The organism is Leuconostoc fallax (assembly GCF_004354645.1).
GTDB classification, from domain to species: domain Bacteria; phylum Bacillota; class Bacilli; order Lactobacillales; family Lactobacillaceae; genus Leuconostoc_B; species Leuconostoc_B fallax.
In genome coordinates this window covers 1-57,671 of the sequence record NZ_PUFI01000013.1, presented here as the reverse complement: position 1 = coordinate 57,671, position 57,671 = coordinate 1, and the positions used below count along the sequence as shown (strand labels likewise).

General features: G+C 38.1%; 62 protein-coding genes (1 of these 62 running past the window's edge). 19 read left to right on the top strand and 43 right to left on the bottom strand.

All coding sequences use genetic code 11. The annotated features are described in order from the left end of the window. Positions 1-187, bottom strand: partial view of a tryptophan synthase subunit beta gene (gene trpB, locus C5L23_RS04115; protein WP_133264332.1) — the start only. 1,001 nt of this gene lie to the left of the window's left edge; only the first 187 of its 1,188 coding nucleotides appear in the window; it begins with the start codon at positions 185-187; its stop codon lies beyond the left edge, outside the window. Positions 188-594: 407 nt separating this feature from the next. Beyond that, entirely contained in the window at positions 595-3,390 is a 2,796-nt protein-coding gene (locus C5L23_RS04110) for a YhgE/Pip domain-containing protein (RefSeq protein WP_010006687.1), read from the bottom strand. Between the two features lie 160 nt (positions 3,391-3,550). On the opposite strand from C5L23_RS04110, the gene C5L23_RS04105 reads away from it, so the two are divergent. Together C5L23_RS04105 and C5L23_RS04100 are read left to right on the top strand one after the other, a co-directional pair. Next, positions 3,551-4,171 carry a TetR/AcrR family transcriptional regulator gene (locus C5L23_RS04105; protein WP_010006688.1) on the top strand — a complete coding sequence of 207 codons (621 nt, stop codon included), beginning with the start codon at positions 3,551-3,553 and terminating at the stop codon, positions 4,169-4,171. Positions 4,172-4,244: 73 nt separating this feature from the next. Next, on the top strand, positions 4,245-4,745 hold the full coding sequence (locus C5L23_RS04100) for a phosphatidylglycerophosphatase A family protein (RefSeq protein ID WP_010006689.1): 501 nt from the start codon (positions 4,245-4,247) through the stop codon (positions 4,743-4,745). A gap of 39 nt (positions 4,746-4,784) precedes the next feature. Here the strand turns inward: C5L23_RS04100 and C5L23_RS04095 are convergent, their stop codons facing one another. The 6 genes from C5L23_RS04095 to C5L23_RS04070 all read right to left on the bottom strand — a co-directional run bounded on the left by C5L23_RS04095 (position 4,785) and on the right by C5L23_RS04070 (position 10,303). Beyond that, positions 4,785-5,942 carry a baeRF6 domain-containing protein gene (locus tag C5L23_RS04095; RefSeq protein WP_133264322.1) on the bottom strand — a complete coding sequence of 386 codons (1,158 nt, stop codon included), beginning with the start codon at positions 5,940-5,942 and terminating at the stop codon, positions 4,785-4,787. 122 nt (positions 5,943-6,064) lie between these two features. After that, positions 6,065-7,435 (bottom strand): branched-chain amino acid transport system II carrier protein, encoded by a 1,371-nt coding sequence (gene brnQ / locus C5L23_RS04090; RefSeq protein ID WP_133264321.1) that lies wholly within the window; start codon positions 7,433-7,435, stop codon positions 6,065-6,067. Between the two features lie 300 nt (positions 7,436-7,735). Then, on the bottom strand, positions 7,736-8,719 hold the full coding sequence (locus tag C5L23_RS04085; RefSeq protein ID WP_010006695.1) for a DUF4097 family beta strand repeat-containing protein: 984 nt from the start codon (positions 8,717-8,719) through the stop codon (positions 7,736-7,738). A gap of 12 nt (positions 8,720-8,731) precedes the next feature. Further along, on the bottom strand, positions 8,732-9,325 hold the full coding sequence (locus C5L23_RS04080; protein WP_010006696.1) for a DUF1700 domain-containing protein: 594 nt from the start codon (positions 9,323-9,325) through the stop codon (positions 8,732-8,734). A gap of 4 nt (positions 9,326-9,329) precedes the next feature. Continuing rightward, positions 9,330-9,638 (bottom strand): PadR family transcriptional regulator, encoded by a 309-nt coding sequence (locus C5L23_RS04075; protein ID WP_010006698.1) that lies wholly within the window; start codon positions 9,636-9,638, stop codon positions 9,330-9,332. A gap of 116 nt (positions 9,639-9,754) precedes the next feature. Further along, on the bottom strand, positions 9,755-10,303 hold the full coding sequence (locus C5L23_RS04070) for a GNAT family N-acetyltransferase (RefSeq protein WP_010006700.1): 549 nt from the start codon (positions 10,301-10,303) through the stop codon (positions 9,755-9,757). Positions 10,304-10,584: 281 nt separating this feature from the next. On the opposite strand from C5L23_RS04070, the gene C5L23_RS04065 reads away from it, so the two are divergent. Continuing rightward, on the top strand, positions 10,585-11,037 hold the full coding sequence (locus C5L23_RS04065) for a DUF3290 family protein (protein WP_010006701.1): 453 nt from the start codon (positions 10,585-10,587) through the stop codon (positions 11,035-11,037). A 2-nt stretch (positions 11,038-11,039) separates the two neighbouring features. After that, positions 11,040-11,672 carry a DUF421 domain-containing protein gene (locus C5L23_RS04060; RefSeq protein WP_133264320.1) on the top strand — a complete coding sequence of 211 codons (633 nt, stop codon included), beginning with the start codon at positions 11,040-11,042 and terminating at the stop codon, positions 11,670-11,672. Positions 11,673-11,712: 40 nt separating this feature from the next. Here C5L23_RS04060 and C5L23_RS04055 read toward each other — a convergent pair whose 3' ends face one another. Together C5L23_RS04055 and C5L23_RS04050 are read right to left on the bottom strand one after the other, a co-directional pair. Then, complete coding sequence (locus C5L23_RS04055) at positions 11,713-12,627, bottom strand: aldo/keto reductase (RefSeq protein ID WP_010006703.1); 915 nt, start codon at positions 12,625-12,627, stop codon at positions 11,713-11,715. A gap of 116 nt (positions 12,628-12,743) precedes the next feature. Continuing rightward, positions 12,744-13,196: a cupin domain-containing protein gene (locus C5L23_RS04050; RefSeq protein WP_010006705.1), complete on the bottom strand. Its 453-nt coding sequence runs from the start codon at positions 13,194-13,196 to the stop codon at positions 12,744-12,746. A 145-nt stretch (positions 13,197-13,341) separates the two neighbouring features. Here C5L23_RS04050 and C5L23_RS04045 point away from each other — a divergent pair, with 145 nt between their 5' ends. Continuing rightward, positions 13,342-13,905: a YiiX/YebB-like N1pC/P60 family cysteine hydrolase gene (locus C5L23_RS04045; RefSeq protein WP_133264319.1), complete on the top strand. Its 564-nt coding sequence runs from the start codon at positions 13,342-13,344 to the stop codon at positions 13,903-13,905. 46 nt (positions 13,906-13,951) lie between these two features. Here the strand turns inward: C5L23_RS04045 and C5L23_RS04040 are convergent, their stop codons facing one another. The 10 genes from C5L23_RS04040 to C5L23_RS03995 all read right to left on the bottom strand — a co-directional run bounded on the left by C5L23_RS04040 (position 13,952) and on the right by C5L23_RS03995 (position 22,803). Continuing rightward, positions 13,952-14,512: an ECF transporter S component gene (locus tag C5L23_RS04040; RefSeq protein WP_133264318.1), complete on the bottom strand. Its 561-nt coding sequence runs from the start codon at positions 14,510-14,512 to the stop codon at positions 13,952-13,954. Positions 14,513-14,630: 118 nt separating this feature from the next. Beyond that, positions 14,631-14,942, bottom strand: coding sequence for a metal-sulfur cluster assembly factor (locus tag C5L23_RS04035; protein ID WP_010006710.1), 312 nt, complete (start codon positions 14,940-14,942; stop codon positions 14,631-14,633). 13 nt (positions 14,943-14,955) lie between these two features. After that, a complete protein-coding gene (gene sufB / locus C5L23_RS04030; RefSeq protein ID WP_133264317.1) occupies positions 14,956-16,386 on the bottom strand; it encodes a Fe-S cluster assembly protein SufB in 1,431 nt (476 codons plus the stop codon). Beyond that, positions 16,386-16,826, bottom strand: coding sequence for a Fe-S cluster assembly sulfur transfer protein SufU (gene sufU, locus C5L23_RS04025; RefSeq protein WP_010006714.1), 441 nt, complete (start codon positions 16,824-16,826; stop codon positions 16,386-16,388). Before sufU ends, sufB begins: the two co-directional genes overlap by 1 nt. Continuing rightward, positions 16,804-18,036, bottom strand: coding sequence for a cysteine desulfurase (locus tag C5L23_RS04020; protein ID WP_010006716.1), 1,233 nt, complete (start codon positions 18,034-18,036; stop codon positions 16,804-16,806). The genes sufU and C5L23_RS04020 overlap by 23 nt, the downstream gene beginning before the upstream one ends. Further along, complete coding sequence (gene sufD / locus C5L23_RS04015; protein ID WP_010006719.1) at positions 18,023-19,228, bottom strand: Fe-S cluster assembly protein SufD; 1,206 nt, start codon at positions 19,226-19,228, stop codon at positions 18,023-18,025. The genes C5L23_RS04020 and sufD overlap by 14 nt, the downstream gene beginning before the upstream one ends. An 11-nt stretch (positions 19,229-19,239) precedes the next feature. Next, entirely contained in the window at positions 19,240-20,031 is a 792-nt protein-coding gene (gene sufC / locus C5L23_RS04010) for a Fe-S cluster assembly ATPase SufC (protein WP_010006720.1), read from the bottom strand. A gap of 37 nt (positions 20,032-20,068) precedes the next feature. Beyond that, positions 20,069-20,908, bottom strand: coding sequence for a helix-turn-helix domain-containing protein (locus C5L23_RS04005; RefSeq protein WP_010006722.1), 840 nt, complete (start codon positions 20,906-20,908; stop codon positions 20,069-20,071). Positions 20,909-21,173: 265 nt separating this feature from the next. Then, positions 21,174-22,115 (bottom strand): AEC family transporter, encoded by a 942-nt coding sequence (locus C5L23_RS04000; RefSeq protein ID WP_133264316.1) that lies wholly within the window; start codon positions 22,113-22,115, stop codon positions 21,174-21,176. A gap of 64 nt (positions 22,116-22,179) precedes the next feature. Beyond that, positions 22,180-22,803, bottom strand: coding sequence for a carbonic anhydrase family protein (locus C5L23_RS03995; RefSeq protein ID WP_133264315.1), 624 nt, complete (start codon positions 22,801-22,803; stop codon positions 22,180-22,182). A 486-nt stretch (positions 22,804-23,289) separates the two neighbouring features. Here C5L23_RS03995 and C5L23_RS03990 point away from each other — a divergent pair, with 486 nt between their 5' ends. The 3 genes from C5L23_RS03990 to C5L23_RS03980 all read left to right on the top strand — a co-directional run bounded on the left by C5L23_RS03990 (position 23,290) and on the right by C5L23_RS03980 (position 25,563). Continuing rightward, complete coding sequence (locus C5L23_RS03990) at positions 23,290-24,306, top strand: zinc-dependent alcohol dehydrogenase family protein (RefSeq protein ID WP_010006726.1); 1,017 nt, start codon at positions 23,290-23,292, stop codon at positions 24,304-24,306. A gap of 2 nt (positions 24,307-24,308) precedes the next feature. Then, positions 24,309-25,082, top strand: coding sequence for a DUF6198 family protein (locus C5L23_RS03985; RefSeq protein ID WP_010006728.1), 774 nt, complete (start codon positions 24,309-24,311; stop codon positions 25,080-25,082). A 97-nt stretch (positions 25,083-25,179) separates the two neighbouring features. Continuing rightward, positions 25,180-25,563 (top strand): VOC family protein, encoded by a 384-nt coding sequence (locus C5L23_RS03980; protein ID WP_010006730.1) that lies wholly within the window; start codon positions 25,180-25,182, stop codon positions 25,561-25,563. Between the two features lie 58 nt (positions 25,564-25,621). On the opposite strand, the gene coaBC is transcribed toward C5L23_RS03980, so the two are convergent. Next, positions 25,622-26,821 carry a bifunctional phosphopantothenoylcysteine decarboxylase/phosphopantothenate--cysteine ligase CoaBC gene (coaBC, locus tag C5L23_RS03975; RefSeq protein ID WP_010006731.1) on the bottom strand — a complete coding sequence of 400 codons (1,200 nt, stop codon included), beginning with the start codon at positions 26,819-26,821 and terminating at the stop codon, positions 25,622-25,624. A gap of 90 nt (positions 26,822-26,911) precedes the next feature. Here coaBC and C5L23_RS03970 point away from each other — a divergent pair, with 90 nt between their 5' ends. Beyond that, positions 26,912-27,496: an ECF transporter S component gene (locus tag C5L23_RS03970; protein ID WP_010006732.1), complete on the top strand. Its 585-nt coding sequence runs from the start codon at positions 26,912-26,914 to the stop codon at positions 27,494-27,496. Between the two features lie 89 nt (positions 27,497-27,585). On the opposite strand, the gene C5L23_RS03965 is transcribed toward C5L23_RS03970, so the two are convergent. From C5L23_RS03965 to C5L23_RS03950, 4 genes are read right to left on the bottom strand one after another with little or no spacing between them, the layout of a single operon-like run. Beyond that, complete coding sequence (locus tag C5L23_RS03965) at positions 27,586-28,356, bottom strand: DNA/RNA non-specific endonuclease (RefSeq protein ID WP_133264314.1); 771 nt, start codon at positions 28,354-28,356, stop codon at positions 27,586-27,588. A 12-nt stretch (positions 28,357-28,368) separates the two neighbouring features. After that, positions 28,369-29,199 (bottom strand): energy-coupling factor transporter transmembrane component T family protein, encoded by an 831-nt coding sequence (locus C5L23_RS03960; RefSeq protein WP_010006735.1) that lies wholly within the window; start codon positions 29,197-29,199, stop codon positions 28,369-28,371. A gap of 5 nt (positions 29,200-29,204) precedes the next feature. Further along, positions 29,205-30,881, bottom strand: coding sequence for an ABC transporter ATP-binding protein (locus C5L23_RS03955; RefSeq protein ID WP_133264313.1), 1,677 nt, complete (start codon positions 30,879-30,881; stop codon positions 29,205-29,207). Between the two features lie 47 nt (positions 30,882-30,928). Next, on the bottom strand, positions 30,929-31,486 hold the full coding sequence (locus C5L23_RS03950; protein ID WP_010006736.1) for an ECF-type riboflavin transporter substrate-binding protein: 558 nt from the start codon (positions 31,484-31,486) through the stop codon (positions 30,929-30,931). Positions 31,487-31,758: 272 nt separating this feature from the next. Here C5L23_RS03950 and C5L23_RS03945 point away from each other — a divergent pair, with 272 nt between their 5' ends. Further along, positions 31,759-32,673 (top strand): lactate/malate family dehydrogenase, encoded by a 915-nt coding sequence (locus C5L23_RS03945; protein ID WP_010006737.1) that lies wholly within the window; start codon positions 31,759-31,761, stop codon positions 32,671-32,673. 27 nt (positions 32,674-32,700) lie between these two features. Here C5L23_RS03945 and C5L23_RS03940 read toward each other — a convergent pair whose 3' ends face one another. The 7 genes from C5L23_RS03940 to C5L23_RS03910 form a co-directional block, all read right to left on the bottom strand. Then, positions 32,701-33,657 (bottom strand): ABC transporter permease, encoded by a 957-nt coding sequence (locus tag C5L23_RS03940; protein ID WP_010006738.1) that lies wholly within the window; start codon positions 33,655-33,657, stop codon positions 32,701-32,703. Position 33,658: 1 nt separating this feature from the next. Then, positions 33,659-34,774 carry an ABC transporter permease gene (locus tag C5L23_RS03935; protein WP_010006739.1) on the bottom strand — a complete coding sequence of 372 codons (1,116 nt, stop codon included), beginning with the start codon at positions 34,772-34,774 and terminating at the stop codon, positions 33,659-33,661. After that, positions 34,771-36,336, bottom strand: a complete 1,566-nt coding sequence (locus C5L23_RS03930; protein ID WP_010006740.1) for an ABC transporter ATP-binding protein — start codon at positions 36,334-36,336, stop codon at positions 34,771-34,773. The genes C5L23_RS03935 and C5L23_RS03930 overlap by 4 nt, the downstream gene beginning before the upstream one ends. A 181-nt stretch (positions 36,337-36,517) precedes the next feature. Then, positions 36,518-37,183: a CPBP family intramembrane glutamic endopeptidase gene (locus C5L23_RS08610; protein WP_240034421.1), complete on the bottom strand. Its 666-nt coding sequence runs from the start codon at positions 37,181-37,183 to the stop codon at positions 36,518-36,520. A 280-nt stretch (positions 37,184-37,463) separates the two neighbouring features. Continuing rightward, entirely contained in the window at positions 37,464-37,661 is a 198-nt protein-coding gene (locus C5L23_RS03915; protein WP_010006744.1) for a hypothetical protein, read from the bottom strand. 172 nt (positions 37,662-37,833) lie between these two features. After that, complete coding sequence (locus tag C5L23_RS08505) at positions 37,834-38,004, bottom strand: hypothetical protein (protein WP_010006746.1); 171 nt, start codon at positions 38,002-38,004, stop codon at positions 37,834-37,836. A gap of 104 nt (positions 38,005-38,108) precedes the next feature. Beyond that, the gene (locus C5L23_RS03910; RefSeq protein WP_029508570.1) at positions 38,109-38,372 is read right to left on the bottom strand and encodes a helix-turn-helix domain-containing protein; all 264 of its coding nucleotides are present in this window, start codon (positions 38,370-38,372) and stop codon (positions 38,109-38,111) included. A gap of 403 nt (positions 38,373-38,775) precedes the next feature. Here C5L23_RS03910 and C5L23_RS03905 point away from each other — a divergent pair, with 403 nt between their 5' ends. After that, positions 38,776-40,176, top strand: coding sequence for a TrkH family potassium uptake protein (locus C5L23_RS03905; RefSeq protein WP_133264311.1), 1,401 nt, complete (start codon positions 38,776-38,778; stop codon positions 40,174-40,176). A gap of 23 nt (positions 40,177-40,199) precedes the next feature. Further along, positions 40,200-40,862, top strand: coding sequence for a potassium channel family protein (locus C5L23_RS03900; RefSeq protein ID WP_010006748.1), 663 nt, complete (start codon positions 40,200-40,202; stop codon positions 40,860-40,862). Between the two features lie 36 nt (positions 40,863-40,898). Here C5L23_RS03900 and C5L23_RS03895 read toward each other — a convergent pair whose 3' ends face one another. Next, positions 40,899-41,192, bottom strand: coding sequence for a hypothetical protein (locus C5L23_RS03895; RefSeq protein WP_010006749.1), 294 nt, complete (start codon positions 41,190-41,192; stop codon positions 40,899-40,901). Between the two features lie 81 nt (positions 41,193-41,273). Here C5L23_RS03895 and C5L23_RS03890 point away from each other — a divergent pair, with 81 nt between their 5' ends. The 6 genes from C5L23_RS03890 to C5L23_RS03865 all read left to right on the top strand — a co-directional run bounded on the left by C5L23_RS03890 (position 41,274) and on the right by C5L23_RS03865 (position 46,511). Continuing rightward, positions 41,274-41,618, top strand: coding sequence for a hypothetical protein (locus C5L23_RS03890; RefSeq protein ID WP_133264310.1), 345 nt, complete (start codon positions 41,274-41,276; stop codon positions 41,616-41,618). Beyond that, positions 41,615-42,133, top strand: a complete 519-nt coding sequence (locus C5L23_RS03885; protein WP_010006753.1) for a YbhB/YbcL family Raf kinase inhibitor-like protein — start codon at positions 41,615-41,617, stop codon at positions 42,131-42,133. The genes C5L23_RS03890 and C5L23_RS03885 overlap by 4 nt, the downstream gene beginning before the upstream one ends. 179 nt (positions 42,134-42,312) lie before the next feature. Next, positions 42,313-43,359 (top strand): N-acetyl-gamma-glutamyl-phosphate reductase, encoded by a 1,047-nt coding sequence (gene argC / locus C5L23_RS03880; protein WP_010006755.1) that lies wholly within the window; start codon positions 42,313-42,315, stop codon positions 43,357-43,359. Between the two features lie 19 nt (positions 43,360-43,378). Continuing rightward, on the top strand, positions 43,379-44,587 hold the full coding sequence (gene argJ / locus C5L23_RS03875) for a bifunctional glutamate N-acetyltransferase/amino-acid acetyltransferase ArgJ (RefSeq protein WP_010006756.1): 1,209 nt from the start codon (positions 43,379-43,381) through the stop codon (positions 44,585-44,587). Between the two features lie 37 nt (positions 44,588-44,624). Next, positions 44,625-45,359 (top strand): acetylglutamate kinase, encoded by a 735-nt coding sequence (gene argB / locus C5L23_RS03870; RefSeq protein ID WP_010006758.1) that lies wholly within the window; start codon positions 44,625-44,627, stop codon positions 45,357-45,359. Between the two features lie 12 nt (positions 45,360-45,371). Further along, positions 45,372-46,511, top strand: a complete 1,140-nt coding sequence (locus C5L23_RS03865; protein ID WP_010006759.1) for an aminotransferase class III-fold pyridoxal phosphate-dependent enzyme — start codon at positions 45,372-45,374, stop codon at positions 46,509-46,511. Between the two features lie 20 nt (positions 46,512-46,531). Here the strand turns inward: C5L23_RS03865 and ubiE are convergent, their stop codons facing one another. The 9 genes from ubiE to C5L23_RS03820 all read right to left on the bottom strand — a co-directional run bounded on the left by ubiE (position 46,532) and on the right by C5L23_RS03820 (position 55,753). After that, positions 46,532-47,251, bottom strand: a complete 720-nt coding sequence (ubiE, locus tag C5L23_RS03860) for a bifunctional demethylmenaquinone methyltransferase/2-methoxy-6-polyprenyl-1,4-benzoquinol methylase UbiE (RefSeq protein WP_010006760.1) — start codon at positions 47,249-47,251, stop codon at positions 46,532-46,534. Continuing rightward, positions 47,251-48,699 carry an o-succinylbenzoate--CoA ligase gene (locus C5L23_RS03855; RefSeq protein WP_010006764.1) on the bottom strand — a complete coding sequence of 483 codons (1,449 nt, stop codon included), beginning with the start codon at positions 48,697-48,699 and terminating at the stop codon, positions 47,251-47,253. Before C5L23_RS03855 ends, ubiE begins: the two co-directional genes overlap by 1 nt. Before the next feature lie 64 nt (positions 48,700-48,763). Further along, positions 48,764-49,531, bottom strand: a complete 768-nt coding sequence (locus C5L23_RS03850; RefSeq protein WP_010006766.1) for an ABC transporter permease — start codon at positions 49,529-49,531, stop codon at positions 48,764-48,766. After that, positions 49,531-50,439 carry an ABC transporter ATP-binding protein gene (locus C5L23_RS03845; RefSeq protein WP_010006767.1) on the bottom strand — a complete coding sequence of 303 codons (909 nt, stop codon included), beginning with the start codon at positions 50,437-50,439 and terminating at the stop codon, positions 49,531-49,533. The genes C5L23_RS03850 and C5L23_RS03845 overlap by 1 nt, the downstream gene beginning before the upstream one ends. A gap of 28 nt (positions 50,440-50,467) precedes the next feature. Beyond that, entirely contained in the window at positions 50,468-51,328 is an 861-nt protein-coding gene (locus tag C5L23_RS03840; protein WP_010006768.1) for a hypothetical protein, read from the bottom strand. Then, positions 51,325-52,230, bottom strand: coding sequence for an ABC transporter ATP-binding protein (locus C5L23_RS03835; protein WP_010006769.1), 906 nt, complete (start codon positions 52,228-52,230; stop codon positions 51,325-51,327). Before C5L23_RS03835 ends, C5L23_RS03840 begins: the two co-directional genes overlap by 4 nt. Continuing rightward, complete coding sequence (locus C5L23_RS03830; RefSeq protein WP_029508571.1) at positions 52,227-52,595, bottom strand: GntR family transcriptional regulator; 369 nt, start codon at positions 52,593-52,595, stop codon at positions 52,227-52,229. The genes C5L23_RS03835 and C5L23_RS03830 overlap by 4 nt, the downstream gene beginning before the upstream one ends. A 301-nt stretch (positions 52,596-52,896) precedes the next feature. Beyond that, positions 52,897-53,358, bottom strand: a complete 462-nt coding sequence (locus tag C5L23_RS03825) for an RrF2 family transcriptional regulator (RefSeq protein ID WP_010006771.1) — start codon at positions 53,356-53,358, stop codon at positions 52,897-52,899. Positions 53,359-53,398: 40 nt separating this feature from the next. Next, entirely contained in the window at positions 53,399-55,753 is a 2,355-nt protein-coding gene (locus C5L23_RS03820; protein WP_010006772.1) for a YhgE/Pip family protein, read from the bottom strand. 204 nt (positions 55,754-55,957) lie between these two features. Here C5L23_RS03820 and C5L23_RS03815 point away from each other — a divergent pair, with 204 nt between their 5' ends. Further along, complete coding sequence (locus tag C5L23_RS03815) at positions 55,958-57,154, top strand: CPBP family intramembrane glutamic endopeptidase (protein WP_010006774.1); 1,197 nt, start codon at positions 55,958-55,960, stop codon at positions 57,152-57,154. Positions 57,155-57,232: 78 nt separating this feature from the next. Here the strand turns inward: C5L23_RS03815 and C5L23_RS03810 are convergent. Continuing rightward, on the bottom strand, positions 57,233-57,671 hold a 439-nt coding region (locus C5L23_RS03810), incomplete at its 5' end, for an SH3-like domain-containing protein (RefSeq protein WP_193617327.1).

The window sequence follows — 57,671 nt, the reverse complement described above, 5'->3', positions numbered from 1 at the left end:
AGTTTTGTGCATCATATAACATTGAGGGGCGACCCGCATAGTCGCGCAATAATGTTTCAAATTCTGCATTAAAATCTGGATCGTCGCGATACTTTTCATAAGCAGCACCTACTTCTTGAACAGCTGGAACTAATAATTCTGGAATATAACTGCCACCGTATTCGCCGTAATAACCTTTGGGTATCATCATTTATTTCTCCTAAGTATTTTTGTCCACAATAAAAACCGCCCAAAACTACCTCATGGATAGTTAAGGACGGTTTCCCGCGGTGCCACCTTAGTTTGAAAACAGCGTTCACAAAAGAACACAGTTTTCACTCCTCCACACACTTCTAACAAAGTGTTGACAACTGACGTATGTCGCACGTTCAGAAGTACTTGATTAGATACTAATCTTTCATCTGACCCTCAATGGTCCATTTGCCAATTTGCATTTCGGTTCAGCTCTCAGCCCCCTGAACTCTCTTTGCGCGCATCATTGGTTTGATCTCCATATCAACGGTTTGTTTCGGACGATTTACTTGTTGACATAACAATACAGTGAAATGATAAAAATGTCAAACTTTTAATGCAAATTAATATTAATTTTTTGTTTTATGAGGCTGATTCAAAAGAAACAGGCCGCAATTTTTTGTATTGTAATCTAAAGAATAACCACAGCAATAAGCTAAAGACAATAAATATGAGTAACAATATTTCAATATTAGGTGACATACCATTACCAATCATTAAGGTTTGCCGCAACCCATTAACAGCGTATGTTAATGGCAGATAAGGACTGATAGTTGTAAAAAATGAATTAGTCAGTTCTAGTGGATAGGTTCCACCTGAACCACCCAACTGTAGCACCATTAAAATCATCGCAAAGAAGGAGCCAATCTTACCAAATAAAACATTTAAACTTGTAACCAATGTCGTTAGAGCAAAGGAAATAGCAACTAACATCCAGTACGTATTGGTGTAACTCACAGCTTCCAAACCAACACATTTAACCATTAATATATACTCCAATGTTGCTTGTGCCCAGGCAAATGGATATAAAATCATCATTTTACTCAAAAACCATTGTCGCGCATTCTTTGGATACTGTTTTGGTGTATACATATCAAACATTAAGTTCAATGAAACGGCACCAACAAATAATGAAACAGACATCATATAAGGTGCCATTGCAGTCCCGTTATTCTTGACTGTATCGGTTTCAACATGTTTTGTTTTAGCAGGTTGCGCAATCTGTTGATCATTTTGATTACCATGATTGAGTTGTTGAACGGCATGACCTGCTCGACTTAATTTATCATGTAGCGTTTGATTGCCGTCATGTACCTTACCAACTGCTGTTGTTACTTTTTGAGCACCAGAAGCTAATTGCCCGGATCCTTGACTCAATTTATCAGCGCCAGTGGCTAATTTTGTAGCACCGGACGTCAGTTTTGGTCCATTATCAACCAATTGTCCTAATCCATTAGTCAATTGTTGGCTACCCGTTGTGAGCTGATGGACACCCGTAGACAGTGCAGGCAACTGATGATTGACTTGATTTAGACCAGTATTGACCTTAGCAGAGCCACTTTGAAGCTTAGCGCCCTTACTGTTCAACTGTTGTGTCCCTTGTGCCAAGGATTGACTACCATTAGACAAGGTACGAGCACCCTGTACTAACTCTGGCATCTTACCATCAAGGACAGCTAGACTACCAGCAATTCGTGTCGCCCCATTGTTTAAAGTTTCTGAGCGCTGGCTAAGTTGTGCTAAGCCCTGAGATAAATGATTCGCACCCACTGATAGTTGCGATACTTTGTCACTTAAACTACCTTGATTTTCTAAGGCCTGATAAATTCCGCCATATAATGTATTCGCATCATTAGCACTACCAAATTTAGCATTTAAATCTTTTATCGTCACTTTAACGGCGGTTGATGGTGTCGTATTTTCAGACTTATTCAGTTCGCTTGTGAGCACTGAAATTTGCTGCTTAGCATCCGCAATCGCAGCCTCTGTGCTCGTGCTTTGTTGTGTTGGCGCATTTTCATTGCTGCTTAAAGTAGATTTCAAAGCCGTAACTTGTTCTGCTGTTAGATGCTGTGTTTTAGCAACTTGGTCTATTTTTGATGCAATAGCCGCACTATCAGATTGCTTAGCTGGTTGTTGTGCTTGATTGCTCAAGGTTGTTAAATCATGGCTAATCGCTGTTAACGTTGTCGTTATGTTTGATGACGACTTTTGGCTTTGACTCGATTCATCTAATTGCTTTTCCAATTGTGAAAGGCCGTTTTGAAAATCTGATAGGTTTCGTGACAATGCGGCGCTTTGAGTTGAGGGTGTTTGATGATTAAGTGTTTGGTTGAGTTGTTCTAAAGCATCCGATAATTGCTTACTACTCTCGAAGGCCTTATTTGTACCACCTGTATAGCCTTGAACACCACTAACCAATTGACTTGCACCCGCATTCAATTGGTATACAGCCTGACCTAATTGACTGGTATTTTGAGAAAGTTGACCCATACCTTGATTTAATTTTTGTGCGCCTGAGTCGACACTAGATACACCATTAGTATAAGCAGCGATTCCGGTTGTTAATATATTAGATCCCTGACTAAGTTGTTGCATGCCTTGTGATAATTTGGGTACTTGCGTGTCCATCTTGCCAAGACCAGCTGATAAACGTTGACTCCCTTGTGATAATTTTTGCGTACCTACTGTATATTGACTCAATCCTTTTTCCAAAGTATTCGCACCATCTTTAAATACTAAGCTGCTACGTGATAGTTTATCAAGATTATGCGCAATTTGATCAGTCCCTGACTGAATACTTTTTGTCCCATTAGACAACTTACCGTTAGCTGTTGCTGCAGTACTCATACCCATTCCCATTTGTTGCATTTGATTCAATAATGTTTTGGCATATAATTTTGAGACATTGTCAGATATTTTTTGTGTTATTTTCTCGGCAGCGCTACCCGTCATTTTACTAGCAATAAAGCTATGTCCGGAACTTGTTTTGTAGGTTATCGTCATCTTCTGCGGGTGCTTATCCATCACGGTTGTAGCACTCTTTGACATATTATTTGGCATTTCTAATACCATATAATATTTACCGTTTTTCAAACCATCATCTGCTGCTTTTTGACTTGGAAATCTAAAATCCAAAGCACTAGAATCCTTCAAATTCTTTTCCAAATCATCGCCAATATTGATTGTTTTCCCATGATACTTGACAGCTTGATCATGATTAACCACAGCAACTGGCAAATTATCCACTTTCCCATATGTATCCCAAACAGAAACTAGAAATGTGACAGCATATATTGACGGAATAGCCAATATTGCAACTAAGACAATAATTAAAAATTTATTTTTCAAAAGATTTTTCCACTCAGAAAATAACATCTTATCTCCTTTTTATTCAACACGGTGTTCATTAAATATCTTTGACTATATTAATTAAAAAGTATAAGAATTACAATAAACAATTTTCGCGTTTATGTTGAATTAATCAACAACTTGTTGAATAATGTATTATGAAATCAAAAATTGAGGGGTTTTAAATTTGGAACACGCGAAGCAAGTTGAACAAACTAAAATTAAAATAAAAAAGGCCTTCATACAATTAATCCATGAAAAAGGGATGACTGCTCTAACTGTATCGGATATTACAAGGATCGCTGAAATTAACCGTGGTACTTTCTACACACACTATGTAGACAAATATGATTTATTATCGAGTATTGAAAATCATTTGTATCACAATATTCAGCAAGCCATGCATGAAGAGCTGACGGCCTATTCATCGTGGTCACATGATGAAATTCAAAATATTCTATCTTCACCATACAATGTTTTTATCCAAGCTTTAGGCTATATCGATAGTGAGCGTGAAACATTTCAAGCCATTTTATCTGATAATGGTGATCAAAATTTTATTAATCAAATTAAAACACTCATTGATCTTGAAATGACAGAAGGTCTGCATAAGCGGCATGGTGATTATTCTGATATTATGCCCCTCGATTACACAAAAGAAATTATTTTAAGCAGTCTCATCAATACCGTTACACATTGGTTGCGCAAACCCAATCCCGAAAGCCCTCAAATTGTTGCTGATATTCTACTCAAAAGCCGTTTCTTGTCACCACAACAGCTTTTAGTTTTTCCGGAAAGTAATCGATGAAACAACCGCGATTGATCGCCGGATATGTTAAGCTAAGATAAATTATTTATAATTAAGGGAGATTTTTAACAATATGTACAATTCAAATTTTCGCTATCCCGATAAAGCTGCCTATGAATACGTCACAGCCGCATTGGCTACCAAAGGTGTTACTTATCATGAGATTGCTAAAATTACTTATGACCTACAAAAACAATACTTACCAGACATTCCACTATCAGAATTTGAACAAGAAACCCAAAATGTTATGAAAAAACGCGAAGTACTTAGCAACGCTATGGTTGCCTTGGAACTCGATCGTTTGGCAACAGAAGGTTTGCTGAAACAGCCATTGCAAGATATCATTACAAATGATTCCTCGGTATTTGGCGTCGATGAAGGTTTAGCACTCAGTATTGCTAATATTTACGGTACGATTGGCGTAACCAACTATGGTTACACAGATAAAGTCAAGCATGGCATTATTAAGCAACTTGATGAAGATAAATCCGGTCATGTTAACACTTTCATTGATGACATCGTTGGTGCCCTCGCAACGGCCGTAGCTGCTAAAATTGCACATAAGTATGCATAAAAAAAGAACCCTCTCGGGTTCTTTTTTATTAATTTTTTATTAATAGCGTAATATCGCAACAGCCGGAGATTGGCTCTGAATGGCCTGTAAAGCAACCACTTCAATGTCACCACCCTGCTGCCAAACAATATCACTAATTTTTTCTATAATGTCATCTTGTAATTGATCAACAATGGTAAATTGACCTTCTTGGTCAGCGGTGAAATACCCCTCAAAACGGCTATCAGGCGAAACATATAAAGTTCTAATTTGACCGTTTGTGGCTGGTTCAATCATTGTATCAATCCGATCTAATACTAATTGTTGTCCCACTGCCTTATCATATTGTGCTGTCAATGATTGCGTGCGAAGTGCTTGCCACTGTGTTTGAATAACAGATACTGCATCACGAACTTCGGCTAATGTTAGCTTTGCTGGTGACTTATCAATGCTTAGCGCCTCACTAATGCGTTGTGACTTACTAACTTCACGATAAACCGCTTGTTGGCGTGGCTCAGCGAACAAAACGACTGGTATATTTTGATCGATATCTTCATGTTGTTGTAAATATTTTGAAACAGCTCTAAAGAAGTTGGTTTGATCCACTTCACGCTCATCATCTGCACTACTGTGGCCATGGAATGTTGCACCATGATTACGACTACCGCCTGAAGGACTTGCATTAAAGTTAACCATTCTATCAGTCTTTTCACTTCCCAATGCCTTTGTAAGGGTTGTGGGTGCGTTATCTGGGAAGGCCATTTCTGTTATGATACCATCGCGCACTTTATAATAAGCGAATGTTTTATTCTGTAAAGCTAATATATCAACTGTTGGATACACTTGTTCATCCGCAACTAACGGTAAAATAGCCGGTAAATCAGAAACGTGAACTTGTTCAATTTCAATATGCTTTAAATCCACAACAACCAGTTTTTGACTATTAGTAAAGATACCAACAGACTGACCTAAGTGCTGATCCCAAAAAGTACTATCCGATAGCACCTCTTGAAATTCATCGTTAAATAACTGCCACTCTTTATCCGTAAACTGTTGCTTAAATTTTTTTTCTGCTTGTTCAACCAACTGCTTAAAATGAAGTTTCTGCCACTCTAACCCTTTGGTTGCTTTACGAATTCGTAAATAAATCGAAATAAAAACCTCAGATTCATTGGTATTAAAAGCCTCAGACAATTGTTGCGTCAACGTGTTTTGCATAACAATACCCTCCTTGTCAGTTTCAACATCATATTATTCGATATATGCTTGCATCATGTGGATGCTTACCCTTAGTGTAACGTATGTCATACGTTTTACGCAAACGCTTACAATTACAATGACTACTCCGACAAAGTAGTATCACGTATGTCTATTTTTTTAGCATTAAGCGTCTGAACACGATACACCGCATATCCTAACATGAGACCTACCATTCCGGGAACAACCCAGCCCATCCCCTGCGCCGCTAACGGCACAACCTGATGATAAGTTGTCACAATTTGAGATACCCACCCTACTACTGATACTGGTGAATTAGATAAAGCATCTAAACATGCAGGACCTATCACAAAAACCATCACCATTTGATAAACAATCGCTGATCGATTGAAAAATTTTGCTAGTAATGATAAAGCAATCAAAGAAAGTGCAAATGGATACATCAACATCAAGACCGGCACTGCCCAAGCAACAATGTTGGTTAATCCAGCATTTGCCGTGATAAACGATCCAGCAGCGATAACCCGCAACCAGTTCAAATAACTCACTTTCGGAAATGCTTTGTGCATATCTTGTGCAAATGATGCAAATAATCCCATAGCTGTTGTAAAAACAGCTAAAGTTACCACAACACCTGTGAATAAAGTACCAAAATTACCAGCGTAATGCCCAACAATCTGTGCAAAAGTATCGCCACCATTAGCCGAAACCTTAAAAGCACCTAAACTTGATGTCCCCAGCAATACGAGCGCTGTATAAAATGCAGCTTCAACGACAATGCTCAGCATACCAGCTTTAGCTACCATTTTAGGTACCTCATCATCATGATAACCTAGACCTTTAACAGCGTAAACGACGGTCACCGCTAATGCCAATAAAGCGATACCATCCATTGTATTATAGCCATCTAAAAATCCTTGAAATACCGCATTTTGTTGATAAGCTGTATTGACCGTTTGTTGCAAGTTACCCATCGGTACAAGTAATGCAATACACAAAATGCCAACTAATAAAATTAAGAATAGCGGATTAAGATATTTACCAATCCATGATACAAGATTAGATTGTTTCACACTCAGCACATATGCTAAGCCAAAAAACAGAGCAGAAAAAATAAACATGCCACCGGTCTGAAGTGAACCCGGTAAAAACGGTGCCACACCCATTGAGAATGCTGTAGCAGCTGTCCGTGGTGTCCCAAAAAATGGACCAATCGTTAAATGTAGCATGACTAAAAATAATGTACCAAACCACGGTGCTACTGGTTTGGCAATATCATACACACCACGACTCCTTGTCACGCTGACTGCCAACATTGCCAAAAATGGCACCAATGTTCCAGTAACTAAAAATCCTAGGGTAGCTGGTAACCAATTCGCGCCGGCCAATTGACCGAGCTGTACTGGAAAAATTAAGTTTCCCGCACCAAAAAACATACCAAATATTAAAGAAGCGACTAAAATCGTCTTTCGCCAATGATGTTGTTGTGTCATATTCTCTCTTCTCCTTCAAATAACAAAAAACTCGATTAACTGTATGACTACAGCTAATCGAGTTACAAGTATCACTTATAAATTAATCAGTCAGCTGCGCATTATTGATGTGAATCATAATGCGCAACACTAAATATCAGCCCATTATGATTAGATAATAATAATGGCGCTGATAATCACTAATTCAGTTACGACGTTACTTGTGTACATTTGTTACCTTTTTCTTATTAAATAATAATTCAATTAAAACATTATCATAATATTTTGTCAATATATCTTAACATCTAACAAATAATATATTTATCGCTTAATTGCCACATCACCACTATCCGTGGTAATGACATATGATCCAGCCTTTCCTTTATGTGTGTAACTTGTTTGATCATCACCATGCTGATTAAACGCTGATAAGTCACCATCTAATGTTTTAGCAGTAACACTACTTGTACCAATAGAAGCCGAAATATCACCATCTTGTGTTGTGACGGCCAATCGATCAGTCAAGCGATTACCCAGTAAACTAATATCACCATCTGCTGTGTGTACTTCACCAGAATGAAGATCATTTTGATGCATACTCAAGTCGCCATCGCCAAGCTGAATTGTCAAACGATTATTAATTTGTGAATTTTGCATGGCTAAATCACCATCATCACTTTGAATCGTCGCCGTTGATGCGGTTACATCACTTAAATGGCCATCTACAATATCATTAAGCGTTAGATCATGCGTCACTTTTATATTTTTGAGATTGATATCAGCCACATGTTGAATGGCTATTTTATCCGATTGGATATCAGTTAGAAGAACATCACCGTTATTTTGCCCTGTGATTTGAATATCAGATAAATGCTGTGATTGTGGCAGAGTAATGGTGACTCCCCCTAGGCTATCCCAATTATTATAATGCCAAGAGAAACCACTGATATGGAATTCACCCTTGCTTTGATTTGCACCACTTGTCTGTTTATCAATAACTTTTAAATCATTTTTTGTGTGGTTAACCTCTGGTAATTCATGATAAGCCGTTGCTTTAACCGTAACCTTATCAACATCACCCTTAATAATTCGTACAGGTAGAGCCGTTGATACCTCAATATTTTTGACAGTGTCATAAGTATATGATTGTTGTAACATTTTTTCTTTTCGTGTTTTGCGATCAATCACTTTAAGGCCGTCATGCCAAGTAATCGTACTAGAAGCACCACCAAAAAGGAATCCAAACAAGGATAGCACAGCACCAATAATCATTAAACTCAATCCAATTTTAATACTTCGTTTCATGTTATTTCCTTCCTAATGCATATGCTTGCTATCGGTAAAACGACGATAAAGTGCTTTACTAAGTTGCGCTATTTTAGCGATTAGCCACTTCAGTAAACTCATCGTAACTGGTATGACGACTAACATAATACCTAAAATCAATAATCCACCGCCAATATAATATAATCCCGTCCAAATTGACTGTAACAAGATGCCAATACCGGCAATCACTAATACAAGACTTGTTATACCAAAAGTCGCAATAACCACAAACAAAGTGACGACTAATGCAAAGGCAACAGCAGCGCCTGTTACCAGAGCAATAAATACAGGTAAAGCTAATGGTGAAGCTAATAGTGCCAAGGCAATCCACCAAATTAACCTGATATTTGAGCGTGAATTTTTATTATCCGAATAATTAGTTGATGTCTCATCTGCCTTAATCGAATAGTCGGCTAAAATTTTCCGTGATAATTGTTTTGGTGTGCCTAATTCATCAATGCATTGTTGATATGTTGTCAAATCAGCATCCATCAAATATTCACGATAAAAATCCATCGCTTCATCTTTATCTGACGGCCGCAACTGATGCAATAGTTGCTCTAATTCAGCTAAATAATTCTCCATCTGCTTATCTCTCTTTCAATAGTGCGTCAATATTTGCTTGGAATATTACCCAATCCTGACGTATGCGTGTCAATTCATCACGACCCTGTGCGGTAATTTGATAGTAACGCCGATTTCGACCTTGATAAGGTTGGTCATAAGTTGTGACGAATTGATTATTTTTTAATCGCCTTAATACAGGATATAACGTGGACTCCGAAACAGAGATTGTTGCCTGTATTCTTTGTGTAAGCGCGTAACCATAATAGTCTTCTTGGTCTAATACGGCTAGAACACAGCCATCCAATAATTCTGAACTCATTTGAATTGCCATACTTATTTTCTCCAATACTATACGACATATAATATATGTTCAAAAATAGTATATTAATCTTTCATTATTTTGTCAATAAAAAATGGCAAGTCAACGACTTACCATTTTTAACGATATTAATTTGTGCTGGCAACTTTGATTTTAGCGCCGATAAGTTTTTCATACACATAGCTCACATCATTTGGATGGTAAAAGCCATGCATCTTACCAACTTCTTCAAACCCAACTTTTTTAATAAGATATTGCATTTTGTCATTGTCTTGATGCGTATCAATACGAATACTAGTTATTTCTGGATGGTGCTGCTCAATATAATTGAATAACGCTTCAAACAAACGCGAAGCATATCCCTTGCCCTTATGATGAGAATAAATTGCAACACGATGAATGCTCATGTATTGTGCTGTCGTGTCTGACCATTCACCGGTCATCGCATCATAAGCTTCATCAGGCGCTTTTATAATCGCTGCTGTTCCGACTGTTTCATGATCTTCACTATCAAAAATAAAGGCTTGTCCCTTAGCAATATCTTGATCAATAACTGACATCTTAGGATATTCAGTTTGCCATTGATCAATGCCTGCATCAGACAATTGCTGTTTACCGTCTAAGATAATATTAAAAATTAGTTGACGTTCTTTTTCTGTTGCTTGATGTAAATGCATAGTAACTGCCCCTTTATTTATAAGATTCGGGTCGTGCATCATAATCACAAATGCACCTTTACTATGCTAATATATTGCCTGTATTATATCAACCAGCCTTCAACACTGAAAATAGCTTGTATGAGAATGACGGTTAATGGCCTTTATATTTTTCTAATTTTCCAATTATTTTGTTTTCTAAAATCACACTAATATACATAAAATCTGAATGTTCGTAATCCTATCAAATTCGCTATAATAAATGCAATATGTTATTTTTTTAAAACTGGAGAACATTCACAATGACATTCTATTCATATCATTATTTAATTAAGCAATCGACACAGTATACATTGATTCAGATGTCATTTTTAATTTTAATTATTGTGAGCGTAGGCATTAGTGCTTTGCTATGGTACCGACACCGCTCAGACCTAAAATATCGTGATTTATTTATTATCGGTATTCTCGCATTCATTTTACTCGTGGGTATGCAGATCAGCGAATGGCAAACGATGAAATCAACCTCATCCCAACAGAGTCAGACCACACAAATTTTAAAACGTGTAGCACATGATCAACATCAACCATTATCACGAGTCTGGACTAATACTCGTACTGCTACAAATGGGATGTTAGTCAAAATCGATACTAAATTTTATCAGGTTAATCTTTCAGATGATGGTCAATCCATTACACTGACACCAGCCATTACCATTAATCAAAAAATAGAATATATCAATGAGGTGAAATAATAATGGGATCATATTGGGAAGTCACAATTAAACTTGCTTTAGGTTTATTAACCATTATTATCCAAATTAACCTTTCTGGGAAAAGTAATTTAGCCCCAGTTAGTGCGTTAGATCAAGTACAAAATTATGTACTTGGTGCCATTGTGGGTGGGATGATTTATAGTTCAGCAATTACTATTTTGCAATATTTCTTAGTCTTATTAATTTGGACACTCTTAGTGCTTATTTTGCGTTTTACCACCAATCATAATCGTTACATTAAAAAATTTATAGATGGGCAACCACAAATCATTATCACAAACGGCCAACTAGATGTTGATTCAGCCCTAAAACACGGTTTAAGCGCCAATGATTTGAGTTTGAAATTAAGAAGTAGCGGTGTTGCGAGTTTAACGGATGTCAGTTTAGCCGTATTAGAACAAAACGGGCAACTTACTGTAATGACGACGGATGATGAAGCGATTCGTTATCCAATAATCACCGATGGACAACTCAATCCTGCTGTACTCACCGCCACTGGCCATGATGAAGCTTGGCTTACCGACTATCTGAAACAACACGATTATACGATTACAGATATTTATTTGGCAACGTACGCTAATCACGAGCTTTATTTTTTCCCTTATTCAAAATAAAAACTGGTAAACAGATTTGTTTATCAGTTTTTTATTTCTATTAGAATCCTTGGAATAATCGATCAATGTCATCATATTCATCAGATGTTAATGTCAATAGTGCTGCTTTAGCGTTGTCTTGTACTTGCTGCGCATCTCTTGCCCCTGGAATAACAACACCAATATCTGGATTAGTCATATACCAAGCCAAAACAACTTGTGCAATAGTTGCCGCATGTTGATTAGCTATTGTTTTAAGATCTTCTAACGCTGACATGATGTGCTGATATTTTGCCACTGGATATTGCTTAAACTTTGGCTGATCTTCCTGTCGGTATCTGCCCGTTAATAGGCCTTGGGCTAGCGGAAAATAAGGCACAAATGTAATATGATGCGCTTTCAAATATGGCCATAAGGATTGCTCAGCATCACGATGTACCAAGCTATAATGGTCTTCAACAATATCGATATCATGATTGACATTAGCTTCTTTAATTTGATCTAATGTAAAGTTAGAAAGCCCAATGGCTCTGATTTTACCTTGTGCTTTAAGTTCAGACAGAGCCGCAACAGCTTTATCTTTTGGTGTATTATCATCTGGAAAATGAATATAAAAAATATCAATATAATCTGTTTTTAAACGTTCCAATGCCTGGTCAACAGCGCGTCTTAGAAATTCTGGGTCATTATTAAATGTTAAATCATGATCAGGATCTTGCGCTGCCTTTGTAGCTAAAATAATATCAGAACGATTATACTGTCGTAAAACATCTCCAATAATCGTTTCAGATTGTCCTAGCCCATACATGTATGCCGTATCTAGCATTTGGATGCCTGAGTCCAGGGCAGTTGTAATCACGTCCGCACCTGCTCGATCATTTAAACCTGAGAAAAGATTATGTCCACCCACTTTATTAGTGCCTAACCCTAGTTTACCGGTTTTAATATCACTGTTACCAATTACTATTTTTTGCATACATGATACTCCTTTCATTGATTGCATTGGTTGCTTATAGTCCATTTTAAAATAAACAAATAAAAACACACCAAATACTGCTCAGCATTGGCATGTTTTTCATCGAAAATACAATCTCAATTTTGCGTTCCTTCTAATGGGCCTTCCTTATCGATTGCATCTGCTTTAGTTGTTTCGTTCGTTCCTTTGGCATGCTTAACAGGTGAATAAACTGAAAAGACCTTCATGGTTTCATCACCAGCATTAATTACATTGTGCCACGTATCGTCAGGAATAATCACAACATCACCGGCGTGTACTTCTTTATCCACCGTTAATTTGTTCTTATCTTTACCCATTTTCACACGACCAACACCTGAAACCATGTAAATAATCTGATCATTATCATGATGCTTTTCCATACCAATATCACCGCCACCAGCTGGTATCGCCATCAATGTAATCTGAACATGTTCCCCAGTCCATAATGTTGTCCGATAATTATCATTGGCTAATGCTGCATCATGCAAATTCTCTGCAAATGGTAAAGGACCATAATCCTTTAATTCCAATTCATCATTATGTGTCATTAGTAATCCTCCTTTCCCTTAGAATAACACCAAATCACTACGATGTACAAAAATCTCATGAGCAATTGACACAGTTTTAGCATCTTGCATGCATGAATCATATTCGATATGCTAATGAATAACAAAATCAAAAAAGAGGGTCCCTATGTCGATATCAAGCTATCACAATGGTGATTTATTATTTGTCCAAGCTTCCCAACAACCACTGTCACAAATGATTGCCCAAAGCACACAAAATCAGACCACAGTAAACGTGAACTATACACATGTTGCGATATTGGAAAAATCTCACGACAATTTTTTTGTGATGCATGCGACCCATAATAAAGGTTGTATACGACAAAAATTAACTGATTTTTTGCATGACCAAGATACTAATGTCGATGTTTATCGTCTCTGTCAGAAAAAGTTAAATTATGACACGATTATAAACCGAGCAAAAGCATTATTAGGCTCACCTTACAATACTAGTTTTGATCCCGATGAACCAGGTTACTATTGCTCGAGTTTTATTTATGAAATTTTTAAACCTGAACATTTTTTTAATCTTATTCCCATGCAGTTTGGACCAAGAAATACAGTGTTACCTGATTGGAAGCGATACTATGCGCTGTTACATTTACCAATTCCCAATGGTAAATTAGGCAACAATCCGAATTCACTACTTCAGGATCAACGCTTCCAATTAATTTCACAAATACGCATATAAAAAGCGCTCGCATCAAAGATGCGGCGCTTTTTATATGGATAAATAATCAATAACCTTTATTTAAAATCATCTTATTCAAAATCTTTTCAAGGGGCCAATAAAGTATACCTGCCAAAACAATCGTTGTGACACAATTAATGACCGTTGGAAAAACAGATGCTAAAGACAACGAAACAGCGGTAGGTGCATTGGTACCAATAATGAGTGCTTTCACAAAATTATGTAACAAGGTCATTATCAATTTAGCAATACTTGCTATCAATAAAATCATCATGAGCCGAGTAAATGTCTTATGTGTTGAAAAATCAACTAAACGCCAAGTACCAATGGCTGCAGCACCCACAATAAATATTTCTATGAAATAATATGGCGCTTCAACCGCATAGCCACTCAAAATATCAAAAATAGCAAACCCTATTCCCGCAGCTAAGGCACCGTGACGATATCCCATGAGTAAAACTGAAAGGATGGCAACAGTATTCCCTACATGCACAAATGGGCTCCCAATAGCTGCCGGCATAGGCACTCTAATACTTGTTCCCAATGCAGTCATAGCTGCAAAAAAAGCAACTAAAACTACCGTCATAATGTATGTCTTCTTCTCCATAGTCGACTCCCAAATCTTAAGTGTCCGTGCCCAACGTTAGCTTGGCACGCGTTACTTAAAATTATAATACGATGAGTATTATATTGCTAATTTTTATTTTTTTATAATGTCTATTAAATTAGTAAAGTCCAAGTGAAATCCGTGCATAGCGGCTCATTTTATCAATATTCCAGGCCGGTTCCCAAACCAGGTTAATATTGACAGCTTTAATTTCTGGTAAAGCCATTAATGCCTGGCGAATCATATCTTCTAAAACTTCCACTAATGGACAGCCCATTGTTGTAAGTGTCATCTCAACATTTGCTGTTCCAGTATCTTCAATGAAATCAACATGGTAAATCAAGCCAAGATTAACAATATCAATTCTCAATTCTGGATCAATGACTGTCTGTAATGCTTCTAAAATATCAGTTTCTATCGTCTCTGACATGCTCTCTCCCTATTTATCCTACTGAACCCACCATCTCAAATTTCATAAGCCGATTTAATTCAACCGCATACTCCATTGGTAATTCTTTAGTGAACGGCTCAACAAACCCCATAATAATCATTTCGGTTGCTTTTTTAGCGGAAATACCACGTGTCATCAGATAATATAATTGTTCTTCTGATACGCGTGATACTTTAGCTTCATGCTCTAAAGCCACATCCCCATTTAAAATTTCATTATATGGAATGGTATCTGCTGATGATTCATCATCAACAATAATCGTATCGCACTCCACATGTGCAAAAGCACCACTCGCTTCACGGCCAAATTTAACCGTACCACGATAATCTGTTGCGCCTCCATCGTGTGCAATTGACTTTGAAATAATTGACGACGACGTATTTTTAGCATTATGAATCATTTTGGCACCTGAATCCAAATGCACACCCTGACCCGCCACAGCAATAGATAACATTGTGCCGCGTGCCCCTTCGCCATTCAAATATACAGCAGGATATTTCATTGTCGTTTTAGAACCAAAATTACCGTCTACCCATTCCATAGTGGCATTGTCTAATGCATACGCACGCTTCGTTTCCAAAGAGTAAACATTATTTGACCAATTTTGAATTGTTGTATAACGGCAATAACCATCTCTTTTAACAATAACCTCAACGACTGCTGCGTGTAATGCGTCACCAGAGTATGTTGGTGCTGAACACCCTTCAACATAATCCACATGTGCCCCTTCATCAACAATAATTAACGTCCGTTCAAATTGCCCTTCATTTTCCGTATTAATACGAAAATATGACTGAATTGGTGTTGTGACATGAACGCCTTTTGGTACATAAATAAACGTACCACCAGACCATGCTGCTGCGTTCAAAGCTGCCAATTTATTATCTGTTGGTTTCACTATTTTGCCAAAATATTCCCGCAATAAATCGGGATATTTTTGTACGGCAGTATCCGTGTCAGTGAAAATAATGCCTGTTTTTTCAAATTCTGCTTTCATCCGATGATAAACCACTTCGGATTCATATTGTGCAGATGACCCAGCTAACCATTTACGCTCTGATTCTGGGACACCTAAACGTTCAAACGTTTCTTTTAATTCTATTGGCACATCATCCCAATCGCGATATTGCTGATCTGTCGGTTTATTGTAGTAATAAATTTCATCAAAATCAATCGCACTCAAATCTGGCCCCCACGTTTGCATGGGCATCTGCTGATAAGCCGCAAAAGCGCGCAGACGATAATCCAACATCCATTCAGGCTCATTTTTTTTGGCTGAAATTTGACGGATAATCTTTTCATTTAATCCTTTTCCTGTTGAAAAAACCGGCTTATGATGATCTTGAAAATCTGCATTACTCTGTGTTTTCTGTTGAATTGCTTGCTTTGTTTTTTCAATAGCATTCTGACGATCAATTTCCATTAACTTCCCCCTTGTTCTGCTAACGCATCTTCTAAGGCCTGCCAAGGTAACTTGGCACATTTAATTCTTGCCGGGAATTGCTGGACTCCAGCTAATAATTGCGCATCTTTCAAGTCACCTACTTCTGATTTTTCCCCCATCAACATCTTAGAAAAAGATTGTATCAGTTGCCTTGCTTTGACAATTGGCTGGTTCATCACCAAATCTGTCATCATCGAAGCTGATGCTTTAGAAATGGCACATCCTTCACCCTTAAATGCAATGGCTTTAATTTTATGGTCTGTGGATAGAACTAATGATAAGTAAATAACATCCCCACAAGAAGGATTATAGCGTGTCATCCTGACACTTGGATCTTCACATTCACCATAATGATGGGGATGTGCAGCATGTGTCATAATAACTTGACGATACAAATCATCCAAATGATCTAATCCCATGATTAAAATACTCCTTCGTAGCCATAATACTGTCAACTAACTTATCCGCATCAGCCATCGTATTATATATGTAAAAACTAGCACGCGCTGTAGCAGAAGCGTTCAAATAATGCATTAAAGGTTGGGCACAGTGGTGTCCTGCTCGAATCGCCACCCCCTGTTGGTCCAATGCAGTGGCCAAATCATGCGGATGCAACTGATCAACGTTAAAAGCAATTACACCAGAATGGTTAGCAGCTTGTGGCCCGTAAACGCGCACGCCATCAATTTCTGATAATTTGGGTAAAATATAATTCACCAAATCTTTCTCATGTTGTTGCACATTATCCATCCCAATCTGGTTAAGATAATCAATTGCTACACCTAAGCCAATCGCACCCGCAACATTCGGTGTACCAGCTTCGAATTTCCACGGTAATGGTTGAAACGTTGCATCCAGCAAGCCAACACGTTCAATCATCTCTCCACCAAATTGTGCTGGTGGCATGGCCTCTAGTAGCTGTCGTTTGCCATACAATACACCAATCCCCATCGGTCCCAGCATTTTATGGCCTGAAAAAGCAAAGAAGTCAGCCTGAATCTGCTGAACATCAACGGGCATATGTGGTGTTGATTGCGCACCATCAACAACAATAACCGCACCCTGTTGATGTGCTAAGTCTGCTAGCTTTTTTATCGGGTTAACAACACCCAAAACATTGGAAGCATGCGCTACGGCTACGATTTTAGTACGAGATGTGATTTGTTTTTGTGCATCTGCCATATTCAAAGTACCATCTTCATTCAGCGCAATATATTTTAACTTGGCATTTACTTTTTTGGCGAGCTGTTGCCACGGCACAATATTGGCATGATGTTCCATATATGACAACACAATTTCATCACCATCATGAACATTTGCTATCCCATAAGTACACGCTATCCAATTGAGAGATTCAGTTGTGCCACGAGTAAATAACACTTCTTCACGTTGCTGTGCGTGAAGAAATGCTGTCACTTTATCGCGCGCTTGTTCATAAGCCTCAGTAGCATGCTGTGATAGTTCATAAATACCACGATGAACGTTAGCGTTACTCAATTGGTAATATTTGGTAATGGCATCAATGACGACTTGTGGTTTTTGTGAAGTCGCAGCATTATCAAGATAAACCATATCGTGTTGATGCATTTGTTGCTGAAGGATTGGAAAATCATTTTTATTGATGTGCATCTTTTAACTGCCTTTCAATATCTTCAATAATCGATTCTCGAACGACCTGATGTGGTATTTGGGCTAAGATGGGCCCCATAAAGCCACGAATCACCAAGCGTCGTGCAACCTTTTCACATAAGCCACGACTCATTAGATAATAAAGTTGTGCTGCATTCATACGACCAACAGAAGCAGCATGCCCTGCAGTAACATCGCTTTCATCAATCAAAAGCAACGGATTAGCATCCCCCCGTGCCTTTTTAGACAACATCAAAATACGCGATTCTTGCTGTGCATCAGCACCTTTTGCACCTTTAATAATATTCCCAACACCATTAAACACGAGAGCAGCATGATCTAAAATGACACCGCGCTGTAAAATGTGGCCGATAGTATGCCGGCCACGATTACTAACACGAGTATTGATCCCTTGGACTTGTTTTTGGGATACCATAGCCATGACGTTAGCATGCGTTTGCGCGCCTTGTCCACTCAACATCGTGTCTAAATGCATGACCATATTGCCACGATTGAATTCAGCTTGTGCCCAATTTAATTGCGCATTATCAGCTAATAAGGCACTGCGATTTAGATAACCACTTGTGTTTGCTGATAGGGCATCAATCGCACTGTATTGAACATTTGCGCCAGCATCCAAAAAGACTTCAATCACCGTGGAGCTTTTAATAGTTGCTTCTCCCATGGTACGTAGCTGTTGCAAGATTGTACATTGTGCATTTTTACCGACATAAATGAGTATGCGTTGCACCGCGTCGCCAGTTGTTGTCGCATTTTGTACCAAAACAAGCTGCAACAACGATTGAATCACCACATTGTCGGGAATGTAAACAAAAATACCAGCATTATACTGCAATAAATTTTGAGCGCTAAGACGATCTTGATCTGCTGGAATCACGGATGATAGGTAGCGTTGTACCAATTGTGGATAATCCTTTTTCGCTGCTTGTATGGACATGACTAAAACACCAGCATTGATTAATTCTTGCGGTAAATACTGATGACCGGCTTGTGTCCCCAATATTTCAATTCCTACATCTTCTGCTGTCAAGAAGTGTGCGTTTGATATCGCTTTTTGAACAGGCATAAGCTGATCTAAGTGCCAACTCGCGTATTTTACTTTTGGAAAATTGGGCAATGGTAATTGTTGTGCAGCCGTAAGAGAGATGTCTTGCTTTTGATATTTAGTCATGTGTGTTTACCTCATAACCCTGCATCAACATTTTCATCCGTTAGTACAATATCTAAACCAAGTTCATCACGTAAACCAGCATACCCTTCAGCTTCTAACTTTTTAGCCAACTGAGGACCACCCGTTTTCACGATGCGACCATCCATCATGACATGCACAAAATCTGGCACAATATAATCTAATAAACGTTGATAATGTGTAATCATCAAAACACCAAAATCGGGTGATTTCATTTCATTCACACCTCGAGCCACAACTTTTAAAGCATCAATATCAAGACCCGAATCAATTTCATCTAAAATCGCAATTTTGGGTTCAATCATCAATAATTGCAAAATTTCATTACGCTTTTTTTCACCACCAGAAAACCCTTCATTCAAATAGCGAGCAGACATTTCCTCTGGCATCGATAATATGGCACTCTTTTCGTCTAACTTCTTAATAAAATCCATGACACTAATCGGATCATCCTCAGGACGGCGCGCATTGATTGCAGCCCGCATAAACTCAATATTCGTAACACCCTGTATTTCAGCTGGATATTGCATGGCTAAGAAAAGGCCTGCTCTTGCTCGTGCATCAACAGCCATATCTGCTAAATTTTGCCCATCAAAATATATTTCTCCAGACGTAATGCGATAAGCTGGATGCCCCATAATAACCTGGGACAATGTTGATTTCCCCGTGCCATTTGGCCCCATGATGGCATGTACTTCACCTGTTTTCATAACCAAATTAACACCTTTAAGTATCTCTTGATTATCAATTGCAACATGTAAATCTTTCACTTCTAATGTTGTCATTATTCCCCCATTTATATCAGCATAACTAGCCTTCAGATTAAAACAATGTGCCAATTTGCTGTAGTATTAATTCATTTTGATGTAATTTTGCCAAAGTACGCGCATTCTTTAACATTTCATTATGCACAAAACGTTGACCTTGCAACTGTTTGTCAGCCTGTACCATTAACAAGAAAAAGTTCTCTAAAAAATAACTGTGATCTGTATCGCTCAATAAATTAATCCCATATGAAGCTAGAAACACAGTATTTTTATAACGGCCACAAGCTAATTCAAATCGAGCACTCAGATACAATGTCACAATGTTAGCTACACTCGCATTTTCTTGCACTGAGCGTGCCGAGAAATTCTGTTGCTGCCATATTTTTGCAAATAAACTTTGTGCACGGTCACTATGCCCTACCATGTAACATTGATAAGCTTCACCCGCCATAAGGAGTAATTGTTGGTCATCGACTAATTCGTTTGTGTTAATACGATCCCGCCACCTTTTGGCTGAAACAACATCGTTATCAAAGAACAAAGCCGCTAAGTAATGTGACAAATGATAGACTGCTCGTTTTTCTTCCCGCAATGACTTGAGTTCAATCTTTTTAAAAATCATCCGATACTTTGTAACATTTTGATGGATTTGTGCTTGAATAGCCTGATTTAAATAAACTTCATCATTTGTCAGTGCTTGCTTAGTATGCATTGGAAAAATGTCATTCAATGTTAACCCCAGTTTCTCACACAGCGATACCAAAATATCAATCGATGGAATCTGTAAACCATTTTCTAATTTAGATAGTGTGGCTTGTGTACAAATACCATCTGAAAGCGCAATTTGTGACAATTTAAGTTGCTTTCTTCTAGCAACGATGCGTTCTACTTTCATTTTTGCCCTCAATTTTCCTGCTGTTATTTCATCAACCTGGTTAATTTAGTTAAAATACTACCACAATTCCAATTTTTTATAATTAAAATATATAACGCTAAATTTATTTTTGAGAAAACACTTGCTAAAATTTTTATCGCTTAATTACCACAAAATCATAGTATAAAAAAGACACACTATTAGAAAATAGCGTGTCTTTTTTTAATATATTAAAAATTTTGATATGTGTTGTATTTAAATCAGATGTTGCGTGATGGTCATGATATTATTTCTGTAATAGTGTCATTAATATTGGTACGGCAATTAAGCTTAAAATAGTTGACTCAGTAACCATAATAGCAGCATAATCAGCATCTGCACCATACAGTTTAGCAACAACCGGCGCATTGGTCATAACTGGCATCGCTGATTGTAAAATAAATACTTGCTTCATTAACTGTGGTACATCAGCTCGCCAAAGTAATAATGACATCAGAATTGGCGCTAAGATAAATCGGCCGGCTAGCACACCTAAACTATATCGTGATAATTTGATGTTACGTAATCCAGCTTTTTCAATTGCAATACCAATAAAAATCATTGATAGTGGAATCGTCAAAGCGCCCATATAGTGCAAATCGCTAGCAATGAAGGTTGGTATTTTAACATCTAATAATACGAGGACCACACCAATCATAAAACCAAATAGAGGTGGTGAAAAAACCTTTTTTAAAGTTGTGAAGATATCAAATTTCCAGGTACCTTCACCATCTCTTTGAATGAGGTAGGTTCCCAATGTCCAAAAGAATGTCGTGTTGGCCATATAATAAACCAAAACATATGGTAAACTGCTAGGACCAAATAAAGCCATATTAATGGGTAAGCCCACAAAAACAGTATTTGAATTAAAAAACATTGATTGAAATAAGCCACGACGATTTTTACGGACATGCAATAGTCGGGCAATCGCCACTGATAATCCAAATAAAATCATCATCGATATCACAGGATATTTCAAATTAGGTAATAATTGCGCTAATTGTTGTTTCGTAAAATCCTTTGTAATGGTATCAATCATATACATTGGTAAAGCAATTTGCGTCACGATACGCGCAATAATTTGACTACTACTAGGTGAAAACCAACGACTACGCGCCAATATATACCCAATAACAATCATAACTAAAATGACTAAAACGCCTTGAAGACTATCAAAAAATACAACCATCCAACTATTTCCAATTCTAATTTTTTGCAAACAGTTTTCATTATATCATGTTTATACCGGTTAATTATTGATAGTACAGTACTGTTCGACCGTTTAACGGCTGTATATGTCGATGATTATATGGATAATTATCATGGATGGCTTGCCAATCAGCTTGCGTCACTTGAATAGCATTAGCCAAGACAAGCCACGTAATATCCTTCCCCAACGGTGGCGTTGTTAAAGAGCCTGTGTATTGATAATAAGACAAAGGTTGAGGTAGCCACTGTTGTAAATGAGCTGTCTGGATACCCTGATTAAAGATTGTGGTGATGCCTTCTATTTTAGAGGCATCATCGATTGTCCCTAAGACGGCAAGTACTAGTGTTGCACCCTGTTCGTTATGAAAGACAAAATGAATTTCTAAGTCAGCTTGTTTGCCATCAATGAAATGCTCACTGCCATCATGAAAATGCAGGCGTTCCATACGATACACTTGCTCACCCAATGTTAACTGACCCGAAGCTAAAAATTGCTCGCCAATCTCTCGATCATCTCCAATCGTTAAATCATGACTCGTAAAGTCAACAATCAACGGTTGCTTTTGCCAATCGATTTTTTTGGCGTCATTAGCTACAATGTCAATCGGTGATTGCCAATTCGTTTCACCAATCCAGCAATCCTGCTCACTATAATCTAAATGTTGCATATTATCCTCCACAACTGTCTCGCTAATAATAAGTAATATTTTACCTCACACATCACTTTCAGTCTGGTTTCATGCTCACAGCATTGTTTCAGAAAATTATATGTTACTGACTTAAATAATTAATGACCTCTTTTTGAGTTTTATTGTCATATTTTCATGACCCGCACTAATTGCTATACTCACGTTGAAGCGGCTGAACCTATATTTTTTCTACTTACTTTTAAAAAGTTTATTTTTTCACAATTATCCTGATATTTTCATAATATTGTGAAAATTATTAATGATTTTAATGTAAATTTACTGGAAAGATATTTTTACTTACTTTATGTACTGAAAACTTCATAATCTCTATTCTGACAACGTTTATCCCCCTAATATTTCAAATAAAATTCATGAAAACACGCAAAATTTGTTTGACACAAGGCCACAATTGTGCAACAATATGCGTGTAAGTTACTTGAATCACAAATATGAGGAGAATTCATAATGGAAGCATTAGTTTTAACTGACACTAAGAAATTAGAAGTCAAAGACATTCAAAAGCCAGAAGTAAAGCCTAACGAAGTGTTAATTCACACTGCCTTTGCGGGTATCTGTGGTACTGACCACGCATTGTACGCAGGTTTGCCTGGTTCAGCTGATGCTGTGCCACCAATTGTTCTTGGTCACGAAAACTCAGGTGTTGTTACAGAAGTTGGATCTGACGTAACAAACGTTAAAGTTGGTGACCGTGTTACAGTTGATCCTAACATCTACTGTGGCCAGTGCAAGTTCTGCCGTACAGCACGTCCAGAATTGTGCGAAAACTTGTCAGCCGTTGGTGTAACACGTGATGGTGGTTTCGAAGAATACTTCACAGCACCTTCATCAGTTGTTTACAATGTTCCTGATAACGTTTCATTGAAGGCTGCCGCTGTTACAGAACCAATTTCATGTGCTGTTCACGGTGTTCAATTGTTGAAGTTAACACCTTACCAAAAGGCTTTGGTTATTGGTGATGGCTTCATGGGTGAATTGTTCGTACAACTTCTTCAAGCTTATGGTGTTCACCAAGTTGACCTAGCTGGTATTGTTGATGAAAAGCTTGCTATGAACAAAGAAAAGTTCGGCGCAGTTAACACATACAACACAATGAAGGGTGACAAGATCCCTGCTGACGAATATGATGTTGTGATTGAAGCTGTTGGTTTGCCACAAACACAAGAATCAGCTATCGAATCATCAGCACGTGGTGGTCAAGTTTTGATGTTTGGTGTCGGTGGTCCTGATGCTCACTTTGAAATGAACACATATGAAGTCTTCCAAAAGCAACTAACAGTTCAAGGATCATTCATTAACCCTAACGCATTCGAAGATTCATTAGCATTGCTTTCATCAGGTAAGTTGGATGTATTGCCATTGATGTCACATGAATTGGACTACAAGACTGTTGATGATTTCGTTAATGGTAAGTTGGGTGTCGTATCTAAGGCTGTTGTCAAAGTCGGTGGTGAAGAGGCATAAATATGGCGCAGAAAACGGCGCAAAAGCCAAACAACAAATCAAAGTTATCTAAGAAAGCTGCTAATCGATCCATTTCGATGAGTGCGTCGCTGGCTTACTTCGCATTTTCACTTGTGTTAAATGCGCTTGGTAATGTGCTAACGATTGTGACATCTGCTCACATTTTGCCCGCTTTCTTAGGATCAGCTTACTGGACAGCTGCACAAACTAACTTAGGTTATGCTATATTAGGCCGAGGTAGTAGTACTGCGTTGTTCTGGGCATTCTTAGTTTTGGGAATGTTAATTTCATTCTTAAACGCCATTTTAATGGGAAAGTTAGATTGGGGTCGTGTATTAGGCAATTTTGCCTTCATGCTACCATTCTCTCTCTTCATTCAATGGTTCGCTAATATATTCAATAATATGTTAGGTGGCTATCATGCTACCTCACTACCAATGATTATATTGTTCGTTATTATTAACTTCGTCGGTGTTGCCTTTATCGCTACTGCCATTTCTATTTATCAGCGTGTTAACCTTGTGTTGCACCCAGCTGATGATTTGATGCAAATCTTGCGTTTCAAATACTTTAATGGTAAAGCCGCAATAGCTATGTGGGTATCATATATTCCACCTACGCTTATGGGTATCATCGCAGTTATTATGACACACAACTTAGAAAACTTTGGTTTAGGAACCTTGTTTGCTTTCTTGTTCCAAGGAAATATTACCGGTTTTGCAGACCGTCTAATTTTCCCTAATTTGAAGCATCAAGCCGTTGATGTCGGTAAATAAATGAGATGAGTTGTGAATGTTACCTTTAACGTTTCACAACTCATTTTTTCATAAATTATTCTAAAATTAATGCATTGTACCTGAGGAGGTAAGAATCATGGCATTTACAGATTATTTTGACGATGTACAACACATTGGTATTCCAACTTCAGACTTAAAAGTAGCTGAAGAATTCTGGACAAGTCTTGGTTTCACAAAAACTGGTGACTTCCCAGTTGGAAATGTTATTTTCATGAAGCGCAACCACTTGGTAATTGAAACATGGCAACAAGACGAAGTTGCTGGTAAGCCTGGTGCAATTAACCACATTTCAATGAATACTTCTAGTGCTGATGAAGCATTTAAGGCTGCTAAGGCCGAAGGCTTCAAGCTTATTGACAGTGAAGTTCAATCATTACCATTCTGGGATAAGGGTATTCGTTTCTTCAATATTGAAGGACCTGATGCAGTTATCGTTGAATTCTGTGAAATCGTAAAGTAATTCCGTGTTCTATAAATTAAAAAGCCTAATGTTGAGAATTTTCCCAATATTAGGCTTTTTAATTATATTCTTTTGCAATCAATTGAATGATTGCTCTAGCTGTATCCAATTTACTTTGAACGGGTAGATATTGTGGTTCATGACTTGCAGTTAACACGACAACTTGATTATCATCACTGGAAAAACCGATATCTGAACGACTCACATCATTCGCAACTAACATGTCAGCACCCTTAGTTTTTAATTTAGCGTCAGCATATGCTAGCAGATCTTGTGTTTCAGCAGCAAAACCAACCACATACTGTTGGCGTTTGTGACGTCCAACTTCAGCTAAAATATCTGGATTTTTAACAAGATTAATCGTCATGTTATTGTCATCTGTTTTCTTAATTTTCTGATCTGCTTTTTGTGCCGGTCGATAATCAGCCACGGCTGCAGCCGATATAAAAATATCACTATCGGGGACATGCGACATGACTTGGTCATACATCTCTTGCGTACTTTCAACCATTATTGTCTTTACGCTGTAAGCAACATTACGATTAATTGTGGTAATGAGCTGAACGCTAGCACCTGCTTCAGCAGCGGCCTGTGCTAATGCATAACCCATTTTACCTGATGAGCGATTAGTTAAAAACCGTACGGGATCTAATGCTTCTCGTGTCCCACCAGCTGTAATTAATACCCGTTGATTTTTTAATGCGCCATTTTGAGCAAGCAAGCGTATTTCAGTCTGTGCGAGAATATCAACTGGTTCTGGTAAGCGCCCCTTGCCCTCATACCCTTCGGCAAGAAATCCCGTCGTTGGCATAATAACCAATATATTATCATGATGAAGTTGTTGAATATTACGCTGAGTAGCTGGGTTTTCCCACATCTGATCATTCATAGCAGGTGCTACCACCTTTTGTGCTTGGCTAGCCAGTATAATGGTCAATGCTGCATCATCAGCAATTCCCTGAGCCATTTTAGCAATCAAATTAGCCGTTGCTGGTACGACAAAAATCAAGTCCGCCCATTGTGCCCATTCAATATGTTGTACACTACCCGTCTTAATCGGATGAAACATATCTGTCATAACCGATTGTTGCGTTAGAACTTCAAAAGTAAATGGTGTGATAAACTGTTGTGCTGATGATGTCATTACCACTCGAACTACTGCACCTTGCTTAACCAGTTCACGCACAAAATAGGCTGCTTTATATGCCGCAATACCGCCAGTTACTATGACTATAATCTGTTTATTTTCGTAAATCATCACGTCACCTTTTTCATATTATATGACTATTTTACAAAAGTATTCATGCATATGATATGATTTAAATAATTTAAAATTAGAGGAAAAAAGATGTCATCTAAAACAAAATTAATTGCCCTATCCAGTATATTTATTGCAATTGTTTTGCTACAAAACATGATACCTATTTTAGGTGGTCTCAACATTGGTGTACTACGCATCACCTTAATCCACGTTACCGTTGCAATCAGTGCTATTGTCTTGGGACCTAAGATTGGTACAATGATTGGGCTGACATGGGGATTAACGTCGTTCATTACCGCTTTAACAGCACCTAGTAGTCCTGTTGCAGCTTTAATATTCACGAATCCAGTGATTGCACTTGTCCCACGTCTACTCGTGGGACTCATTGCTGGCTTAGTGTTTAACAAGCTTGCACAACGACTATCACCAGTAGTGAGTGCAGGTATTACCGGATTTCTAACTGCACTACTGAACACAATTATGGTATTGGGATTAGCTTATGTTTTCTATGCTAACGGTATGTCAGCGATTTATAAGGTATCCGTTGATCAACTTCTTCCTATTTTGCTAGGTATTGTGGCATCTAATGGCGTACCAGAAGCAATTGCTGCAACCATATTAGTGCCACTCATTGCCTTGCCGCTCCGACGTTTGGTCCAGCAACATCAATAATCACACCTTAATTTACAATAAAAAGCCACACAACCTCATACGACGTTGTGTGGCTTTTTCATCATAGGTATTCCCCACTGACCTGTTTATCAATTAATGGTGACATAACCTGTCTGGTAGTTAATACTTGTTCCTGGTTCGACATTAAAAATATAAATATTAAAGCTCACCGCATTATCTTCAACACTCGCTGCTTGCATATGAACACCACGTGCAACGAGTTCGTTACTTCTAAATATTGGTGTTACCTGATACCTCACATGATGCGATGTTTCTCTAATATAACGTAAGACACGACTTTCATAATAAGCCATTCCTGGGTCGTTTAATTGACGGGTACCAGTCATTAAATTTTTGGGATTATCTTGCTCTCCGGCCAATGAAAAGGCAATCAAGTGAGAACGATTATAAACATTTTGGTTATTCAAACGGACACTAGACCAGCCTGTAGGGCGTGTATACAAGCGCTCACGAGGTTCTTTTGGTAGTAAACTCACACCGAGCATCGCATTGGCTTGACCAACACGACCTAAAGCGTCTAAATTCGTATATGTTGCCCACTCACTGTGTGACGTTGATAAATCTGACTTAGAAAAATCAGGCTTGCTACCATTAACCTGAATAATTGCCGTGCCAGCATAATCCATTTGTGCCAATTTATTATCAGCAACACTACCAACATTTTTAGGTACTAATTTCTGTTTGGATTGATTTTGTGTAATCGCGCGATTTGTACTATAAGTTGACTGATAAGTCTGAAAACCGCCACCAATTAAAATGGCTAAGCCAATAACTAGGCTAAGCCATTTCGGTAATTGTACTTTTTTACTTTTTTTTCGTGAATATCTTCTTTTTGCCATAGCTATATTCTATCATCTAAACGGATTATATAAACGACCATTATTTAAAAATAGTAGTCCAAAACCCATTAAGACAACAATGATGGCACCAACTAATACCATAATATCTCTGAAAGCCATCTTTTGACTTTGATACCATGATCGCTGACCATAACGGCCAAATCGCCGTAGTTCCATTGCTTGGCTAATGGTATCAATGCGATTTAAACTAGAAAATACTAAAGGAAGAATAATCTGCGTCCCGCCTTTAGCACGTTGCCAAAGTGTTGCTTTTTTAGAAATTTCGTATCCTCGTGCTTGCTGAGCAAAACTAATCGTCTGATAATCACTTTGAACATCAGGAATGTAGCGTAGTGTGATGGCAAAAGCATACGCAATTTTGTAAGGAATCCCAATTTTATTGAGTCCTGCTGCAAATTCACTGGGATTAGTGGTGAACAGTAGAACAATCGATAGTGGCAAGGAAAATAAATATTTCAAAAATAAATTAAATTCATAAAAGACCTGTTCTTGTGTGATTGTAAAATAACCACTACCAAATAAAACATGCCGAGTACCATATAATGCCACACCATATTGTGGTGCCAAAACAGTAATCATCACTAAATTTAAAATAGCAAAAACAATGGCTAATTTTAGTAACAAAGCATATTCATGATACTTAATATGGGCTGTTTGGATAAGAAAAAAGGATAGTAGCACTAAAAACAGCAAAAAACGTGTATCATATGAAATCATCCCCATCGTGGTTAGTGCTAAAAACCCCACTAATTTAACCGTTCCAGTTATCTGATTCAACCATGTATCGCGTGCTTTATATCCAAATAATGAGTTGACTGCCATAAGTTTTATTGCCCCAATATTGTGTTCAAATTTTCTGGATGCGCAATGCCCAAGCGCTTCGCTAATTCATAAATACTCGTTGTTTTCAAATTGGCTTGTTGAACAAGTGTTTCATTAGCTAATAATGCAGCTGGTGAAGTGTCTGCTAAGAGCTTCCCATCAACAATAACCAACGTTCGTTGTACAAAATGAGCTAACAGATGCATATCATGCGTAATAATCACAATTGTTGTTTCATGCGATTGATTAATCTTCTGTAAAAAGCTAATAATACGATTTGTATGCACCGCATCTTGCCCTGCAGTTGGCTCATCTAATATCAAAATTTCCGGCTTCAGAACCAACACAGCTGCAATCGTTAGTCGTTTCTTTTGACCAAAACTCAATGCAGAAATGGGCCAATTGCGCATCGAATACAAATCAACCATTTTCAATATATCCGTTACCCGTTGTTGAATGTCTACTTCATCCACATGGCGTAACTTTAAACCACTGGCTACTTCTTCGAAAACACTAGCTTTTGTAATCATATGGTTTGGATTTTGCAAAACATATCCAATATGTTCGGCACGTTCCTTGATTGAATCATGTAATAATGAATGTTGATTCAAAATGACATCGCCACTTGTCGGTGTCAAGAATCCTGTTAATAAGTGTGATAGCGTCGTTTTACCTGAACCATTTTTACCGACAATACCTAAAATTTCACCACGCCATATGTTAGCACTGAAGTCATTGAAAATTAATTCTTGGTCATATCCAAACGATAAATTTTTTATGGCCAACTGTCGTTCTTTTACCGCATGATTAGGACGAATCGGCTTTGCCAGCGCTTCAATATCCGCCTTATACTGATCAACAGCTATTTTGTTCACATCCTCGATATGGTTTAATTGCATAACCGGTGCTGGTGTATGTCGCATTAACTGTAAATATAACGGTTCATCCAAACCACATTCTGATAAAATATTGGCTTTCAAAATATTTTCAGGTGTATCATCTGCTACAATTCGACCTTGTTTCATCAAAACGATACGATCAATTCCAGAACGCAACACCTCTTCAATACGGTGCTCAATAATGATAACTGTCATGTTATTTTCAGCGTGTATTTGGCTGACCATTGCCATCGTTGCTTCACCAGCTGCCGGATCTAAACTGGCTAACGGTTCATCTAATAATAGTAAACGACTATTATCAACCAATACCCCTGCCAAAGCTGTCCGTTGTTTTTGACCACCTGACAATGCCTGCGGGCTAAGATGCAATCGTTGTGTTAAATTGACCTTCTGCGCCCAGTGTTTCACCTTTTTTTTGATTGTCATCACTTCTTGACGATCATTCTCCATAGCAAAAGCAATATCTTCAGCCACTGTCAAGCCAACAAACTGTGCATCAGTATCTTGTAATACCGTTCCGGTTTGTAATGATAAATCAAAAATCGATTGCGTTAATATATTTTGCCCGTTAACTGTTAATTGTCCAGTGATATCTCCTGGATAAGCCTGTGGAATAATACCATTAAATAGACGCAATAACGTTGTTTTCCCTGATCCAGAAGCACCAGCGATAAGAATTTTTTCGCCCGGATAAATTTTCAAGTTGATATCATGTAATGTGGGTTTAGCTTGCGCCATATATTTAAATGTAACATGCTGACAATCAATAACTGGTTCTACCATTATTCAACCTCTATGTACGAGCAATCATTATGATGCTCTTTATTACCTTATTCTGAACGCAATGAACTCTTACGTGGTCGTGATTTTACATAAGCTACCAAAAATAGTGAGCCGATAATAGCGACAGATAATGAGTTAGCAACTGTTGTCACAATTCCTTGCAAAAAGACTTTAGCAGCCGGCTCTTTATAAAGTAAAATATCACCGATTGGCGCTACAACTAACCAAGCAATCGCATTAGCAATAATCTGCCAAATATTGAATTGAATCAGTTTTTTAGCACCTAATTGACCATATTCTAATGCTAAAAACCTTCTACTTAAACCAATCAATAGACCAAAAACAGCATCCGCAAACACCCATGACCACCAAGGTGAACCATAAGTAACGGCGTCATTTAGCGCATGACCAATAAAGCCAATCAAAAAACCAACAACCGGGCCAAATAAACCAGCCATTAAAGCAAGCAAACCTTCCGCTACATTAATATTTGTATTCGAAATACCGGTTGGAATCGCTAAATATTTCATTAGCACAAAGAATAAAGCTGCGCCAATACCCGTTGCGACAACTGATCTAACGGACAACCCTTTTTTCTTTCGCATGAGTATGCCTTCTTTCATATAAGTATATAATGTTGAATGATGAAAACTTCACACGGCTTATCATACCGCAGAAATCATATTTTTTGCGTAAAAAACCAAATATTTTATTAAAATACCATATTAATATCACAATTATTTGGCTGTCATCACCATACTGACGTAATAAAATTCTAGTAATTTAGACCCAAGATGTCAAATGTGCCTATTCTAATAGTAATTTAATGTTATTATTATAATATAAAGATAAAGAAGATTAAATGAGGTCATAAGTTATGAGAAAAGTTGGTATCGTTGGTATTGGCCACGTCGGTGTGACTGTTGCCCATATTATTGTGTCACAAGGATTAGCAGATGAATTGGTCTTAATTGACCATAATACTGCTAAATTAGCCAGTGAGGAGTTAGATTTACGCGATAGTGCAAGTCTACTAGATAAGCATATATTCATTCATGCGGGTAACTATAATGATCTAGCAGATGCAGAAGTCGTGATTAGCGCTTTGGGTCATATCGATCTCATCACCGAAGGTGGTGATCGTTTTGAAGAGCTCAGAGCTAATGCCCCTGAAGCACGACAAGTTGGCGCTGATCTTCAACATGTTGGTTTTCATGGTGTACTCTTAGTTATCTCAAACCCTGTTGATGTGATTACCGGTATCTATCAAAAAGCCACAGGATTACCACATAATCAAGTCATCGGTACTGGTACCTATCTCGATACGGCTAGATTAAAGCGCAGTTTAGCTGATATTCTACATCTAGATCCACGTAGTATTAATGGATACGTGTTAGGCGAACATGGCGATTCTCAGTTTGCTGCTTGGTCAACCGTCAATGTTCTCGGTGAAAACATTGACACACTCGCTCAGCATTACGATCTCAATCTCACGCAAATTGAACAAGCAGCTCGTATTGGCGGTTTCACTGTTTTTTCTGGGAAAGGCTACACAAACTTTGCAATTGCTCACGCTGCTGTTTCTCTCCTAGAACTCATTCTATCAGATGCCCATCGAGAGAGTATTGTTTCTCATTTTAATATAGAATTAGGTAGCTACATTTCGTCTCCAGCCGTTATTGGTCGCGAAGGCATTGTCGCTGAATTTAACCTGCCATTACACGATGATGAGAAAGAAAAACTTTTAGCTAGTGCCAAAGCGATTCAACAAAAAACACAACATCTCATATAAAAAAAGTAGCCCAGCTGGGCTACTTTTTTATGTTGCTTTAATATAATTCACGCCGTCTGCTTTCGGTGCACGTGTCTTACCAAAGAAGAAGACCAGTACCACAATTGTTAAGACGTAAGGTGCAATTTGCAAGTAAATTGAGGGAATATTTTGAATCACTGGTAATTGAGCACCAACCACAGCCAGTGACTGTGACAAGCCAAAGAAAAGCGATGCCGCCATAGCGCCCAAAGGATTCCAACGGCCAAAGATCATGGCTGCCATAGCAACGAATCCTTGCCCAACAATTGTCCCAGCACTGTAATTCAATGAAATAGATTGTGCCACAACAGCACCACCAATACCGCCTAGAATACCGGACAACATAACGCCTGCATAACGCAAACGTGCAACATTTAAGCCCAATGTGTCTGCTGCTTGTGGATTTTCACCCACCGAACGCAAACGCAAACCAAACTTTGTTTTAAAAATAAGATACCATGATAAGACTGCAATAATAATCGCTAACCAAGCAGGCCCTGATGTTTTGGCAAAAAACAAATCACCAATAACCGGAATATCTTTTAATAATGGCAAACTAGTATAACCAAAATCACGCGAAATGGGTTCAGTCTGACCTTTGCCATAAATCACTTTGATCAGGAAAACACCTAATGCTGGTGCCATCAGATTAATCACCGTACCAGAAATAATATGATCGGCTCGTAGTGTGACTGTTGCCACTGCATGCAAAAGTGAGAATAACAAACCGATAATCGCACCAGCTAGCAAGCCTAGCCAAGGTGTCAAGGCGCCAAACTGATCTGCAAAAGTTAGATTAAAGACAACTGCAGCAAAAGCACCAATACCCATGATACCCTCTAACCCAACGTTAACAACACCACCACGTTCAGAAAAGGTACCACCAATAGAGGTAAAAATAAGTGGTGCGGAGTAAACCAAAGTACTTGAAATAACTAATGTTAAAATACTCATCAATGACATCTTATTGTCCCCCGCTCTTTTGCTGCTTTTTATGCTCAGCCGTCACTTCAGCCTTGGCATCCATTTCATGAATCCGCTTTTGAATGATTCGTATCAAATAATTAGCACCAACGAAGAAAATAATCGAAGCAATTACAATATCCACTAATTCAAAAGGAACACCTGTACTCATTGGCATACCCAATCCACCGATTTTGAGTACTGAGAACAAAATCGCGGCTGCTAAAACACCCAGATACGAACCATTTCCCAACAACGCCACGGCCATACCATCAAAACCAATTGAGGGCGAACTGTTTTGTGTAAAGAAATATTGATAGTTACCTAATCCTTCAATCGTACCAGCCAAACCAGCTAAACCACCTGATATTGCCATAGCAACAACAGCTGTACGCTTAGATGGCATACCAGCATATCTTGCTGAATCGGGATTCAAGCCTACCGCCCTGATTTCAAATCCTAATGTTGTCTTTTTCATAACGAACCATATGACAACAATCATAACCAGCGCTAAGACAATACCAGCAGATACGCTAGAACCTTGTGTTAATTGCGTTAGCCATGGCATCTGTAACGTAGCATTGGCACCAATCTGTTTGGTCGTTTGTGCTGATTCTTTAATGCCATGTGCCATGACATTTTGCAAAATATTATTTCCTGTATATAACAAGATATAGTTCATCATGATCGTTACAATCACTTCGCTCGCGCCAAACTGCGCACGTAACCAACCTGGAATAGCACCAGCAATCCCACCCAAGACTGTTCCCAAAATCAAGGCACTAGGAATCATAACGTAAGCAGGTAAGTTGGGAAAGCTCAATGCATACCATACTGCGCCAACCCAACCAGCAAGTGCTTGACCAGATAACCCGATGTTAAAGAATCCAGCAGAACTTGCTACTGTAAAGCCAAGAGCTGTCAAGATGAGAGGTGTCATTTGTGTGAGAACACCACCAATGTTTTGCATTGATCCGACAGCCGAACTCATTAGGGCAATATAGCCAGATATTGGATTGTAACCAAAAACCAGCATAATCAATGCACCAACAAGTAAACCAAATATAACGGAAAAAGCAGCAACAGAGAATGATGTTTGTTTCATAGTTGAGTTCATAGTGTGTTTACCTCTGTTGGTTCATTTAAAGTAGCCTTAACTTCATCCAAATTCATCCCCGTCATCAAAAGGCCTAATTCTTGTTTATTCGTTGATTGTGCGTCAACAATACCAACAATCTTTCCGTTATTAATAACAGCAATTCGGTCAGACAAATTAAGAATCTCATCTAATTCAAAGCTGACCACCAACACTGCCTTGCCAGCATCGCGTTGATCAATCAAGCATTGATGAATATATTCAATGGCACCAACATCCAATCCGCGTGTCGGCTGTGCTGCAATAATCAAATCATTATCACGATCTAATTCACGCGCAATAACTGCCTTTTGCTGATTACCGCCAGACATTGATCCGGCCACAATGTGAATACCTGAAGCACGCACATCAAATTTTTGTGACAGGCGATTAGCCATCTTGTCTTCAGCTTCCGGATTGATCACACCATAATGAGAAATAGGCGCCTGATAATACGTCTGTAGCATCATATTTTCGACCAACGTCATATGCGTTTGCATGCCAAAACGCAAACGATCTTCCGGTATATGCCCGACACCACTCTCGATTATCTTTCGAGGACTCTTATTCGTCATATCCTTTTGATTAAGCATGACTTGCCCACTTTGAACTGGCGTTAGGCCCGTTATCGCTTGAACTAATTCAGTTTGTCCGTTACCATCTATACCAGCAATACCAACAATTTCGCCTGATTTAACTTCTAAGGATAAATCCTTAACTGCTGCCACACCGCGTGCATCCTTAACTGTTAAATTGTCCAGTTTTAATACCGTCTCTTTGGGTTGAGCAGATTGCTTTTCCGTCTTAAAACTAACTTCACGACCAACCATTAAATCAGCCAACTGTTGAGAAGAAACCCCAGCGACAGGGAAAGCATCAATCGACTTTCCCGCTCTAATGACTGTCACTGTATCAGCCGCAGCCTTGATTTCATCCAACTTGTGGGTAATCAAGATAATTGATTTCCCTTCTTTGGCTAAATTATGCATAATCGTAATCAATTCTTCGATTTCTTGTGGTGTCAACACAGCTGTCGGCTCATCAAAAATCAGAATATCTGCACCACGATATAGTGTCTTCAGAATCTCAACACGTTGTTGTTGTCCAACAGATATATCCGCTATTTTTGCTGTCGGGTCAACGGCTAATCCATATTGATCAGATAAAGCTTGAATTCTTTTAACCGCTGTCTTAGTGTCAAGACTCAAGCCACGCGTAATTTCGGAACCCAAAACGATATTTTCAGTCACAGTAAAGGCATCCACAAGCATAAAATGCTGGTGAACCATACCAATACCTAATTGGTTCGCTTTAGTTGGTGAATCCACTGTTACGGGTTGACCGTTAATAAGAATATTACCGCTAGTAGGTTGTAGTAACCCCGTTAGAATATTCATTAATGTCGATTTACCAGCACCGTTTTCACCAAGTAACGCGTGAATTTCACCTTGTTGGACTTTCAAATTGATATCATCATTGGCCGCAAAACTACCGAATTTTTTGGTAATATGTTGCATCTCAATGACTGGTGTTAATTCGGTCATATGCTCTCTGATTCTTTCTATATAGTATAAATTGTAAAAATTCCGCGGACAAATACTGTACGCGGAATTTCCCTTAAATAATATTATACCATGTTCTCTAAACACGTATGTTGCAATCATTTTACCTATTGATTAGAGCAAATTGAGGTGTCCCCACCTATCCTCATTACTTTTCTTTATTCTACAAGCTAAATATGGCCAGTAAATTATGTATCATATGAAACATTACTGAATATTGTAACTTTTTGGTCACTAGGCGAACAATCATCAACAGTGTACTAGCGGTTAAATAAACAGTCCATTGTTCCGGTGTGGATGGCCAGTGGACTGCTGCAAAAACAAATGTTGGCCAAACAAGCTGTACAACTTTCCCTAGAGGCCGAGCCTCTTCAAATATAATACCACGAAAAGCAATTTCTTCAATTATTGGTGCAATAATAACAACATTCAATTTAAATAATAATGCAATGATTCCACCTTGATGAAGCATGGTTTCAATCATTTTTTGATTTGAACTACTATCTTGATTTTGTCCAAATATAGCCGGTATTATCAAATCCATCAGAAACATTGTTAGGCATAGCATCATAATAACAAATCCTATTTTTTTCAGATTAATTCTCTCAAAAATAGCATTCGTCTTTGCGGCTAAGTAACGATAGCCCAAATATGAAATAACGCCCCCAAGTATAATCGATAATAACACGAACCACACGTTAAACATATCTATAAATGCAAAGAACGGCGGCACGCCTAAAATAATATCAATTAATATTGTCAATAAAACTAATTCAATAAGTTGTCCTGCCTTTTTTGATATGACAGTTATTGCACGATTAAATATCATTGATTACCCTTTCAATAATTAGTTCAGTTATTACTGCGGTCTCATTTTAGATAACAGGGAGCATATCTTGTCCACTAATTTAGCTATGCACACATTTTGGATAAATCTAAAAAATTAAATAGATGACAAGAGCCCCAGGGATATATAACATAATAGTTTCCATTGGCACGGTCTTTTATGGTGTCAAAAACATTCAAATTGTTAAATATTAAAGTAAACTTCCATATGTTATGATATTTCTCTAAAAACCAAGCTTATGTAGTTTTTCATTGAGATAAAATTACCACTTGTTTCCAGTAAAGCATCGTTGATGACTTCTAGTATGAGCTCTTGCCACAGTTGTTCCAGCATAAATAACTGTATTCACTGTTTTATGCAACCCTGCACCAAAATCCTCCCAAGAACCATCCGTTGAGCCTCCACTAATCATCATTAACTTTTCCAAGCTCAGTACATTCGGTTGTGTTTTGAAATCCATTTTTTACTTCTCCTTAAATAAAAATACAAAATGTAGAACAAAAATATTACAGTAGCAGACTGCACTGCATCGTACCATCCGTAGAAAAAACTTTCTTCTGAGACAAAGTTTAACCCAATACGTGCTAGAAAAACACCAAGCATAATGCTTAATCCGCTATACACATATTTTTTTACCACTTGCTATTACCTGATTTTCTCCATCCTGACCGAATTTGATCCAAATGGTTCCATCCATCTTTTGCAACAAAATGTGCGCCACTAGCAGCAACTGTCACTACAATTGGCAATAGTGGACATCCCCCCGAAGCTTTTGCTAATTCCTGTTCTGATAACTTTTCCATAAACAGTTATCCCCCTTTCGTAATATATTCATATTATATAAAATCATATCCATAAAAATTGGGACGTTTTGTCCATACAACTAACTTTCTCGTTCAATATCATTTCATTTAAAAATTAAATTATTTACATTAGTATGCAATACTTCGGATAATTGAATGATAGTATCAATATCAGGTATTCTTGACCCAGTTTCATACTTTGCTATCGTTGATACGCTGATATTTAATTGTTCCGCCACATCCACTCTCTTGTATCCCAATTTCAAACGGATTTGTTTGATATTATTAGCAATATCTTCTGATCCCCCACCACTAATTTTTGCCATGTCGGCCTCACTTAAGTGGCAAAAAATATTCTTTTTCATCATTTATCCCCCCTTATGATGCATTATCATAATATCTATTTTATAAACTCCATGTCGCTAATTAAATGATGGTTAATTTTTAATGATTTCTAACACAATTTATGGTAGTATGTTGGACTCATCCAAATTTTGTTATATCATACTTATTAGAGCATGACTTTTGGATATCATCATGAAAGTTAGCAACAGAAACAAAGCACTTCGCACGGTAAAAAGTTGACATAGTAACAATTCACTGCAAATGCTGTATGTCTTTTCAACCTGTCTCTAATTAAAAAGCCTCACAAGAGGCACCCCGCCAAAAAACCTCAAGTTTAAATCGTTAGAGAATTCTTATGCCATCGCAATAAAGCCACATCATGTCACTGAATATTTTATTTTCAGAAAGTAGATCATAACAATACATATGTCTAGAAAAATTGATTTACCCACACAAAAAGAAATGAATAAACTGCATCATCTCCAGAGGCTATCCTTTTGGTCGAGTATCTCAATGCCACAAAGATTAACTTTAGGTTTTTTGAGTGTTATCACTGTTGGTACATTGCTACTACTCTTACCCATTAGTTATCATACTGATAATCCTCACCACTTTATGAACGCGCTGTTCACTGCCACGAGTGCTGCTTCTGTGACAGGGTTAACCGTCGTGGACACCGCAACACATTGGACAGTTTTTGGGCAATGCGTCATTATTATGCTAGTTGAAATTGGTGCCCTTGGTTTCATGTCCTTTTCAGTACTGCTCTTCACAGCGACAAAACGGCGCATGGATTTAAGAAGTAAATTAATGGTACAGGAAGTTTATAACCTACAAACATTGTACGATACGCAATCTGTTTTTGGTTATGTCATTAAATTATCAGTCATTATCCAAATTGTCGGTGCTGCTTTATTAGCACCATTTATGATTCATGATTTCGGTTGGCAACGCGGTCTTTTCTTTGCCGTTTTTCATGCTATTTCAGCCTTTGGAAACTCAGGATTTTCTATTTTACCCAATGGTACAAGCGATTATATTAACCAACCTATTGTTTTATTCATTCTTGCTTTATTAATCGTAGCCGGTTCACTTGGCTTCTTAGTTTGGCGTGACTTACTCTGGTACTATCGCACTAGACGCTTAACATTACATTCCAAGCTTGCCTTACTCATGACCGGTAGTTTGATTTTTGGTGGTTTTATATTATTTGAAATCACTGAATCCAACTTGGCTTTTGCTCATGAATTATCACCAGTAAAAAGCGCCTTTGATACCTTATTCATGTCAATTTCTTATCGTACCGCTGGTTTTACCGAATTTAGTTTCGACCAAATGGCGCCCGCTACCATCTTACTTACTATTATATTAATGTACATTGGTGGGACACCCGGCTCAACTGCCGGTGGGATCAAAACAACTACCCTAGGTGTTTTGATTCTACAAACTAATGCCGCTTTACGTGGTAAAAAGGATGTTACTTTTGCCCACCGTCGTCTCCCACATGAAAATATTGTGCGTGCATTGCTATTAGTCTTTGTATCATTAGTTTTCTTAGCTACATTGTCTTTCTTACTACTGATAAGTGAAGGTAAATCAGAGACATATGGTTTAGAATATATTATTTTTGAAGTTGTCAGCGCTTTTGCAACAGCTGGCTTGTCACTTGGTCTCACGCCCCATTTGTCAACGTTCGGTCAGCTCATTATTATGCTAGCGATGTTCATTGGTCGAGTCGGTATTTATACTGTTATGTTCTCCATTCTGAATGTTCATGAAGAGGCTGCACAGTATCGTTATCCTGAAGAATCTGTCATTATTGGTTAAACTTACTATAAGGAGTAGCAGCTATGAAGAAAACATATGCCATTATTGGTTTGGGACGTTTTGGTGGTGCTTTACTACAAACACTTATCGCTAACGGTCAAGATGTCTTGGGAATTGATATCAACGAAGAAAACGTCAATGATTATCGTGATATCGCAACACAAGTCATTATTGCAGATGCGCAAGAAGAAGACGTGTTACGTAAACTAGATATTGCAAGCTTTGATCATGTTATCATTGCCATTGGTCATAATATGCAAGCGAGTATCTTAGCCACGATTAATGCTAAAGATCTTGGCGCTAAGCACGTTATTGCAAAAGCTGAAAATCGTACGCATCTACGTGTACTCACTAAAATTGGTGCTGATACTGTGGTACAGCCAGAACGTGAAATGGGAGAACGCATTGCCCGTAAGTTATTAGCACCAAATATGCTCAACTTCATTGAGTTATCTGATGACTATTCGATGGCTGAAGTCCAAATTGTTAACCCCACTTTTACTGGCCGCACAATCAGTGATCTTAATATTCGAAAGCGCTTTGGTCTTAACGTTATCGCTGTCCGTCACGAGGGTGAAATCGTTGTCGCACCAGAAGGAAAATATCGCGTACAACCTAACGATATCGTATCTGTTGTTGGGCCAAAAGATATGGTTGATGATTTTGATCAATTAACAAATGAATAAAAAAGCTACTGCTTCGTGATATGAGCAGTAGCTTTTTTATTCTTCATCAAGACCGTTAATTTTATCAAAGACATTAAACAAATTATCTACTTCAGTCAGACGATACTTTTTTGAATGACGATCGAAAATAATTTCTGATTTAATTGGTTCCCCCACCTGTAAATCATGCAAAAAAGTCCGCAACTCTGAAATATCACGTTGCACGGTTTTTCTACCAATGAAAAACATATCCTCAATTTCTTCAATCGATAATTCTCGGTTACTAATCATTGCAGAATATAGCCGTAAAATACGCTGCTTATCGTTGAATACTGTTTTATGTGCTGACATAATTTTCCCCAATCCTAAATGTTGTTTTTATTGTACCAAATAAAACGTTTGTTCGGTAAAATAAAGAGAGAGGTATTTCTGATGTCTATATTTAGCAATTGGTTCAAATCTAAAAAAAATAAAAATCACACCGCAACAATGACGTTCGACGATAGTTCATGGCAAACAACAGCAAATCCGACGATTTTCTTTATCGATGACAATGCAAATACTGTAGAAAATCAAAAAGCTTTTATTTCACGTTTTGTCCAACAAGTCTATCAAGAGACCCAAAACGTGCAAACAATAGATAATAAAGTTAATCTGGTCGTCAAACGCTTCACTGCCTTACGACAATTTAATCAGCAAATGTCTATTGATAGTCGGACATTCTTGGCGCAAGAAAAGCGTCAGCTCATTCATCGTTTAGAGGAGGAAAACACATGAAATTAAAAGTGACGCTCGATCATAATGGTTTTATTCCAGATCAATACGCAAAATTTGCACCTGATAACTATCGATATGATGGTATGCCGACAGTCAACTTTCCCGTGATAATCACTGATATACCGAAAAATGCCCAGAGCTTATCTGTCAGCCTCATTGATTATGATGCTGTGCCTGTTGGTGGTTTTCCTTGGATTCATTGGTTAGCCGCTAACTTACCCGTTACTAACATTCCTGAGCATTTAAAAGCGCATCAGCTCAAAAATGTTATTTATGGTACAAATTCCACTTGGCATGATGTTAAAATGAATCAGGCCCCAGAAAATCCCGAAATTAATCAAGCATACATTGGGCCCATGCCACCAGATAAAACGCACCTTTATACACTGCGAGTTTGTGCGCTAGATACCAACTTGCCTCTGCAAAATGGTTTCTTCTTAAATGATTTACGTACCCAAAGCGCGGCACATATATTGGCAAGCGCAACACTAGAATTACCAGCGCGTAGTCATTAATACCTAAAAGCATTTAACATTGATTACAATGTTAAATGCTTTTTTATACGTTTTTTTATATATATTCATCTCTAAAATGTATATTAATTGCAATTTTATGCACTAAAGATTAATATTTAGTCTATAGAAATCAGATAGCGACACAATATATCATGATCAAAAGAACAGGAGATAGCCTTATGCAACATATTCAAAAAATAGCAATCGTTGGTGCAACAGGCTATGGTGGTCTAGAACTACTCCGTTTATTACATCAACACCCACAATTCAATGTGACAGCCGTTTATAATACTAGCGCAGACAATCCCACAATTGACAGCGTATTCCCCCATTTAAAAGGTATGTATAATTTAACATTATCTTCATTTGATAGCCGTTTAATTATGCAAAATAATGATGCCGTATTCTTCGCCACATCAAGTGGTGTGAGCAAGGACTTAGCGCAACCATTTATTGAAGCAAAATTTCCAGTGATTGATTTATCCGGTGATTTTAGATTAACCGCATCAGACTATCAACACTGGTATCATAAGCAACCTGCCGATCCCACATTACTTCAGCAGGCTGAATATGGATTGGCTGATTTTCCAACTGATGATGGGATCAATGCAACCTACATTGCTAATCCCGGTTGCTATGCTACAGCTACCCTACTCGCTCTGGCACCACTGGCACAACATGACCTATTAGACCCAGACAATATGATTATAGATGCCAAAAGTGGCCTTTCTGGTGCCGGTAAATCACTCAGCACTGCAAGCCATTTCATTAACGTCAACGAGAATTTCAGTATGTATAAGCCAAACGAACATCAACATATTCCTGAAATCGTACAACAGCTCCACAAGTGGCAAAACAGTATCAAAACGATACAGTTTACGACCTCTTTACTACCTATTAATCGCGGTATTTTTATTAGCGCATATGTTAAGTTAACCCAAGATATAACGCCAGAAGCCATTCACAAACTTTATACCACAACATACGCCAATAAATCCTTCATTCGTGTTCAAGCATTGAATGAATTACCCAATATCAAATCAGTCGTTGGCACTAACTTCACTGATATCGGTTTAAGTTACAACCCCCAAACACGATACCTTACCATTGTAAGTGTTATTGACAACATGATTAAAGGCGCTGCTGGACAAGCCATTCAGAATTTAAATCTGTTAGCTGGGTTGCCAGACACAACTGGTCTATCCTTAATTGCAGCCTATGCCTAATCTTAAAGGACATAATATGATGACAGACCTAAATATTAATATTATAGAAGACGGGCACATTGCCACACCACTTGGTTTTCACGCAGATGGCCAACATGTTGGCTTAAAACATAAGTCAAAAGATCTTGGTTGGATTATTTCTGATGTACCGGCCAGTGTTGCCGGTGTATTTACCACCAATCAAATTCAGGCCGCACCGGTGCAATTAACCAAATATACGATTCAATCAGGCCAATTACAGGCCATTATTGTCAATTCAGGTAATGCTAACGCCGTAACCGGACCAATTGGCTTACAACACGCAAAAGAAATGCAACAAGTCACTGCCGATGTTCTTAATCTACCAACAGATTTAGTTGCAGTAGCCTCAACTGGTATCATTGGCCAAGTATTACCAATTGAGAAAGTCACACATGGTATTCATCAATTAAAAGCTACTGGCAATGCGCCCGCATTTGCTCAAGCAATTATGACAACCGATACGTTAGAAAAACATGTCACGATTTCAGCGGAAATTTCAGGTACAACCATCACAATGAGTGGGGTTGCTAAAGGTTCCGGTATGCTTCATCCGAATATGGCTACAATGCTCGCTTTCATTACCACCGATGCCAATATCAATAGTGATCTACTACAAAAGAGCTTATCCGATGATGTTGAGACCAGTTTTAACCAAATCACGATAGATGGTGATACTTCAACCAATGATACTGTATTAGTGATGGCAAACGGTCAAGCAAATAATCCAGAAATATTAGCAGACACAGTAGCATATGCGCAATTTACTCAAATGCTACATTATGTGACCGAATATCTTGCGATTCATATGGCCAAAGACGGCGAAGGCGCAACTAAACTCATTAGCGTTCATACCAATGGGGCTAAAGAAATGAATGATGCACGTATGATTGCTAAAAAAGTTGTCGGCTCCTCATTGGTAAAAGCAGCGATTTTTGGTAAGGATCCTAACTGGGGACGTATCATCGCTGCCATCGGCGCAACATCAGTCATCATCAACCCCCAAAATATTGATATCAAAATCAATAACATTGCTGTTCTCTTAGCTAGCCAACCTGTAAGCTATGATGAACAGATGTTAGCACAAGAATTGGAACAAGATGAAATCACAATTGATATTGATTTGCATAGCGGCAATGCAATCGGAAAAGCTTGGGGTTGTGATTTAACTTACGAATACGTCAAAATCAACGCTTTATACACAACTTGAATTATCACACCCATCATCAGACATAGGAGGTCATCATATGCATACAATCGTCATTAAAATCGGTGGCAATGCTGCCACACAACTTACACCCACGTTTTTTGAAACCATTAAGCAGTGGCAACAGCAGGGCAAATATGTTGTCATCGTTCATGGCGGTGGTACGATGATTTCTAATTTGATGGCGCAGTTCAACGAACCCGTTATTAAAAAAGATGGTATTCGTGTGACAAATAGTACGAGTATCGAATTAACAAAAATGGCACTAATTGGTCAAGTTCAACCACAAATTTTAGATCAATTACGCCAAAATAATCTCAATGCTATTGGTTTAAATGCAGGTAGCGCGCAACTCTTAACCGGGTCATTTTTAAATCAAGCCTGTTACGGCTTAGTCGGTAAAATTGATCAAGTGAACGTCAAGATCATTAAAACAGAGCTTCACAATGGTTATATACCCGTTATTTCACCACTCGCTATTACTAATGATGGGCAATGGTTAAATGTCAATGCTGATCAAGCCGCAACGGCTATTGCTAAACATCTCCGCGCTGATCATCTATATCTTCTGACAGATGTATCTGGCATCAAAGTAGCAGGCAATATCTTGCACCATATTACACCCACTTTAGCACAAGAATTAGAGATGCAATCCATTATCACTGGTGGCATGATTCCAAAAGTTAATAATGCTTTAACTGCTGTTGCACAAGGTGTGACAACCGTTCATATTACTGATCATGTCAATACACATGGCACACTTGTTACCGCATAAGGATAAAAACATATGACACTACTTCAAAACTATCATCGTTTACCCGTTCAATTTGTTAAAGCTCAAAATACAATTTGGGAAGATGACCATCAACAGCAATATCTTGATTTATCAAGTGGTATTGGGGTCTATAATATTGGGGCCCGCCATCCCGAAGTTGAAGCTGCCTTAATTGATCAAGCCCAGCAACTCTGGCATTTACCCAATCTATATGATAATGCACTACAAGAAAAAGTAGCTGAACAATTAGGTGGACAAAATTATGCTGCCTACTTTGCTAATTCAGGTGCTGAAGCAAACGAAGCTGCGATTAAATTGGCCCGTATTGCCACCAAAAAGGCAACGATCATCACTTTCAAAAATTCTTTTCATGGTCGTACTTACGCTGCTATGGCAGCAACCGGTCAAGATACAATCCATCATGGTATGCCAATGGCTGCTGGTTTTAAATATGCTACTTTTAATGACATTCAAAGTGTTGAAGCGATTATTGATGATAATGTTGCCGCAATTATGTTTGAATTGGTACAAGGTGAAGGTGGTGTGATACCTGCGGATCAAACATTTATCAAAGATTTAGCACAATTAGCACATCAACATCATATTTTGTTAATCATTGATGAAGTACAAACCGGTATTGGTCGTACTGGTACTAAATTTGCTTATGAACAATACGCTATTGAACCAGACATTATCACTAGTGCAAAAAGTCTAGCCAATGGTCTACCAGTTGGGGCAATGTTAGCCAAGAATAACATTGCAGATGCCTTTAGTTACGGTGTACATGGTTCAACATTTGGTGGAAATCCACTGGTAATGCGTTCAGCTATCGCAACCTTATCTGTATTGGACACTTTATTGCCTGAATTACCCGACAAAGTCAAGCAAATGTGGTCTCACCTCAAATTACTCCAGTCCCTCGATTCTGTAATAGATATTCGTGGTCTTGGTATGATCATTGGTATTGCACTTCATCCAGATGTACCAGTAGCTGAAGTTGTAGAGAAATTATTATTTGAAGAACATGTCATCACACTTAGTGCTGGTCAAAATACTTTACGTTTACTACCGCCACTAACACTGACACCTGCTGAAATGAAAACTGGTATTGAAAAAATACACCATATTTTACAACAATATAAAAACGACTAACCGTTTATCGTTAGTCGTTTTTATTTCGTGCCATAATGTACAGCAATGGCGCCTAAGTTAAAACGTGAAATTCTAACTTTTTGGAAGCCAATCGTTAACATCAGCTTTCCTAATGACATATAGTCCATAAAATGTTCGGTTGTTTCATCTAAATATTTATATTCATTATACTTACCACGCGCAAACACTTTACCAAAAGTCGGCATTACTTTACCAACATATAATTGCCAAAACGGCTTAATCAGTGGATTATCTGGCTGGGAGGTCTCTAAGATAACTAACTGACCACCTGGTTTCAATACACGAAACATTTCCTCAAGGCCTAGCATTGGATCAGGTAAATTACGCAATCCAAAACCAATAGTCACAATATCAAATGTATTATCTGGAAAAGCCATCGCCATCGCATCCCCCTGCACTAAGGTGATACACTCAGCATAAGCGGTCAAATTCACTTTCTTTTGACCTACTGCTAACATTTCCGAACTGAAATCTAAGCCGACCACTTGAGATGCAGCGTCACTTTCTTTGGCTAAGGCAATCGCCCAATCTGCCGTACCTGTTGCAACATCTAAAATATTGGCACCTGCTGGTATCGTCATTTGTTGCATTAATTTTTTGCGCCATTTTTGATGTGCACCGAGGCTAATAATGTTATTCATACGGTCATATTCAGGGGCAATCTTGTCAAACAACGCCTGCACATTTGTATTCTTTGGCGATTTCGGTTGTTGTGTCATTATATCTCCAATTCTGTTGCTTGATTAATCATCGTTTGCATTTGCTTACGTTGTATTTTACCACTCGCCGTTCGGGGCCAGTGCGATAACTGATAAAATTTCGTTGGCACCTTATAGTGCGCAAGCTGTGCTTGACCAAATGTATACAATTGTTGGCCTGTTACTTCGCCTTTGACAAACGCAACAGGCACCTGTCCCCATTTATTATCTGGAATACCTAATACGACAATGTCTTCTAAATCGGGTAAAGCGAGATAAGTTTTTTCAACTTCATCTGGGAAAATATTTTCACCGCCAGAACTAATCATATCCCCTTCACGCCCCTCAATATACAAAAAGCCATCGCTATCAAGATAACCAAAATCTTCCGTATTAAACCAACCATCACGTACATTTTGTTCTAATTGATACGGACGATTGAGATAGCCAACGGTTAGTGTCGGTGTTTTCAACCAAACTAATCCTTTTTCTACTGGTTGTCCCATCTGATTAGCAATCTTTAAACTAACAGGAAATAATGGCTTCCCTGCTGAACCAATTTTACGTGTCGCATCCTGCATATTAAGCGCAACGACTTGCGAGGCGGTTTCTGTCATCCCATAAGATTGAATAACGGGTATACCATGTTCTCGTGCCTTATCCAACGTTGCACGATCAATTGGCCCACCGCCTAACAACATCGTCCTAAAATGTGCATTGTAACGTTCTGCTGTTGATAAATCAGCGAGTAACGCTTTTAACATTGTCGGCACTACAGAAATTGCCGAAATAGATTGACATTTTAACTGTTGATTAATATCATGCGCATTGAATTTTTCAACGAGTACCACGCGCATACCATATAATAACGCACGCATCAAAATAGAAAAGCCACTAATATGAAATATCGGCGTTACGGTTAGCCATTCATCTTCTGCTGTTAATCCTAAGTTCAGCGCACTACCAACGGCAGAATAAAAATGATTGCCATAAGTCTGCATCACACCCTTGGCCTTACCCGTAGTACCCGAAGTATACATAATGCTCGTTACAAAATCATCTGGGAATTCAGTAGCAATCACACTTTTTGCTGTTGCTTCACATTGTTGAAGCTGCTGAAATGATATTTGATCATCAATATCGAGTTGTTGTGAATAACCATCATCTACTAATATCACATGCAAATCAGCATCAGTTATTTGATCATTAACTTCTCGAACAGATAATCGTCGATTAATAAAAACAATCTGTTTTCCTAATTGCTGCAGCGCCATAATCATCAGGTATCCATTGATGTTATTTGTCGTAATAAGCCCAATTCGCAATTCATTTTCTGCTATGCTGGCAATTTTATGTGCCAACGCAATCGCCTTTTGCTCTACTTCTGAAAATGTTAATGTCTGTTGTTGATATTCTACAGCAACTCGGTGTGGTGTTAACATCACACGCTTATGTAACCAATTTTCCATTGTTATAAAACCTCAAGTATAATCATACAACAAAAAAACGGCCCAAGGCCGTTTGAAAATCAGTTTATACACTACGCTTACGGAAAATATAATAAGCAATGCCGTAGAACAAAACAATATAAACAATGTAAGCAATGATGATTGACATACTATTTAAATGGAAAATAGCATTTAATGTCGTATCAGGCGTTATACCAAGCATACTTGATCCAATAAGAATTGTCAGCGGATTCCATTTTAAGATGGGTGCTAATTGTATCAAGCTGAGCGAAATTGAAGATATAATGGGTGTTCCGATACTCAAAACAACACCCAAACCAATAGCTGCACCAGAGCTTTTAACAATGTTGGTAATCATAATGACTAATGCCGATATAAATATAATTTCTAAGAAAAGATGAATCGTATCTATTCCCCACAATTGTCCAGCAGTCAATGTGTCGGTCATTTGCTTGCCAAAGTCAGCTTTAGGTACAAAGATTAACTTAGCGATGATTGTACCAATAAAGGCAGACACAACAAGACCAATGTAGACAATGAAATTCAATACTATCTTACTTATAAAGATACTCAATCGGTTGAATCGACGTGATAACAGTGGCCGAATAGTACCAAAAGTAAATTCTTGTGAAATCGATAAGGCACTATAAATAATAGCTGCTAAGTAAATATATGGTATCCCACCACCAAATCCAACAAGCCGTTCAACATTACGTGTACCTTTGAAGACCGCTAATACGGCAATTGGAAATATAAATGCTAGTAATAACCATATCCATAACCGGTTTTGCTTATGTGCTTTAAAGAGTTCTTGTTTTAATAAAGTTAACATTACTTCCCCTCCGTATCGTTAGTACTTAACAATTCTAATAGTGATTGTTCCAAGTTAGCTTGAACAGTATTTAGCCCTTCAATTGTTAAGTTATGTTGATTCAATACAGTAATGATATCTTGTGGTCCAGTTGGGCCAGTAATTAACAGTTGGCCATTTTCATCTTCTACTTGCCAACCTTGATCTACCAAAATTGGCATTGCCAAAATATTATCATTTGTCACTAACTGATAATGTACCTGATCATGTTCAAATACTGCAGCAATCGGACTGGTCTTGATAATCTTACCGTCATTAATAATGACCACATCATCTACTAATTTTTGTAGCTCATCCAATAAATGACTTGAAATCAAGAATGCAACGCCTTCGTCAGCCAATGAGCGAATCAATTCACGTAAGTCATGGACAGATTGTGGATCTAAACCATTCATTGGCTCATCCAGAATTACCATTTTGGGATTTCGAATCAAAGCAATAGCGATGCCCAAACGTTGCTTCATCCCCAACGAGAATTTCTTAGCTTTGCGCTTACCAAAATTTTCACCATCAATTTGAGTACGACGCATCAAGTCATCAAAATTTGCGGGTGACGGCGTATCCATAGCGTACAACTTAAGATGATCCAATGCCGTTAAATTAGGATAAATAGCAGGATATTCAATGAGATTTCCTACTTTATCTAATGCTGTATGCTGTTCAAATGTAATCGGTTGTCCATCAAACTGGATATTTCCTGATGTGTAACTCATTAATCCTGTAATCGCACGCATTGTTGTTGATTTTCCAGCGCCATTAGGACCGATTAATCCCACGATATGCCCCGCTTCAACATTGAAAGTCACGCTATCCATCACTTTCTTATGTCCATATTGTTTTGTCACATTTTTAACTTCTAAAAGTGCCATTTTCCCCTCCAAATTAAAACACTGTGTCTTACATCTTACGTCTGAAAATTTTTGGTAACTGTATCGTTGGTTTAAATACAAAGTAGTATGTCGTACCACTTAATACAGCTGCTAAAACAAACATACTCCAATTGTCTTCTATATCATACGAATAACCTGTCCAAAGACCAACGATTGTCATCACAAAAACAAAAATCACAATCGGCCATTTGAGCATTGGAATCCGAACCGCTTCTTCATCTGTATCTGTACCCATCTGCTTATAAAAGTAATAAGTAAAGCCCAATAAAACAACGATTAAACATAGCATTAGTAAATTCGTATATGTTGTATTTAAATCAGTCAATAGTTTGACCCACGCTAACTTATTGCCTCGCTCAACAGCCAGTGCCGAACTAAAGGTAATCATCACAAATACATAACCAACAATCCGCTGCCATGTGATGCCAATAATACTAATAATCAATAAAAAGACCACTAATGAAACGGTGTTGGTTAACACTGTCGAAATAATATCAACAACTTCATTCATTAAACTATGGGGATGTGTGATTAATGCTACGCCTAGCCCAATGACAACGACGACAACAATCGGCAAACACATCATCCATATCACTTTTGCTAAGAAAAGCTGTCCACGTGAAATATTCTGCGTAAATAGCCAAGTATTAATATGGGTCCATTTATCTCTCAATATGCACGCTGCTGAGATAAAGAACAGTATTCCCAATAGGCTTCCCGTTACCCCTGATGACGTAAAGTTCAAATGATGCGGTGCTTGAATATAATCATTCGCCATACCAAGAATAATGAAGGATAAGACAATTAGCCATTGGGACCATATTTGTCGCCGATTAATTTGATAATATAATTTAATTGCTTGTCTCATTTACCAATCTCCGTCTCTCTCTCCCAAGCGTAACCATCTTTAGAGAAACTCGCGCGGAAAATATCTTCCGAATTAATTGGCAATTCTTCAATAAATTGAAATGTTGGGCCTGCTAACTTAATTGCCAATGCCTCATCAAAATGATCAAATATAACAGTCGCAACATGACCAGTATGTGCAATGACCATCCCACGTTCCGACAAAAAGGCCGGTAGTGTCTCTGAACGATAGGCAACTTGGTATTTCTTAATATCTTGTTCGCCATCGACCTCAAATGAACGTATAATCGTGCCATTCTTCAGTAATAAGATACGATCTGTTAATGTATCCAATTCCACTAAATTATGAGAAGCAATCAATACTGATGTGTTTTGATTCGTCACACGTTCAACAATGAGACGCTTCACTTCATCACGTACTAATACATCTAAACCGTCTAGCGGTTCATCCAATAAAACGTATTGTGCATTACTAGCAAAGCTCACGATTAATGTAAATAATGCGCGCATTCCCTTTGAGTATTGCTTCAATTTTTGGCGACCGTCTAATTTGAATCGCGTAATCTGTTGGTCATACCAACTGGTATCGAAATTCTCATAAGAGGCTTGCACGATACGTTTAACTTGCTGTGAATTAAAATTGGTCATCCAATTATTGGGCATATCAACATAGAAGAGTTGATCATGTAAAGCCACCATTCGATGGTAATCTTGGTCATCTAAACCAACACTGCCAAAGTCTGGTAATATCTCACCACTTATAATACGAAACAAAGTCGTTTTTCCCGCACCATTTCGACCAACTAGTCCAACAATTTCGCCCTCATTTATTTGAAAACTAGCATTCTCAATGACCGGCTTTTTATTCAACTTTTTTGAAATATTAGCAATTGTTAAGGTCATTGTTGGCCCTCCAAATAAAATTCATCGATCCATTGATGTAATTGTTCTGGTGTTACTTGTAGCCGTTTGGCTTCAATCATCATGTTATTGAAATCATTACGCAATTCGTTAATCGCTTTTTCATCAACAACAGTGTCTACTTGTCTGACAAAAGTCCCTTTACCAGCCACAGTCTCAATAACTTGTTGCCCCTCCAAAGCTTTGTATGCTTTGGCAACAGTATTGGGATTTAGACCTTCGATTAATGCCATCTCTCTAACTGAAGGTAACTTATCACCAACTTTTAAAACACTGGTCGCAACCTGAGCTTTGATGCGCCACATGAGCTGCTCATATAGCGGCTGATTATGTTGTATCTTAGCCATCATCATTGCGTCCTTCCTTTATTACAGAGTTTCATTATTTTCCCCACTGTATTACGTGTACTATGATACACAGTACACTTTATTTTGTCAATATTTTACTGAATACAAAACGAAACCCCGTATCAAAGAGATACGGGGATTTTTATGAGAGAGATTTGAGAGAAATGTTTGAGAGAGAGTTTCCGTTATCTCAACGGGGTTTCGTTATATCAATTCATGTTGATATTTATATCTTATCTTGATGAGATTAAAATAAGATTAAAAATCTTAATACTTTTAAATGTTTCACGTGAAACACAATTTATTCACGCCAGTCAATCGCTTCAATAGACTCTTCACCGATATGGCTTAATATATCAGCAATCGTGTAGTCTGCAAGCTTTTGTTTAAAAGCTTGTTCAGCATCATAGATAATAGCCAGTACCTCTTTAGTACCGCTCTTAACCAATTCATCACTACCTTTAAAAATACGGTCTGCTAATTGAGTAGAGTGAATAAAACTGTCTTCACCTTCAATGGCTTCGTAAACATCTAATAATGTAATTTGATGAAGTGGTCGCGCTAATTTAAAGCCACCCTCTTTGCTGGCAATCGCCGTCACAATGCCAGCAATACGTAACTTGCGCATCGTCTTTTTAAAATAAGACTCAGATACTTCTAGACGACTACTTAAAATATGACTTTTTACTGGTGCATTGTCTTGTTGAACAGCTAGCATAATTAAAACCACTAAGCTTTGTTCAACTGCTTGCGACATCTTCATAACGCCATCCTCCCTTTGTACTCTCTATCTTATCACAAGCCTAATCAGCAAAAGCCAACTGGTTGTGCTTCAACTTCATTTGATAAACAACCCATGTTAGAACCATACTGGTTAAACCAATGACCAACAAAATCAAGATTTCACTGGCGTAACTGCCACCTAGTGAAATTGTTTCGCGTAGTGCACGTACGCTATACGTCATTGGCATATAGGGATTAATCGCCTCAAAGAAACGATTGGATAATTGAATTGGATACGTACCGGCACTGGCACTCAACTGTAGTACCATCAATACTAACATGAGACCAGAACCTAATTTTCCGAAAGCGACATTGAATAAGACAACCAATTGGTTGAATGAAAAGGCCATAATAATTGCCACTATGAAGGTACCAGCAACATTTACAGGATTTAATTGATCGACTAACATTAACAAAACTAACATCACAACTGCTTGAGCTAAAACAACTGGGCCAATAACGGTTTGCTTGTCTAACCACCATCTAAAGCCATTACGGGGCTTTTTGGCGACTACCATGAAGTCATAAATCATTGTCATTGTCAGCATACCAACAAATAAACCAACGGACATCATGTAAGGTGTCATACCCGTCCCATTGTTCTTGATACTAGACAAATTGGTTGTCTTCTGATGCACTGGGTTAGCTAATGCCTTAGCGTTAGCACGGTTTGTCTTAATAACATCGAGTTCGATAGCACCATCTGCTAACTTCTGTGCCAGTGTATTCGTCCCATCCGTCACTTGTGTAACAGCTTGTTGCGAGCGCTTAGCACCAGAATTCAATGCTGCAGCACCACTAGACAGCTGGTCAGCACCATTTGTTAATGAAGTATTATTTGCGGTCAATTGGCCTAATCCACTGCTTAGTGATTGGCTACCTGATGCTAATTGTGATACACCAGAACTCAATGTTGGTATTTTTTGATTCAAGGTATTTAAACCGCCTGCCAACTGATTAGCACCACTCGTTAATGAAGTCGCATTTGTATTTAAGGTTGCTAAACCACTATTGAGTGATGTTGCACCTGTATTTAAGGTTGCCACGCCTGATTTTGACGTGGTGACAAGCGTCGTTACACCTGAAGCAATCCCACCAAAGCCGTTATTCAACTGCGCCACACTATCTTTCAACGTTGTTAATGACTGCGTTCCTGATTTCATGGTATTTAGCTCTGTTGTAAGGGTGCCTAAATCAGATGCCATTGCTTGTGTCGTGGTAGATACCGTCGGTAAAATAGCTTGTTCCAACGCCTGTGTTTGTTGCGACGTTAAATTTTGTGCTTTAGCCGTACTTGCTAACTTACTTTGAATACTAGCAAGAGATTTAATTTGAGTTGCCAGATTTGTGACGGAGGCGGTAATTTTTGCCTGTTCACTCTCACTCGAATTGGTGGCGGATAGGCCAGATTCTAATTTGTCCAAACTACTTTGAAAAGTTTTGATACCAGACAGTAATTGTGCAGTATCTTGACTGTTTAATGCATTTTGCATTTTACTCAAACCAGCAGACAATTGTGTACTACCATCATAGGCTTTGTTGACGCCCTGTGTGTATTGCTGAATACCAGTACTCAAACGTGATGCACCAGTAGCTAATTGATTCACACCTGTTGAAAGTGTTGGTAATTGTGATTGTAATTGACCAATACCATTCGTTAAAGTTTGACTGCCACTTTGAGCTCGAGAAACACCTTGCGTATATGTTTGGACGCCGTTGGCAAGTGATTGACCACCGCTTGCTAGTTGATCCGTACCACTTGCTAGCTTAGCACTACCACCTTGTAGTTGCGTGAGACCACTATGCAATTTATCAGCGCCTTTAGCTCCATTCTTGAAGCCATCTTTTGATGATTGCAATGCACTTAACAAGTTTTCGCTATAGACTTGCTGTAGTGAACTTTCAACTTTACTGTGAATTTTTTGTGCCGCTGAAGCCGTCATCTTTTCGGCAATAAAACTTTGGCCACCATTTTGAGCAATTTTGATTTGTGATACTTTCGGTTGACTATTTAATAGTGTCCCTGAATTTTTTGAAAAATCCTCGGGGATGGTAATTGTCATATAATATTTACCATCATGTAAGCCTTTTTTAGCTTTAGCAGCCGTTGTTTCTGTTAATTTAAGTGGCTTCTTTTTTAGCAAATTTTGCGTTAAATCATCGCCTAATGTTAACTGTTGATTGTTAACCACTGCTGCTCTATCTTGATTCACAATTGCGACTGGTAATTTATCCAATTGACCGTATGTATCCCAAAGCGACGATAAAAATATTACAGCATATAAACTTGGAATTAACATAATCCCGACTAATAAAATAGACAAACCACGCCTTGATCGTACGCGCTGCCATTCCGCACTTCTCCACAACCTCATTCTTCTTACCTCATACTATATTCGTGTATATTAATTATCTATGGATATATTATAGACACGGTTGGATTGAAAAGCAAATTGATTTGTAAACTTTCAGTTAATATTTTCATAAATATTGAAAACTCTAGTACATTACGACCAGTATTACGCTAAAATTTGAATGTTATACATCAGTAAAAGGTGATTTTTAGGGGGATTTATACTGTGTCTACATTGTTACAAAAATTTTATCATCATCGCATTAGATCAATTCTGTTCATAATAACTATTAGTGTTATGTTACTGACTTGTATTCTGCAAGTACATCATATTGTTGATATGACTTGGTTTATCGTCTTTAGTCTAGTACTCGTCTTTTTTGGTGCTAAATTTGATTTATTTAACAGCGGACCACTTAAGCGACTAACACAATCTTTTCATTCGCAAATTGGCCAGACCATCTATAGTTGGATTGCACTACCGTTATACCTTCAACTTGTACCGCTTGCTTTGCAAAAATTGTGTGTGCAAATACAATTACTCATGGGATTTTCTCAGCACATATCCGATATCATGGGTATCTTACTCATTTTGGCTTCATGGCTATTATTACTACCAGTCGTTACAACTATTGCTTTGCCTTTACCCAGTTCACGTCGTAGCACCATTATCGAGATTTTTTGGTTAATTCTCATTGTTTTTGACAGTTATACAAGTTATCCATCCGTGTTGATCTTAAACAATGATTTCTCAAATAATGTGTTACAAGCGTTTGTAGTGAATGGGGTCATTGCTCTACCACTACTATTTATATGGTTGGCGACACGTCTATCTCTTGCAAATGTGGTATTGCCTCGACCAAATTGGGCTCATTTATATCGTCATTGGTGGGGAAGCTTGTTAATTTTGTTGGTGATCATGATGTTTTGGGGCAGTAATGCTACAGGATTAAAAGCGATAACGTGGCATCCAAGCTTTTTCTCACTTGCCTTCAGGGCAGGTGTTGGTGAAGAATTAATCTTTAGATTTTTCATACTCATTCTCATCTATCGTGTCTTAAAACAAAGTAAACACCGCATATTATGGGCGATTTGGAGCCAATCACTGCTATTTGGGCTGTGGCACACCTCCAACATTCTTGCTGGCGCACCAATAAGTGGCGTTATTGGTCAAGTCATCTTTGCCATAACTTTTGGTATTATAATGGGCCAAATTTATGCATGGAGCGGTAATATCATTTTAGTTATGATGATTCATGGTGTTGGTGATTATCTCGCTTTTATCGCCACCGATAGTTTTCTAGCCGAAACGGCTACATGGCATGATATAGTCCAATCTGTTATTTGGTTGATTGTCGTCATGATTGTAAGTTATGTTTTGACAACATATTGTTGGCAAAATGCACGTTTGTTAAAATCATAAAGATCAATAAAAAAGCATGGCAGTCTTAGACTGTCATGCTTTTTATTGATCACCTATGCAGAATATACCGCACATTAATTAAAATGCACGTTTGTCAATCCACACTTGTTTATTATTAAGGTTTACCAAATACCAAGTTACTCCCTTAGCATCTTTATATTCTTTACTAGCTTTTACACGCTTACCATTGTATGCCTTTGTTGATGCAATACGCTTGGCTTTTTTATTGCCATATGGTGCGTTTAAGTAAATCCCATCATTACGTTTTGAACTGTTCACTTTAACATTGAGCGACACATTACGCGTGAAGGTTGGTGCAAATGCATGGCTGTCTACCCACAACTGCTTACTATCTACCTTAGTGAGATACCAAGTTACACCGTGAGTATCTTTACGTTGTAATGTCACTTGCACACGTTGCCCTGTATATGTCTTCGTTGAAGCATATCGTTTAGCACCTTGTGCACGATATGGTGCATTCAAGTACATACCATCATTACGACTATTGATATACAAG

Bases quoted from the DNA above. Each gene is read 5' to 3' on its own strand.
- C5L23_RS04110 (WP_010006687.1), bottom strand. From the start codon at position 3,390: ATGTTATTTTCTGAGTGGAAAAATCTTTTGAAAAATAAATTTTTAATT.
- C5L23_RS04100 (WP_010006689.1), top strand. From the start codon at position 4,245: ATGTACAATTCAAATTTTCGCTATCCCGATAAAGCTGCCTATGAATAC.
- C5L23_RS04095 (WP_133264322.1), bottom strand. From the start codon at position 5,942: ATGCAAAACACGTTGACGCAACAATTGTCTGAGGCTTTTAATACCAAT.
- brnQ (WP_133264321.1), bottom strand. From the start codon at position 7,435: ATGACACAACAACATCATTGGCGAAAGACGATTTTAGTCGCTTCTTTA.
- C5L23_RS04085 (WP_010006695.1), bottom strand. From the start codon at position 8,719: ATGAAACGAAGTATTAAAATTGGATTGAGTTTAATGATTATTGGTGCT.
- C5L23_RS04080 (WP_010006696.1), bottom strand. From the start codon at position 9,325: ATGGAGAATTATTTAGCTGAATTAGAGCAACTATTGCATCAGTTGCGG.
- C5L23_RS04075 (WP_010006698.1), bottom strand. From the start codon at position 9,638: ATGGCAATTCAAATGAGTTCAGAATTATTGGATGGCTGTGTTCTAGCC.
- C5L23_RS04070 (WP_010006700.1), bottom strand. From the start codon at position 10,303: ATGCATTTACATCAAGCAACAGAAAAAGAACGTCAACTAATTTTTAAT.
- C5L23_RS04065 (WP_010006701.1), top strand. From the start codon at position 10,585: ATGACATTCTATTCATATCATTATTTAATTAAGCAATCGACACAGTAT.
- C5L23_RS04060 (WP_133264320.1), top strand. From the start codon at position 11,040: ATGGGATCATATTGGGAAGTCACAATTAAACTTGCTTTAGGTTTATTA.
- C5L23_RS04055 (WP_010006703.1), bottom strand. From the start codon at position 12,627: ATGCAAAAAATAGTAATTGGTAACAGTGATATTAAAACCGGTAAACTA.
- C5L23_RS04050 (WP_010006705.1), bottom strand. From the start codon at position 13,196: ATGACACATAATGATGAATTGGAATTAAAGGATTATGGTCCTTTACCA.
- C5L23_RS04045 (WP_133264319.1), top strand. From the start codon at position 13,342: ATGTCGATATCAAGCTATCACAATGGTGATTTATTATTTGTCCAAGCT.
- C5L23_RS04040 (WP_133264318.1), bottom strand. From the start codon at position 14,512: ATGGAGAAGAAGACATACATTATGACGGTAGTTTTAGTTGCTTTTTTT.
- C5L23_RS04035 (WP_010006710.1), bottom strand. From the start codon at position 14,942: ATGTCAGAGACGATAGAAACTGATATTTTAGAAGCATTACAGACAGTC.
- sufB (WP_133264317.1), bottom strand. From the start codon at position 16,386: ATGGAAATTGATCGTCAGAATGCTATTGAAAAAACAAAGCAAGCAATT.
- sufU (WP_010006714.1), bottom strand. From the start codon at position 16,826: ATGGGATTAGATCATTTGGATGATTTGTATCGTCAAGTTATTATGACA.
- C5L23_RS04020 (WP_010006716.1), bottom strand. From the start codon at position 18,036: ATGCACATCAATAAAAATGATTTTCCAATCCTTCAGCAACAAATGCAT.
- sufD (WP_010006719.1), bottom strand. From the start codon at position 19,228: ATGACTAAATATCAAAAGCAAGACATCTCTCTTACGGCTGCACAACAA.
- sufC (WP_010006720.1), bottom strand. From the start codon at position 20,031: ATGACAACATTAGAAGTGAAAGATTTACATGTTGCAATTGATAATCAA.
- C5L23_RS04005 (WP_010006722.1), bottom strand. From the start codon at position 20,908: ATGAAAGTAGAACGCATCGTTGCTAGAAGAAAGCAACTTAAATTGTCA.
- C5L23_RS04000 (WP_133264316.1), bottom strand. From the start codon at position 22,115: ATGGTTGTATTTTTTGATAGTCTTCAAGGCGTTTTAGTCATTTTAGTT.
- C5L23_RS03995 (WP_133264315.1), bottom strand. From the start codon at position 22,803: ATGCAACATTTAGATTATAGTGAGCAGGATTGCTGGATTGGTGAAACG.
- C5L23_RS03990 (WP_010006726.1), top strand. From the start codon at position 23,290: ATGGAAGCATTAGTTTTAACTGACACTAAGAAATTAGAAGTCAAAGAC.
- C5L23_RS03985 (WP_010006728.1), top strand. From the start codon at position 24,309: ATGGCGCAGAAAACGGCGCAAAAGCCAAACAACAAATCAAAGTTATCT.
- C5L23_RS03980 (WP_010006730.1), top strand. From the start codon at position 25,180: ATGGCATTTACAGATTATTTTGACGATGTACAACACATTGGTATTCCA.
- coaBC (WP_010006731.1), bottom strand. From the start codon at position 26,821: ATGATTTACGAAAATAAACAGATTATAGTCATAGTAACTGGCGGTATT.
- C5L23_RS03970 (WP_010006732.1), top strand. From the start codon at position 26,912: ATGTCATCTAAAACAAAATTAATTGCCCTATCCAGTATATTTATTGCA.
- C5L23_RS03965 (WP_133264314.1), bottom strand. From the start codon at position 28,356: ATGGCAAAAAGAAGATATTCACGAAAAAAAAGTAAAAAAGTACAATTA.
- C5L23_RS03960 (WP_010006735.1), bottom strand. From the start codon at position 29,199: ATGGCAGTCAACTCATTATTTGGATATAAAGCACGCGATACATGGTTG.
- C5L23_RS03955 (WP_133264313.1), bottom strand. From the start codon at position 30,881: ATGGTAGAACCAGTTATTGATTGTCAGCATGTTACATTTAAATATATG.
- C5L23_RS03950 (WP_010006736.1), bottom strand. From the start codon at position 31,486: ATGCGAAAGAAAAAAGGGTTGTCCGTTAGATCAGTTGTCGCAACGGGT.
- C5L23_RS03945 (WP_010006737.1), top strand. From the start codon at position 31,759: ATGAGAAAAGTTGGTATCGTTGGTATTGGCCACGTCGGTGTGACTGTT.
- C5L23_RS03940 (WP_010006738.1), bottom strand. From the start codon at position 33,657: ATGTCATTGATGAGTATTTTAACATTAGTTATTTCAAGTACTTTGGTT.
- C5L23_RS03935 (WP_010006739.1), bottom strand. From the start codon at position 34,774: ATGAACTCAACTATGAAACAAACATCATTCTCTGTTGCTGCTTTTTCC.
- C5L23_RS03930 (WP_010006740.1), bottom strand. From the start codon at position 36,336: ATGACCGAATTAACACCAGTCATTGAGATGCAACATATTACCAAAAAA.
- C5L23_RS08610 (WP_240034421.1), bottom strand. From the start codon at position 37,183: ATGATATTTAATCGTGCAATAACTGTCATATCAAAAAAGGCAGGACAA.
- C5L23_RS03915 (WP_010006744.1), bottom strand. From the start codon at position 37,661: ATGGATTTCAAAACACAACCGAATGTACTGAGCTTGGAAAAGTTAATG.
- C5L23_RS08505 (WP_010006746.1), bottom strand. From the start codon at position 38,004: ATGGAAAAGTTATCAGAACAGGAATTAGCAAAAGCTTCGGGGGGATGT.
- C5L23_RS03910 (WP_029508570.1), bottom strand. From the start codon at position 38,372: ATGATGAAAAAGAATATTTTTTGCCACTTAAGTGAGGCCGACATGGCA.
- C5L23_RS03905 (WP_133264311.1), top strand. From the start codon at position 38,776: ATGTCTAGAAAAATTGATTTACCCACACAAAAAGAAATGAATAAACTG.
- C5L23_RS03900 (WP_010006748.1), top strand. From the start codon at position 40,200: ATGAAGAAAACATATGCCATTATTGGTTTGGGACGTTTTGGTGGTGCT.
- C5L23_RS03895 (WP_010006749.1), bottom strand. From the start codon at position 41,192: ATGTCAGCACATAAAACAGTATTCAACGATAAGCAGCGTATTTTACGG.
- C5L23_RS03890 (WP_133264310.1), top strand. From the start codon at position 41,274: ATGTCTATATTTAGCAATTGGTTCAAATCTAAAAAAAATAAAAATCAC.
- C5L23_RS03885 (WP_010006753.1), top strand. From the start codon at position 41,615: ATGAAATTAAAAGTGACGCTCGATCATAATGGTTTTATTCCAGATCAA.
- argC (WP_010006755.1), top strand. From the start codon at position 42,313: ATGCAACATATTCAAAAAATAGCAATCGTTGGTGCAACAGGCTATGGT.
- argJ (WP_010006756.1), top strand. From the start codon at position 43,379: ATGACAGACCTAAATATTAATATTATAGAAGACGGGCACATTGCCACA.
- argB (WP_010006758.1), top strand. From the start codon at position 44,625: ATGCATACAATCGTCATTAAAATCGGTGGCAATGCTGCCACACAACTT.
- C5L23_RS03865 (WP_010006759.1), top strand. From the start codon at position 45,372: ATGACACTACTTCAAAACTATCATCGTTTACCCGTTCAATTTGTTAAA.
- ubiE (WP_010006760.1), bottom strand. From the start codon at position 47,251: ATGACACAACAACCGAAATCGCCAAAGAATACAAATGTGCAGGCGTTG.
- C5L23_RS03855 (WP_010006764.1), bottom strand. From the start codon at position 48,699: ATGGAAAATTGGTTACATAAGCGTGTGATGTTAACACCACACCGAGTT.
- C5L23_RS03850 (WP_010006766.1), bottom strand. From the start codon at position 49,531: ATGTTAACTTTATTAAAACAAGAACTCTTTAAAGCACATAAGCAAAAC.
- C5L23_RS03845 (WP_010006767.1), bottom strand. From the start codon at position 50,439: ATGGCACTTTTAGAAGTTAAAAATGTGACAAAACAATATGGACATAAG.
- C5L23_RS03840 (WP_010006768.1), bottom strand. From the start codon at position 51,328: ATGAGACAAGCAATTAAATTATATTATCAAATTAATCGGCGACAAATA.
- C5L23_RS03835 (WP_010006769.1), bottom strand. From the start codon at position 52,230: ATGACCTTAACAATTGCTAATATTTCAAAAAAGTTGAATAAAAAGCCG.
- C5L23_RS03830 (WP_029508571.1), bottom strand. From the start codon at position 52,595: ATGGCTAAGATACAACATAATCAGCCGCTATATGAGCAGCTCATGTGG.
- C5L23_RS03825 (WP_010006771.1), bottom strand. From the start codon at position 53,358: ATGAAGATGTCGCAAGCAGTTGAACAAAGCTTAGTGGTTTTAATTATG.
- C5L23_RS03820 (WP_010006772.1), bottom strand. From the start codon at position 55,753: ATGAGGTTGTGGAGAAGTGCGGAATGGCAGCGCGTACGATCAAGGCGT.